50 protein-coding genes and 5 tRNA genes (1 of these 55 running past the window's edge) are annotated in these 56,968 nt (G+C 63.9%); 24 read left to right on the top strand and 31 right to left on the bottom strand.

Annotated features, from left to right (window positions below; all coding sequences use genetic code 11):
- Positions 1–122: the final stretch of a TetR/AcrR family transcriptional regulator gene (locus KIH81_RS04800; RefSeq protein WP_420829126.1), read on the top strand. The gene continues 496 nt to the left of window position 1, outside the view; only the last 122 of its 618 coding nucleotides appear in the window; its start codon lies off the left edge, out of view; it ends in the stop codon at positions 120–122.
- A 73-nt stretch (positions 123–195) separates the two neighbouring features.
- Here KIH81_RS04800 and KIH81_RS04795 read toward each other — a convergent pair whose 3' ends face one another.
- The 8 genes from KIH81_RS04795 to KIH81_RS04755 all read right to left on the bottom strand — a co-directional run bounded on the left by KIH81_RS04795 (position 196) and on the right by KIH81_RS04755 (position 10,474).
- Positions 196–759 (bottom strand): FMN-binding protein, encoded by a 564-nt coding sequence (locus KIH81_RS04795; protein ID WP_214304304.1) that lies wholly within the window; start codon positions 757–759, stop codon positions 196–198.
- A 114-nt stretch (positions 760–873) separates the two neighbouring features.
- Positions 874–1,671: an ABC transporter ATP-binding protein gene (locus KIH81_RS04790; protein ID WP_109056965.1), complete on the bottom strand. Its 798-nt coding sequence runs from the start codon at positions 1,669–1,671 to the stop codon at positions 874–876.
- A 26-nt stretch (positions 1,672–1,697) separates the two neighbouring features.
- Positions 1,698–3,062: an ABC transporter permease gene (locus KIH81_RS04785; protein ID WP_214304303.1), complete on the bottom strand. Its 1,365-nt coding sequence runs from the start codon at positions 3,060–3,062 to the stop codon at positions 1,698–1,700.
- A gap of 33 nt (positions 3,063–3,095) precedes the next feature.
- Complete coding sequence (locus tag KIH81_RS04780; RefSeq protein WP_420829127.1) at positions 3,096–4,397, bottom strand: ABC transporter permease; 1,302 nt, start codon at positions 4,395–4,397, stop codon at positions 3,096–3,098.
- 124 nt (positions 4,398–4,521) lie between these two features.
- Positions 4,522–5,799 (bottom strand): DUF2318 domain-containing protein, encoded by a 1,278-nt coding sequence (locus tag KIH81_RS04775; RefSeq protein WP_214304301.1) that lies wholly within the window; start codon positions 5,797–5,799, stop codon positions 4,522–4,524.
- Positions 5,800–5,892: 93 nt separating this feature from the next.
- Positions 5,893–6,591 (bottom strand): iron transporter, encoded by a 699-nt coding sequence (locus tag KIH81_RS04770; protein WP_214304300.1) that lies wholly within the window; start codon positions 6,589–6,591, stop codon positions 5,893–5,895.
- Positions 6,592–6,632: 41 nt separating this feature from the next.
- Positions 6,633–8,399, bottom strand: coding sequence for an FTR1 family iron permease (locus KIH81_RS04765; RefSeq protein ID WP_338024738.1), 1,767 nt, complete (start codon positions 8,397–8,399; stop codon positions 6,633–6,635).
- Positions 8,400–8,647: 248 nt separating this feature from the next.
- Positions 8,648–10,474: a DUF6020 family protein gene (locus KIH81_RS04755; protein ID WP_236029278.1), complete on the bottom strand. Its 1,827-nt coding sequence runs from the start codon at positions 10,472–10,474 to the stop codon at positions 8,648–8,650.
- 418 nt (positions 10,475–10,892) lie between these two features.
- On the opposite strand from KIH81_RS04755, the gene KIH81_RS04750 reads away from it, so the two are divergent.
- Positions 10,893–10,980: transfer RNA gene (locus tag KIH81_RS04750), tRNA-Ser, on the top strand.
- A gap of 693 nt (positions 10,981–11,673) precedes the next feature.
- Here the strand turns inward: KIH81_RS04750 and KIH81_RS04745 are convergent.
- The gene (locus KIH81_RS04745; protein ID WP_214304297.1) at positions 11,674–12,447 is read right to left on the bottom strand and encodes a hypothetical protein; all 774 of its coding nucleotides are present in this window, start codon (positions 12,445–12,447) and stop codon (positions 11,674–11,676) included.
- A gap of 50 nt (positions 12,448–12,497) precedes the next feature.
- Between KIH81_RS04745 and rpmB the strand changes: the two genes are divergently transcribed.
- The 9 genes from rpmB (at position 12,498) to KIH81_RS04700 (ending at position 16,777) form a co-directional block, all read left to right on the top strand.
- Positions 12,498–12,734, top strand: coding sequence for a 50S ribosomal protein L28 (gene rpmB / locus KIH81_RS04740; RefSeq protein WP_101625378.1), 237 nt, complete (start codon positions 12,498–12,500; stop codon positions 12,732–12,734).
- A 57-nt stretch (positions 12,735–12,791) separates the two neighbouring features.
- Positions 12,792–12,962 carry a 50S ribosomal protein L33 gene (gene rpmG / locus KIH81_RS04735; protein WP_101625379.1) on the top strand — a complete coding sequence of 57 codons (171 nt, stop codon included), beginning with the start codon at positions 12,792–12,794 and terminating at the stop codon, positions 12,960–12,962.
- 13 nt (positions 12,963–12,975) lie between these two features.
- Positions 12,976–13,281, top strand: coding sequence for a 30S ribosomal protein S14 (gene rpsN, locus KIH81_RS04730; protein WP_214304296.1), 306 nt, complete (start codon positions 12,976–12,978; stop codon positions 13,279–13,281).
- A 56-nt stretch (positions 13,282–13,337) separates the two neighbouring features.
- Entirely contained in the window at positions 13,338–13,595 is a 258-nt protein-coding gene (locus KIH81_RS04725) for a type B 50S ribosomal protein L31 (protein ID WP_163230094.1), read from the top strand.
- A 38-nt stretch (positions 13,596–13,633) separates the two neighbouring features.
- Positions 13,634–13,756 (top strand): 50S ribosomal protein L36, encoded by a 123-nt coding sequence (gene rpmJ, locus KIH81_RS04720; RefSeq protein WP_012578244.1) that lies wholly within the window; start codon positions 13,634–13,636, stop codon positions 13,754–13,756.
- A complete protein-coding gene (rpmF, locus tag KIH81_RS04715; protein WP_214304295.1) occupies positions 13,756–13,923 on the top strand; it encodes a 50S ribosomal protein L32 in 168 nt (55 codons plus the stop codon). The genes rpmJ and rpmF overlap by 1 nt, the downstream gene beginning before the upstream one ends.
- 207 nt (positions 13,924–14,130) lie before the next feature.
- Positions 14,131–15,828 (top strand): metal ABC transporter substrate-binding protein, encoded by a 1,698-nt coding sequence (locus KIH81_RS04710; protein ID WP_214304294.1) that lies wholly within the window; start codon positions 14,131–14,133, stop codon positions 15,826–15,828.
- 23 nt (positions 15,829–15,851) lie between these two features.
- Entirely contained in the window at positions 15,852–16,307 is a 456-nt protein-coding gene (locus KIH81_RS04705; RefSeq protein WP_236029277.1) for a hypothetical protein, read from the top strand.
- Positions 16,308–16,609: 302 nt separating this feature from the next.
- Complete coding sequence (locus KIH81_RS04700) at positions 16,610–16,777, top strand: hypothetical protein (protein ID WP_214304293.1); 168 nt, start codon at positions 16,610–16,612, stop codon at positions 16,775–16,777.
- Between the two features lie 93 nt (positions 16,778–16,870).
- On the opposite strand, the gene KIH81_RS04695 is transcribed toward KIH81_RS04700, so the two are convergent.
- Positions 16,871–18,295 carry an MFS transporter gene (locus KIH81_RS04695; RefSeq protein WP_214304292.1) on the bottom strand — a complete coding sequence of 475 codons (1,425 nt, stop codon included), beginning with the start codon at positions 18,293–18,295 and terminating at the stop codon, positions 16,871–16,873.
- Positions 18,296–18,437: 142 nt separating this feature from the next.
- Here KIH81_RS04695 and KIH81_RS04690 point away from each other — a divergent pair, with 142 nt between their 5' ends.
- Complete coding sequence (locus tag KIH81_RS04690) at positions 18,438–19,355, top strand: LysR family transcriptional regulator (protein WP_214304291.1); 918 nt, start codon at positions 18,438–18,440, stop codon at positions 19,353–19,355.
- Positions 19,356–19,598: 243 nt separating this feature from the next.
- Entirely contained in the window at positions 19,599–21,113 is a 1,515-nt protein-coding gene (locus KIH81_RS04685) for an RNA-binding domain-containing protein (RefSeq protein WP_214304290.1), read from the top strand.
- Between the two features lie 281 nt (positions 21,114–21,394).
- Here KIH81_RS04685 and KIH81_RS04680 read toward each other — a convergent pair whose 3' ends face one another.
- Positions 21,395–22,273, bottom strand: coding sequence for a LysR family transcriptional regulator (locus tag KIH81_RS04680; RefSeq protein ID WP_214304289.1), 879 nt, complete (start codon positions 22,271–22,273; stop codon positions 21,395–21,397).
- A 169-nt stretch (positions 22,274–22,442) separates the two neighbouring features.
- Between KIH81_RS04680 and KIH81_RS04675 the strand changes: the two genes are divergently transcribed.
- The 4 genes from KIH81_RS04675 (at position 22,443) to KIH81_RS04660 (ending at position 24,922) form a co-directional block, all read left to right on the top strand.
- Complete coding sequence (locus tag KIH81_RS04675; RefSeq protein ID WP_236029275.1) at positions 22,443–23,240, top strand: AzlC family ABC transporter permease; 798 nt, start codon at positions 22,443–22,445, stop codon at positions 23,238–23,240.
- A complete protein-coding gene (locus KIH81_RS04670; RefSeq protein ID WP_214304316.1) occupies positions 23,240–23,575 on the top strand; it encodes a branched-chain amino acid transporter permease in 336 nt (111 codons plus the stop codon). The genes KIH81_RS04675 and KIH81_RS04670 overlap by 1 nt, the downstream gene beginning before the upstream one ends.
- 91 nt (positions 23,576–23,666) lie before the next feature.
- Positions 23,667–24,485 (top strand): PhzF family phenazine biosynthesis protein, encoded by an 819-nt coding sequence (locus tag KIH81_RS04665; protein ID WP_214304288.1) that lies wholly within the window; start codon positions 23,667–23,669, stop codon positions 24,483–24,485.
- 65 nt (positions 24,486–24,550) lie between these two features.
- Positions 24,551–24,922 (top strand): DUF488 domain-containing protein, encoded by a 372-nt coding sequence (locus KIH81_RS04660; protein ID WP_420829125.1) that lies wholly within the window; start codon positions 24,551–24,553, stop codon positions 24,920–24,922.
- Between the two features lie 121 nt (positions 24,923–25,043).
- Here KIH81_RS04660 and KIH81_RS04655 read toward each other — a convergent pair whose 3' ends face one another.
- Complete coding sequence (locus KIH81_RS04655) at positions 25,044–26,498, bottom strand: FtsX-like permease family protein (protein ID WP_214304287.1); 1,455 nt, start codon at positions 26,496–26,498, stop codon at positions 25,044–25,046.
- A complete protein-coding gene (locus tag KIH81_RS04650; protein ID WP_214304286.1) occupies positions 26,495–27,361 on the bottom strand; it encodes an ABC transporter ATP-binding protein in 867 nt (288 codons plus the stop codon). Before KIH81_RS04650 ends, KIH81_RS04655 begins: the two co-directional genes overlap by 4 nt.
- A gap of 656 nt (positions 27,362–28,017) precedes the next feature.
- Here KIH81_RS04650 and KIH81_RS04645 point away from each other — a divergent pair.
- The 3 genes from KIH81_RS04645 (at position 28,018) to KIH81_RS04635 (ending at position 30,262) form a co-directional block, all read left to right on the top strand.
- Positions 28,018–28,089, top strand: a tRNA-Thr gene (locus KIH81_RS04645).
- 158 nt (positions 28,090–28,247) lie between these two features.
- Entirely contained in the window at positions 28,248–29,075 is an 828-nt protein-coding gene (locus KIH81_RS04640; RefSeq protein ID WP_214304285.1) for a YoaK family protein, read from the top strand.
- 203 nt (positions 29,076–29,278) lie between these two features.
- Complete coding sequence (locus tag KIH81_RS04635) at positions 29,279–30,262, top strand: hypothetical protein (protein ID WP_214304284.1); 984 nt, start codon at positions 29,279–29,281, stop codon at positions 30,260–30,262.
- Between the two features lie 293 nt (positions 30,263–30,555).
- Here the strand turns inward: KIH81_RS04635 and KIH81_RS04630 are convergent, their stop codons facing one another.
- From KIH81_RS04630 to gltX, 5 genes are all read right to left on the bottom strand, one after another.
- On the bottom strand, positions 30,556–31,026 hold the full coding sequence (locus tag KIH81_RS04630) for a hypothetical protein (protein ID WP_214304283.1): 471 nt from the start codon (positions 31,024–31,026) through the stop codon (positions 30,556–30,558).
- 92 nt (positions 31,027–31,118) lie between these two features.
- A tRNA-Gln gene (locus tag KIH81_RS04625) sits at positions 31,119–31,193 on the bottom strand.
- A 38-nt stretch (positions 31,194–31,231) separates the two neighbouring features.
- Positions 31,232–31,304: transfer RNA gene (locus tag KIH81_RS04620), tRNA-Glu, on the bottom strand.
- 389 nt (positions 31,305–31,693) lie between these two features.
- Positions 31,694–31,766, bottom strand: a tRNA-Glu gene (locus KIH81_RS04615).
- Between the two features lie 281 nt (positions 31,767–32,047).
- Positions 32,048–33,568 (bottom strand): glutamate--tRNA ligase, encoded by a 1,521-nt coding sequence (gltX, locus tag KIH81_RS04610; RefSeq protein ID WP_214304282.1) that lies wholly within the window; start codon positions 33,566–33,568, stop codon positions 32,048–32,050.
- Positions 33,569–34,030: 462 nt separating this feature from the next.
- On the opposite strand from gltX, the gene KIH81_RS04605 reads away from it, so the two are divergent.
- Positions 34,031–35,431, top strand: a complete 1,401-nt coding sequence (locus KIH81_RS04605) for a DUF805 domain-containing protein (protein WP_214304281.1) — start codon at positions 34,031–34,033, stop codon at positions 35,429–35,431.
- Positions 35,432–35,714: 283 nt separating this feature from the next.
- Here the strand turns inward: KIH81_RS04605 and KIH81_RS04600 are convergent, their stop codons facing one another.
- The 4 genes from KIH81_RS04600 to KIH81_RS04585 form a co-directional block, all read right to left on the bottom strand.
- The gene (locus KIH81_RS04600) at positions 35,715–37,016 is read right to left on the bottom strand and encodes an N-acetylglucosamine-6-phosphate deacetylase (RefSeq protein WP_214304280.1); all 1,302 of its coding nucleotides are present in this window, start codon (positions 37,014–37,016) and stop codon (positions 35,715–35,717) included.
- A gap of 347 nt (positions 37,017–37,363) precedes the next feature.
- Positions 37,364–38,176 (bottom strand): glucosamine-6-phosphate deaminase, encoded by an 813-nt coding sequence (gene nagB / locus KIH81_RS04595; RefSeq protein WP_100495500.1) that lies wholly within the window; start codon positions 38,174–38,176, stop codon positions 37,364–37,366.
- Between the two features lie 140 nt (positions 38,177–38,316).
- Positions 38,317–39,900 (bottom strand): UDP-glucose--hexose-1-phosphate uridylyltransferase, encoded by a 1,584-nt coding sequence (locus tag KIH81_RS04590; protein WP_214304279.1) that lies wholly within the window; start codon positions 39,898–39,900, stop codon positions 38,317–38,319.
- A complete protein-coding gene (locus KIH81_RS04585) occupies positions 39,900–40,982 on the bottom strand; it encodes a phosphotransferase enzyme family protein (protein ID WP_214304278.1) in 1,083 nt (360 codons plus the stop codon). Before KIH81_RS04585 ends, KIH81_RS04590 begins: the two co-directional genes overlap by 1 nt.
- A gap of 357 nt (positions 40,983–41,339) precedes the next feature.
- Between KIH81_RS04585 and KIH81_RS04580 the strand changes: the two genes are divergently transcribed.
- Complete coding sequence (locus KIH81_RS04580) at positions 41,340–42,233, top strand: helix-turn-helix domain-containing protein (protein WP_214304277.1); 894 nt, start codon at positions 41,340–41,342, stop codon at positions 42,231–42,233.
- Positions 42,234–42,242: 9 nt separating this feature from the next.
- On the opposite strand, the gene KIH81_RS04575 is transcribed toward KIH81_RS04580, so the two are convergent.
- Positions 42,243–43,283: a hypothetical protein gene (locus KIH81_RS04575; RefSeq protein WP_214304276.1), complete on the bottom strand. Its 1,041-nt coding sequence runs from the start codon at positions 43,281–43,283 to the stop codon at positions 42,243–42,245.
- A 173-nt stretch (positions 43,284–43,456) separates the two neighbouring features.
- Positions 43,457–44,116 (bottom strand): histidine phosphatase family protein, encoded by a 660-nt coding sequence (locus KIH81_RS04570; RefSeq protein ID WP_214304275.1) that lies wholly within the window; start codon positions 44,114–44,116, stop codon positions 43,457–43,459.
- Between the two features lie 319 nt (positions 44,117–44,435).
- On the opposite strand from KIH81_RS04570, the gene KIH81_RS04565 reads away from it, so the two are divergent.
- The gene (locus tag KIH81_RS04565; RefSeq protein WP_214304274.1) at positions 44,436–45,869 is read left to right on the top strand and encodes an MFS transporter; all 1,434 of its coding nucleotides are present in this window, start codon (positions 44,436–44,438) and stop codon (positions 45,867–45,869) included.
- 150 nt (positions 45,870–46,019) lie between these two features.
- On the opposite strand, the gene KIH81_RS04560 is transcribed toward KIH81_RS04565, so the two are convergent.
- Positions 46,020–46,556: a GtrA family protein gene (locus KIH81_RS04560; protein WP_109056917.1), complete on the bottom strand. Its 537-nt coding sequence runs from the start codon at positions 46,554–46,556 to the stop codon at positions 46,020–46,022.
- A gap of 237 nt (positions 46,557–46,793) precedes the next feature.
- Here KIH81_RS04560 and KIH81_RS04555 point away from each other — a divergent pair, with 237 nt between their 5' ends.
- Positions 46,794–47,141, top strand: coding sequence for a tautomerase family protein (locus tag KIH81_RS04555; protein ID WP_214304273.1), 348 nt, complete (start codon positions 46,794–46,796; stop codon positions 47,139–47,141).
- 294 nt (positions 47,142–47,435) lie between these two features.
- On the opposite strand, the gene KIH81_RS04550 is transcribed toward KIH81_RS04555, so the two are convergent.
- From KIH81_RS04550 to topA, 6 genes are all read right to left on the bottom strand, one after another.
- Entirely contained in the window at positions 47,436–48,953 is a 1,518-nt protein-coding gene (locus tag KIH81_RS04550) for a formate--tetrahydrofolate ligase (RefSeq protein ID WP_214304272.1), read from the bottom strand.
- Positions 48,954–49,029: 76 nt separating this feature from the next.
- Positions 49,030–50,631, bottom strand: a complete 1,602-nt coding sequence (locus KIH81_RS04545) for a C69 family dipeptidase (RefSeq protein WP_214304271.1) — start codon at positions 50,629–50,631, stop codon at positions 49,030–49,032.
- A 202-nt stretch (positions 50,632–50,833) separates the two neighbouring features.
- On the bottom strand, positions 50,834–51,388 hold the full coding sequence (locus tag KIH81_RS04540; RefSeq protein ID WP_214304270.1) for a YbhB/YbcL family Raf kinase inhibitor-like protein: 555 nt from the start codon (positions 51,386–51,388) through the stop codon (positions 50,834–50,836).
- A 330-nt stretch (positions 51,389–51,718) separates the two neighbouring features.
- On the bottom strand, positions 51,719–52,870 hold the full coding sequence (locus tag KIH81_RS04535; RefSeq protein WP_214304269.1) for a DNA polymerase III subunit delta': 1,152 nt from the start codon (positions 52,868–52,870) through the stop codon (positions 51,719–51,721).
- A gap of 194 nt (positions 52,871–53,064) precedes the next feature.
- Positions 53,065–53,688 carry a dTMP kinase gene (tmk, locus tag KIH81_RS04530; protein WP_214304268.1) on the bottom strand — a complete coding sequence of 208 codons (624 nt, stop codon included), beginning with the start codon at positions 53,686–53,688 and terminating at the stop codon, positions 53,065–53,067.
- A 156-nt stretch (positions 53,689–53,844) separates the two neighbouring features.
- Positions 53,845–56,859: a type I DNA topoisomerase gene (gene topA / locus KIH81_RS04525; protein WP_214304267.1), complete on the bottom strand. Its 3,015-nt coding sequence runs from the start codon at positions 56,857–56,859 to the stop codon at positions 53,845–53,847.
- Positions 56,860–56,968: the final 109 nt, after the last annotated feature.

Here is a 56,968-nt window from a genome sequence, read left to right as displayed (position 1 = left end):
GCTCGCTGGTGGCGTACGAGGCGATCGAAGGGCAGGTCGCGGGGGCGGCACGGGCCACGTCGTCACATGGGGATTGGCCGGAGCGTCTGACCGACCTGCTCTGGCCGGCGTTGCAGGCCTGAACCGACCGCCGACCGTGTCATATGGGCAAGTATGTGTTGCGCGTCCATGCAGCGACGGCATGACACGCGCATATCACTCCTGGATGGATGCCTCCTGGCGGGCGATTTCGAGGGCCTTGTTGAAGGCGTCCGAAGTCCAGCTGGCACCGGCCACCTTGTCCACCTTGAGATCCTTCAGGGGCTTGCCGTCCACCACGCCGTTGATGGCTTTGGCGAAGGCGTCCTGATGGTTCTTGGAGATGGTGGTGAACGGGTGCCCCACGATCTCCACGTTCTCGACGTTGCCGTCCTTGATGGTCAGATGGACGTCGATGGAATCCTCGCCCACCGGGCCGTACTGGCCGTTGATGGAGTAGTCGCCGTCCTTGTAGTTGCCGGTGTCCTTCTTGTCGGACGTGGTGCCGGAATCGGAGGAGTCGGACGACGAACCGGACGACGAGCCGGAATCGGAGGAATCCGAGCCGCTCGACTGCGACTGCTCCTCCTGAGACTTCTCGGTCTCGCCGGAATTACCGGCATAGTCGTCGTTCATCGGCGTGGCCTTGGACTCGCCGCATCCGGCAAGCAACGCTCCGGCCACCACCAGACCGGCGGCGGCCAACGTGGCGGATTTCTTCAGTGCATGCATGTCAGTCATTATGACCACCTTATCGACTCATCGCGATTGACTACCCCTCAGTCGGCTTCGCCGCCAGCTCCCCTGACAAGGGGAGCCAAAGATAGGGGGCCAATATCGGTTGATGCAAAGGGATTATTCCTCACCACCCGTCTTCGCGGCCTTGGTGGGGTCGGCGAATCCGATGGCGGTCTCGCCGGTCTGCGCACCCTCGACCTGAGCGCCGGTGGAGGCCGGCTTGCCACCGGCCGCCTCGTAGGCCTCGCGGGCCTTCTCGTCGTTCCACTTCTCACCCACGAGCACGCCGTGGTTGAGCATGATCTCGCGCTCGGCGCAGGAGGCCACCAGCGCGTCGTGCGTGACCACGATGATCGTGGTGCCCTGCTCGTGCAGCTGGCGGAACAGGTCGAGCACGATCTTCTCGTTCTTCTCGTCCAGATTACCGGTCGGCTCGTCGGCCAGAATCAGTTTCGGCTCGTTGATGAGCGCGCGGGCCACGCACACGCGCTGCTGCTCGCCGCCGGAGAGCTGGCCGGGCAGGTGGTGGGCACGGTCCTTCAGGCCCACCTTCTCCAGCGCCTCAAGCGCCTGCTTCTCATCCACGACCGAATGGTAGTACTGCGCCACCATCACGTTTTCCACGGCCGTCAGGTGCGGCACCAGGTAGAACTTCTGGAACACCAGGCCGATGAGGTTCTTGCGCACGTCCGCCAGCTGGCCGGCGTTGAGATCCTCCAGCTTGCGGCCTTCGAGCTTCACCGAGCCCTTGGACGGGGTGTCCATGCAGCCGATCATGTTCATCAGCGTGGTCTTGCCGGAGCCGGACGAGCCCACGATGGCGAGCCATTCGCCCTGCGGCACGGTCAGGCTCAGGTCGTCCACGGCATGCAGGTCGCCGTAGATCTTCGAGATATGGTCGAGTTCAAGCAGCATATCCATGATGTTTCCTTACGTTAGCGTTATTCCTCGCGCAGCACGACGGCGGGGTCGATGCGCGTGGCCCGGTGCACGGGCGGGATGGAGGCGATGACGGCCACCAGCGCGGCGAGCACCACGGACGCGGCGCCCAGCCACCAGTTGAAGCCGATGGACCGTTCGAACACGGCCACGCACAGCCATTGGGCCAGTCCATAGCCGATGGCGGTGCCGAGAAGGCCGCCGATCAGGCCGTACATGGCCGATTCCACGTAGAACTCGGTGCCGATGGCGGCGGAGCTGGCGCCCAATGCCTTTCTCAGGCCGATCTCGTTGCGGCGCTGGGAGACGATCGAGCTGATCGTGGTGCCCACGCCCACGAGCGTGAGGACCAGCACCACCAGCGAGACGATCCAGAACAGGGTCTGCAGCATGGTGATGATGCGGGTGTCCGAGGAGGTGATCTTGGTGACCTGCTGCGCCTTGACGTGCATCGAGGTCATGTCGTTGATGCTTTGCACGAGGGCGTTGAGGTCCTCGGCTCCGGCCGAGTACTCGATGACGTCCACGCCGCGGCTGGTGCCGGTGAGCTTGTCCACGTCGGCGTTGGTGGCGTAGATGATGGAGTCCTCGCTGCCGCCGGTGTCCACGATGCCGGCCACGCGGAATTCGGTGCCGGAGGTGTCCATGATGTCGCTGGAGACGCGGCCGTCCTGGGTGGGCTGGTCGGAGGGGGTCTGGGACTGGGTGGTGCCGTCGGCGGAATCCGAGGAGTGCGAGGAGTGCGACGAATCGGCGGAATCCGCAGCATCATCCGAAGAGGATGCCGAGTCCGAGCCGGACGCGCCAGCGGTGGAACCGGAGGCGGAGGCATCCGAGGAACCGGCCGAGGACGTGGAGGAAGACGTGTTGTCGGACGCACGGTAGCCGATGGTGATGCCGCTGCCGACCTGCAATCCCATGGCGTCGGCCACGTCGCGGCCGATGAGCACCTTGCCTTCGGACGGCCACGCGCCGTCCACCACCCAGTGATGGTTGAGGTTCCGCACCTCGGAGACGTCGATGCCGGCCATCACGTAGGGCGCAGCGTTGACGCGCACGTTCTCGTACCGGTAGGCGGCGTGCTTCTCGGAGCCCTTGGCCGCCACCATCTCGGTGGTGTGCTCGACCATCGCCTTGTCGATGCCGGCCTTGCCGTCGGCGCCGGCCTCGGTGGGGGTCACGATGAGGTTCGCGCCGTACGCACGCATCTCCTCGTTCATCTGCTGGGGCACGGCGATGCAGATCATCGCCAGGCAGAACAGCGTGGCCGCGCCCACCAGCGAGGCCACCACGGCCATGACCGCGCGCGAACGGCGGCGGAACACGGCACTGAACAGCATCCTGAAGAACATGCCGGTATTGGTCATCGGCGGTCTCCCTTCACACGTTCATAGACGAACTCAGCGGCCATGGAGCACCTCCGCGGGCTTGAGACTCAGAATCGAGCGGATGGACGAGGCGGAGGCCAGCAGCACGGTGATGGCGAGCAGCACGAACACCAACACGAACACCATCGGGCGCATCGTGATGCCCGAACCGAATACCACATGGCCTATCAGCTGGGCCACACCGGAACCCAGGCCGGCGCCGACGAGGGCACCGAGCAGCGAGATCGCGGCCGTCTCCGCCATCATCAGGCGGGAGACCGCGCCGTCCGTGGCGCCGATGGCCTTGAGCAGCGCCAGTTCCGAGGACCGCTCGCCGATCGAGGCGACCATGAGGTTCGCCACGGCCACGGCCGCCGCGATGAGGCTCAGCACGGTCATCAGGATCATCACGGCCTGCGTCTTCTGCAGCACGTTGCCCTGCAGCGCGGCCACCTGACGCACCTGCTTGGCCACCGCACCCGGAATCACCTCCTCGATCTGGTAGGCGATGGAGCTCGGGTAGGCGGTACAGTACCAAACTTCCCACTCGTCCTGGCTCAGCGCGGCCGGGTTCTTGGCGGCCTTGCGGGCCAGGTCGTTCTCCGGTGTGGTCAGAGCCTTGACCTCGATCTTGTTCACCGAGTCGGGCAGACCCACCAGTTCCTGCAGCTGGTCGGAGGAGACGTACATGGCGCTGTTGTCGTCGTCGCCGGAATCGTAGACGCCGACGATCTTGAAATCGATGGACTTGTTGCCGCGCATCAGCGAAACGGTGCCGCCGACCTGCACGGCGGCCTCGTCCTCATGGCCCTGACCGGCGTCGACGCCGAGCGATTTGGCGAGGTCCTTGCCGATGACGGCCTCCTTGGTGCCGTCCTTGGGCCAGCGGCCCTCAAGCTTCCACCAAGAGCGCATGCCTTCGACGCCCACCACCGTGGTCTCGCCGGATGCCAGTTTGAGGTTTTTGTTGAACCAGGTGCCGACCACCGGCACGTTCTTCTTCGTGGGGTAGTCGGCGAGGCTCACCGACCATCCGTCGCCTTCGGTCACCGGCTTGGTGTTGACGGCCGTGACGTGCTGGTTCAGTTCGGGTGCAAAATTGGTGATGTTGAACGCCCAGAAAATCGTCTTGATCTTGGCGGCGTCCGACTCCTTGAGGAAGGACGTCGGGTCGCTGGCGGATGCCGAGCCGCCCGAGGTGCCCTCGTCGGATCCGCCGGTGTTGTACAGGTCGGAGACCACGGCGTCGGACTTGGGCTGCACGACGATGTTCGAGCCGTACGTGGACAGTTCGGCGTTGAGCTTGTCGCCCACGTCGAACACGACGCCGAGCATCGAGACGCTCACCGTGGCGGACAGGCACACGGTCAGCGCGATGAGCAGGCGCCGGCGCAACTGGCGCGTGAACGACCGCGCGATCATTCGCAGAAAGAACATGATTCTTGCCTCCTGCCTGATTTCACTGGAAGTGGGCGCTCAGGGCGTCCAGATCGGCGGTTTGGATGGTGATCTTGCCGTTGCCTGTCTTGTACGGGAACGGAATCGGGTTGCACCCGCCCTTGAAGCCGATGGTGGCCAGGTTGATGGCGACCTCGCACTTCTTGCAGATGATCTTGCCGTCCTTCTCGTAGTAGCCCGCGTCGCCGCAGTTCTCGCAGGCGTCCAGGCCGATGCCGTACGCGCCGCCGTTCTTCTTGATGATGATGAAGCGCATGACGGTGCCATCCTTGGCCTTGTACTCGAAGCGGTGCAGATGGCCGTCCTCGACCTGGCTGAACGGGATGGTGGCCACGCCGTCCTGGAGCGAGTAGGCCTCGGGCTCGGACAGCGTGATGGTCTGGTGGGTGGCGGCCACGCCCGCGGTGAGCGTGGCGGTGACGCCGATCATGGCGATCAGGCTCCAGACGGTCGCGGAGATGGCATGGCGGCGGAACGCCTTGTGGCGGCGCAGCGTGGCCTCGTTGGCGCCGGGCACGTTGTGGGTCTTCATGCGGAAGCCGGCCACCACCGAAGCCACCGCGGGCACCATGAACACCAGGGCCTGCGCCATGATCATCGCGGTGTTGTGGTTGATGGACCAGGCGAGGGCCACGAACATCATGTGGTTCATCGGGAAGCCGCGCGCCTGCAGGATCTGGGCCAGACCGGTGAAGTGCTGGACGAGCAGGATCGCCATGACGGCGACCACGGACACGGTGAACGCCCAGCGCACCGCCGTGGTGCGCATGGTGCGGAAGATGGCGGCCACCACGATGGACATGGCCGCGCCGAGCACGAAGCCGAGGGCGCGCAGCAGCATGGCGGAGGTGAAGGCGGTCTCGCCCGGCTCCACCCAGATGGTCAGCTGCAGGATCACGTCCGGCAGGGCGTAGAAGACGGTGAGGGCGATCTGCACGGCGGCCACCGCGTTGGCCACGTGCATCCAGAGCGCGTGCTTGGCCCAATCGTGCGTGATGCGGCGCGCGCACAGCACCACGGCGATGGCGAGCACGTCCACGATCACGGCCACCACGAGCACCGGGTAGTTGACGAACGTGCGCTGGTTGATGACGGCCGTGGCGCGCAGGGCGGCGAACGCCACCGCGGCGACGAGGCCAATGACGAGGCCCCACAGCCGCCAGTGGGCGCTGAGCGGCTTGTCGCGGCCCTCGCCCACGGTGAGCATCACGCTCAGGCACATGACCAGCAGTGCGGGGGCCAGCGTCCCCGGCATCACCGCTACGAATTGTTCGAGCATTCGCGCCCTTTCCTAGAACCGTATAAGTTAACCCCACAAAACAGCGAAAGCTCCCCTCAGGCCGAGGGGAGCAGATTCGCTACATGGTTTCAATCACCATTGACGCGGCGTGTAATCCCAGTTGTCGAAGGTGACCTCGATGGGCTCGGTCCAGAAGTGGCCCTTGACGCCGGTCTCCGGGTCGACGTGGAGCATCCAGCCCTTCTTGGCCGGGGACTCGATGGAGAGCTTGAGCTGGTAGGTGCCAGCCTTGTCGAGCTTGACGTTGGCGCCGTAGTGCGGGCCGTCGGAGGCGTTCATCTGCATGAAGGTACCGGAGGTGGCGGTGCCGCCCTCGACTTCCTTGCCGGTGGACTTGTCGATGATGGTGTAGTTCACGGTCAGGTCAGGGATGAAGTCGCCCTTGCCGTAGCCCAGCTCGGTGGCCTTCTCGTTGCCGTGGATGTCGGCCTCGAGGTGGAAGGAGGCGTCGGCGGCCTTGAGGCCCATGGAGGACGGCTCCATATCGATCGGCTGGAAGTAGACGGCGCCCACGGTCAGCGGGCCGGCCTCCTGATCCTGCTCCTCGGCGGTGCCGGACGGGCCCACCGGGACCTCCTCGAAGCCGGCGCCGGCATCGGAGGCGGTGTCGCTGGAGTCGGAGGAATCGGACTTGGTGTCCGACTGGGAGGAGGAGGTGTCCGACTTGGTGTCGGAAGCGTTGTTAGTGGAACCGCAGGCGGCCATGGACAGGGTCATGGAGCCGGCGAGCAGCAGGCCGAGCAGCGCTGCGATCTTCTTGTTCTTCATCATGGTTCTCTTCCTTTTGTATTTGGATGAAATTTTGGGAAAAATCAGTGGGTTTCGGCAGCGGCCTGGGCCTTGAGCCTGCGCTGCTTGATGAAGCCGACCACGAACAGGGCGATCACGGCGATGGCCGCGATGACCTGGGCCACGATGCACTCGACGTACGGGTAGAAGCCGAGCCAGTCGTTGGTGGGCAGGCCCTGGATGTAGTTGGCGGGTAGGGCGTCGCCCTCGATGAGCGAGTGCACGCCGCCGCCGGCGAAGACGACCACGAGCACGGACATCAGGATCGACGTGACGAGGAAGAACGGGCCGATCGGGATCTTCACCGACGTGAATCGGATGATCAGGAAAATGAACACGAGCACCACGGCCGCGGCGATGCCGCCGACCCACATGCCGTGGGTGTCCTGGCTCATCGTGTAGATCGACTGGTAGAAGATCACGGTTTCGGCACCTTCACGGAACACGGCGAGGAAGCTCAGCATGGCCAGCGAGACCACGGTGCCGAACGCCACATGCTCGCCGGACGCGACCTGCGCGGAGACGGACTTGACGGCCGCCTCGGTCTTGGTGCGGATGTACCGGTTCCAGGCCTCCACCGAGGACTTGTTGAGCATCCAGTTGCTGGTCCACAGCAGCATGCCCATGGCCACGAGCGCGCAGACGCCCTCCATGATCTCCTGGATCGGGCCGGAGCCACCGAACGCGAGCACGAAGATCACGGCCACCAGGCCAGCACCCGCGAGGCCCGCGAGCACGCCGAGGTAGATCCACTTGGTGAAGCGCTTATTACCGGACTTGACGAGGTAGGCCACCACGGCGGCGACCACGAGCAGCGCCTCAAGACCCTCGCGGATGAGGATGAGGAACGCCTGGCCGACCGCGCTGGTGATGAGCTTGGTGAAGCCGCCTTCCTTGTCGGCCGCACCGCCGTCGAGGATGCCGGCGTCCTTGACGAGCATGGCCTTGAGGTCGTCGATGAGCTTCTTGGTGCTCTTGAGGTCGGCGCCGGTGTTCATGGACTTGCGGCACATCTTGAACTGGTATTCCACCTGCGAGACGCGGCTACCGCTGATGGCGTTCATCACGTTCTTCTCGAAGCCGAGCTTCTCGTAGTACTGGTAGTAGGCGTTGTTGACGAGCGTGGCGCCCTTCGCGCCGTCGCCCTTGGCGTAGGCCTTGTAGGCGTTGTCGAGGATCGGGGTCATCTCGTTGGCCACGTCGGTCCAGGAGCGGTTGCCCTTGCCGGGGTTCTTCTTTTTCTTGGCGTCGAGCTCCTTGCGCTCCTTGGCGAGCTGGGCCTGCAGGGCCTCGGCGTAGGCCTTCGGCTTGGCGAGCTGGGTGTTGGCATCGAGCTGTTGGGCGGTGGCGTCGAGGTCGGCGGAGAGCGCGGTGATCTGCTGGCTCATCTGGTCCTCGTTGCCGGGCACGTAGGTGAGGTCCTGGATGGACTGGAACGCCTGCTGCTGGGCGAGCTGCTTGTCCGAGCCGATGGTGTCGCGCACCACGGCGGTGAAGTTGGAGGCCACGTAGATGGTGTTGTACGCGGACATGACCTCGGAAGTGGAACCGGCGGTGTTGCCGTCCTTGTAGGTCTTGAGGCCCTGGGCGAGCTGCTTGTCCATCGCCTTGGCCACATCGGTCCAGGTGGCGTAGTCGGTGACGCTGGAGCTCGAGGAATCGGAGGAGGAGTCGGAGGAATCGGCGAAGGCCTGCTGCGGAATCATCGCGGACGGTATCACGACGGCGAAGATCATGGCGAACACGAACGCCAGCGCGGCGAGCGCACGCAGCGGCGAGCGACGAAGCATGCTGAATTCCTCTCTCATGGGCATGGTTCAAAGCTTTCAAACCACCTACGCAATATAGAGAAAAAAATTCTTCGGCAACAGTCTTGATTTTTGGGTTCGCGCGAGGTAATGGAGACGCCGATACGCGGAAATTGGAAGGATAAAATGTCTCACCATACGGACCGACGGCGAGCGAGGCGGGCTCCGGGTCACGACGAGACCATCATTCGGACAACAGCATCACGTCAGATGCGAGCAGCCTCGTGGAGTCAGGGGCGGGCCTCCCGTGTCGGAGCCGGCGCCGGATCCAAGTCGGCCATCCGGCCGGCGACGAACGGCAGCGCCGTGAACAGCGGCAGCGTGAAGTACACCGGAATCGGGTACCAGAACAGCGCCTCCGGCGAGGCGTATAGCGAGAGCACGGTGAAGAACAGCAGCCCGTACGCGGCGAGCGCGGGGGCTATGGGGTTGGCGGCTGGGTTGGCCGTGCGTTTGACGGCAACAGAATCGGCAGTGTCGGCGGCAGGGCGAGCGATGTGATCCGTGGCAGCTGCGATGTTCGTCCGGGGATTGCCACGTCTGTCGTCACACTGGTTTCGGCAGTCGTTCCGTACGTCTCCCCGACCTCCAGTCCGCCCGCCGTCGTCGCGATGGGCCATCTTCGCACGCCACGTCACGGCCTGAACCAGCAGCGCAAGGCCTATAGCCAGCGGAATCCAAGTGACGTACAGGGCCATCGCGGTCAGCGGATTGTCCTTGCGCACCCAGCGATGCACCGACTTCAGGATGCGGCGCTGCCATTGCGGCCGGCGGGACGTGCCCATGAACGGTGCGAGGTCGCGGTCGACGGCGGCGATGCGTTCGGCGGCGGGTACGTCGGCGTCGGCCCGGCCCTCATTCCTCGTCCCTGCGTTCGCCGCGCCTTCCGGTAGGAACGTCGCCCACTGTCTCAAGTAGCCGGGCGTGAAGAGGTAATCGGAGTCGGTGGGGTACGCGAAGTTGAGCGCGGGATCCCACCAGGCGCGAATCGGACCGGCGTAGGCCTTGACATAGTCGGCCGGATGGGCCAGACCGAGCTCCACCCACGTGCGGAGGGCCGCGAGTTTTTGGGCCGCGGTCGGCTGCGGATGCTCCCGTAGGGTGGCAAACGTTTCGTTGGTACGGTGCGGGTTGAGGGTCGCGGCCGCTTGGTCAAGGTTCATGATGGCGTTCAGTCGGTCGCGTTGAGTTGCTGTGATGGCGTTGGGGCCGTTGGGATGGTCGTGCGCGACCTGGGCGACCGGCTGGGTGACGAGTCCCCAGACCTCGCGTCCGGGCGATGGGTTCGAGTGCGTGGCTGCGGCGGCGAGCGGCGACCATACGGACTGGGCGAGCAAGATCGCGACGGCAAGGCACGCGAACGTGCGGAATCTGGGTTTTCCCTTCCGGCATACCGCCAGCAGCCCGCAGCCGGCGCACAGTACAATCACGAGGGCCGTGCGTTTGGAAACGATGGCGGCGAACAGCAACATCACAAACACGATTGCGACCGGGCGACGTTCGAGGACCCGCCCGCGTGTGAGGCAGATTTCGGAGAACACCACGGCCAGCGGCAGGAAAAAGACGGTGTGCAGGGAATCCTTGCCCATCGTGGTCACGGAACCGACCACCACATAGCTGGTGGCGAGATAGGTGAGGGAAAGACCGATGAGCCATCGCGAGGCGCCGAGTTTGCGGATATAGCAGAGGGACAGGGCGGCGCCGGCCGCGAGTAGTGCGGCTTGCATGGAGGTGTATATGGCCTGACCCACGAGCGGGGAGCCTCCGCCGAGCGCCTCGCCGAGATGCCAGAACAGACCGAATGTCAGGGTGTCGAACAGCGGGTGCTGGGTGTAGTAATGGTGGATTCCCGCGGCCTGAAGGTATTGGGCCACGGTGTCGTCGCGCATGGAGCCGGGCCAAGTGAGCATGAGCCAGGGCAGCCAGCAGATGGCGACGGTCAGGAAGTACGGGAGGAAGCGTGATTTAAGTGCGGAGATCAGCGTGGAGGGACGGCGGGCGGTAAGCCAGACGAATATCGCACGGATGATCGCGAAGGCCGATACGTTGGATGGCAAAAGGGCTGATGCTTGGGTAGGTAATGACCGGGAAGGTGATGCATCAACCGGTATTGCACATGCGTCGTTTTCGCCGCGAGGCATGATTCGACGGAATCGCCCCATGAGTTCGAATCTCGTATCCTCCGCTGCGCTCGCCGAAGCGATTCCCCTATTCCGCATGGTTTCACAGCGTAAGACACGCTATTGCATTCCGCTCGGCAGGGAACCGAAAATTCACGGTGCCGGAGCGGCCCGTTCATATTGGTTGCGTACCCGACCACGAACAGTCCGTCCAAGCCCGATTTCAGCCCGACCCTGTCTACGCGGGGATCAGCGCGACACGCCGAAGACACTCCGCCCGTGCGCTTTTCCAAATCCTGTGGTACTTTATTCAAGTTGCCTGCGGAGCTTGCTTCAAGCAAACACTGCAAAGCATGGAGGATTCGCCTAGTGGTCTATGGCGCACGCTTGGAAAGCGTGTTGGTGTAACAGCCTCACGAGTTCGAATCTCGTATCCTCCGCCATCGCCGGAAGCCTTGATTTTCAAAGGGTTCCGGCTTTTTTCATGTCTCTCCCACGGGCGCTGGTGTCGTTATAGGGTGCTCATTCTGGGAGCGCCGTAGTCCGTCACCATGTCATGCTCCCTCTGCACGACTCACTCACCGAGCCGGTCATCCCCTTGCTGGGTTATTCCGCAGGGGCACCACAGCGCCCCAGGCGCCCGCATCCGCACTGTCACTGTCAAATAGAATTGGGCCATCGTCTGTTCGGCAGAGGGAGAAGAACAATGGCGTTGAACACGACGTAGCTGGAACGCTACTACAATGCACCCATCGGGGAAGTGTACGGGGCGATGAGACGTTATCTGGAATCGGACCGGCCCCGGTCTACTTTGAGGAACGCCAACGACCACATTCAACCACTTGCAACCGGCGTCCAGCAGTTGCTCACCGTCAACCGGAATACATCGAGCCCCACCTCCCGCACAACCTTGGGATTTTATGATTATGCGCGATTCTTTACTGTTCTCTGACTCCCTTCCAGAGTAATGCAGAGGGTGCCTCGGCATGAACCGAAGCACCCTTGAATACCAGGAGCCTTCCCCGATAGCGCGAGTCCACTCCCCTTGGCACAATGCCGCGCCGCACCATCCGAACAGCCTATCGATTGCGCACCATCGCGCGCTGCCGCACAGTGCCGTTTCCTGACACGTCACTTCACAGCAGCGGCGAAACAACGCCGGACGGCTCCCTCACCACATCGGCAAGCCCCACGGTGTGGGCATCCTCACAGATCAGCGCATCGGCCGAGGCGATCGCCCGGATGATGTCGCGGCATTTGCATTCGCCGTCCGCGTCCAGATGGCGAGCCAGACAACCGGCACCGACCACCGGCAATTCGAGCACGCACGAGGCCTCACGAATCAAACGGGAAACCACCGCGCCGGTGGATCGCTCGTCATAGACGCCATCCGCCTCGCCCATGCCGTAGAGGCACAGCCGGTCGTCGTCAAAGAAGCGCTCCTCGAATTCGTCAAGACCCACGGCATTGGCGATGGCACCCACGAACATCGACTCGCCCCACTCATTGATGCGGAAGGAATCGGCCAGGTACTGCGCGATCGGCGCCGCTTCAAGACCCACCGGCAACGAGACCAGGAATACGCCCGCCCGCCCGCACAGCGACTCCAGCACCCGCTCGAGATCATGCTTGACGGTGCAGCTCAGGCAACACTCCTCAAGCCCGAATGAGTCGGACTCGCCGAACGCCACCCCGCTCGCCTGCGGACGCACGATGTTGCGGATGATGTCGAGCCCCGACTCCACGGCACCATTCGGACGCACGTCATAGGAAATCGAACACACAGACGGGCATGAGTCGACAAGCGAGAACGCCACCGAGTCGGTGCTGAGCCGATCGGCGCCAGTAAGCAGCACCACGGGAGTGCTCCCCTCCGCGTTTCCCTGTGATTGCAATGTCGGATGAATCATGACAGCCTTTCTGATTTGATAATGGTTATCATTATGATATAGTCGCAGGCATGTCCAAAACATGTCAAATTCTGGGAACGCGCGCCGGGGTCGGCAACAGCGTCTCCCACTCGCACAGGAAAACACGCCGAACGTTCGCCCCGAACCTGCAATCCAAGCGGTATTGGGTGCCGTCCCTGCAGCGCCACGTCACCCTTACCGTGAGCGCCCGGGGCATAAAGACCATCGACCGCATCGGCATCGAGGCGGCCCTCGCGCGCATTCAGCGCAATCAGGAACTCAACTGACGCGCGCAAGACGCGATCCGCACTCCATACCCTGACACCCGATAGAAAGCACCAATCATGGCAAGCAAATCCGCCGCAGTACGTCCGGTCATCACTTTGCGATCCACCGCAGGCACCGGCTTCACCTACACCACCACCAAGAATCGCCGCAACACACCGGATCGCCTCGAACTCATCAAGTTCGACCCGGTGGTCCGCAAACGGGTGCCGTTCCGGGAAACCCGCTGAGAAGGAGCCAGACATGGCCAAAACCAGTAAGACCAACCGGCAATTGCAGCGCGAACGCATGGTCGCCAAATACGCTGAACGCCGCGCCGAGTACAAGCGCGACAGCGTCAACCCGCATCTGAGTGCCGAAGAACGCGCCGAGGCGATGCGCAAACTGCAGGCACTCCCCCGCGACGCCAGTCCCACCCGCCTGCGCAACCGCGATTCCATTGACGGCCGCCCGCGTGCCTACAACCGCAAGTTTGGACTCTCGCGCATCAACCTGCGTGAGAAGGCGCACAAGGGCGAGCTGCCCGGCGTGGTGAAGTCCAGCTGGTGATTCACCGGCGCGGCCGCAATCCAATAACCATCAATCACAACCAAAGGTCCATAACCATGCAAGAAGGCATCCACCCCGAATACGGCCCCGTGGTCTTCTATGACCGCTCGGCCGACAAGTACTTCCTGACCAAATCCACACTGGTTTCCAAGGCCAACAGTCTGCCGACCATCGACTGGGAGGACGGCAACACCTACCCGCTCGTCAACGTGGAGGTGTCCAGTTACAGCCACCCGTTCTATACCGGCAAGAACGTGGTGCTCGACACCGCCGGCCAGGTGCAGAAGTTCAACGCCCGATACGGCAGGAAGTAGTCCGAACCCACCCCATCCGCAACAAGAAAGGAACGGATATGAAAGTCAAAGCATCAGTCCGCTCACTGGCTCGCAAAGACGGTTCCTATGTTGTCCGTCGGCGCGGCCACCTGTACGTGATCAACAAGAAGAATCCCCACTGGAAGGCAAGGCAAGGCTGATGGCACTGCCCAAATACAAGACGTCCCGAGCCAACACGCATTCTCGCCGAGCCAATTGGAAGGCCAAAGTACCCCAGTTGGCCACGGTCAGAACGCCCGAAGGCGAAGTGGCTCAGGTTCCGCAGAATCTGGCCACCGCCGTACGAAAGGGGTATATGAAACCATAACCACCATCGATGGATTCCACATCCACCAAGTCTCGCAACAACATGACAGCGGCGGTTCCGCCCCGAATAGTCACGGCACGTGTTCTTCTCCTATTTCCTCCACATGCCGCCGTTCACGAGCGCGAACCGCCGCTACCATATCGACCGACCATCCGCATATATCCACACGCATTTTCGAGAGAAAAACATTAGGTAGAAAGTCAGAGCATGACTGATCCAAATACCAGCCAGCCCTCAACCAACCACTCCAAGAACCATCAGACCGACAGCCCGATTGGCGGCAGTGCATCCGATAGCACCGCGCGCAGCAGCAATGCATCCGCTGTCACAACCACCGTCTCCAAACGCAACACCATCATCGGCATTGTCGTCGCTTTCGTTATCGGCGCCGTACTAGGCGTCTTGATTCTCGGCGCATTCACCTTCCTCAAGCCAAACGGCTCGACTTCATCAACCGTAGGCAACACCACGAGCCCAGCCGCAGACGCCACCAATGACTCCTGCGACACCACCTTCACCGTGGTCGCCTCAGTCAACCAATGGGGATCCTTGGCCCAACAGCTCGGCGGCTCCTGCGCCACAGTGACTTCGCTCATCAACTCGACCTCCGCCGACCCACACGATTACGAGGCCACCGCATCCGACCTGGCCAAACTCGCCAAGGCGGACATCGTGGTGCTCAACGGCGCAGGCTATGACGGCTGGGCTGAGAAAGCACAGCTTGATACCAAGCGTCAGGCCGTTGTGAACGTGGGCGATCTCATGGGCATCACCGCCACCGAGGAGCACGAGCATGACCACGACCACGCCGACGGCGAGGAAGGACATCATCATCACCACGGTTCCACGAACCCGCACCTGTGGTTCAGCCCCGAAGCCGTGCTGAAAGCCGCCGAGGCCATCAACGCCGCCTATACGGACAAGGCCGGCGCGAGTTCCGCCACCGCCGCCACCGCTCAGCGTCACTTCAACGAGTGGAATGGCGAGTACGCCGACTTCGTGACCCTGGTGAACAAGGCCCGCTCCACCGACGTGCAGCGCCGCTATGTGGCCACCGAATCCATCATCAGCTATCTGCTGGAATACATCGGTGCAATCGACAAGACTCCCGCAACTTACACGAACGCGATGAACAGCGAAGCCGAGCCCTCCGCGGCGGACCTCAAGAACGCCATGGGCATCGTCTCCGGCAATGACGTGGACCTGCTCGTCGTCAATCCGCAGGAAATGAACGGCTTCGCCAAGAAACTCAACGAGGCCGCGCAATCCAGCAACAAGACGATCATCTCCGTAACCGAACAGCTGCCGGAGAACCAGAAGACGCTGCTTGGCTGGCTCACGCTGATCGCCAACCAGGCTCTGGCCACCGACACCACCAACGGTTACTTCCTGACCCAGGACGTCAAGGACCGCAGCCTGTCCGACTACGAGGGCGAGTGGCAGTCCGTCTACCCGCTGCTCCAAGACGGCACACTCGACAAGGTGATGGAGGCCAAGGCCAAGAAGGGCGACATGACCGCAGCCGAATACACGAAGTACTACGACGCCGGCTATAAGACCGATGTGGAGAGGATCGCCATCAAGGGCGATCAGATGAGCTTCACCCGAGGCGGCAAGACGGCCACCGCCACCTATGAGTACAGCGGCTTCAAAATCCTCGACTACGCCAAGGGCAATCGCGGCGTGCGCTATCTGTTCACCGCCACCGGCGACGCGCCCGAAGGTGCACCGAAGATCGTGCAGTTCTCGGATCACGGCATCGCGCCAACCAAGGCCGCGCACTTCCACATCTTCATGGGCAATGATTCCCAAGAAGAGACCTTGAAGGAAATGGACAACTGGCCCACGTATTACCCGGCGTCCATGAGCAAGGAGGAAGTAGCCACCGAGATGCTGGCTCACTGATTCCTTCCCTGACCCGGCAAAGGTTGACCTCGCTCAAGCCCAAAGGCGCGAAGAAACTGCATTGGCGAGATATGCGACCTTCATTGCGCGGTAAAGTCATCGACGCAATCGACGCCATGCATCTTGATCACGTCATCGTGGCCGCCGTGCCCATGGACCATTGGAATACCGCCGAACGAGCCCGACGCAAATGCTTGGAGCACCTTCTCCCCCTGCTGGAAACAGAATACGGCGTGGACACACTCGTACTCGAACGTCGTGAAGCCTCGCAGGACAGAAACGACATCCGATTCATCGACGGCCTGCGCAGCCGAGGGTTCATCAGCGCGATTCGCGTCGAACTCCAAGCGGGCGAAACCGACGCGAGGCTGTGGCTTCCCGATCAGCTGCTGGGAGCCTATGGCGATGCCCGAACCGGCACGGAGAGGTACGACGGCTTCCTCAGCTGTGTGCGAACCGTGCTCATCGACGGTGACTGACACTGTCAGGCCGTGTATACTTCAAAGTAAGCCAACCCCGCTGGGGAAATGGAAGTGAGAGCCGGATGCCCCGAGTATCTTGGGGGCCGGCTCTCGCGCTATTCAGCATTGGCCCCGACGATTATCCGTGGCCGAGGCATCATCGGCACCGCCTGAGCCGCGTCCCTCGTGGCCAAGGACCAAGACGACGAAGGACTGCGCGTCTTCGCACCGGTGAAGTTCAACCTCGGTCCGATACCGGAACACGCGACGCGGAAGCGGTCGACGTGACGCCCGCGCCCGCGTCCGCCTACGCGGAGGCCATGTTCGACGAACTGCCGACCTACCCGAACGAGGTCGATCTTACGGCGATGCCGGCATCGCTGCTGAGGCTGATTCGCAGCCGCAAGCACGGGTTGTGGAGCAACAAGGCATCCGCCGAACTCGCCCGTCGCGAAGCCGATGAACGAGGTATAGAGCAAGCCGCGTAATACGGGCGATACGACGCTCTTGGGGTCGGTGGGGCCTCATGCGAGAATCGACCATCCCCTAAGAGCCGATCGCCGCCGCTTCCTTTGTGCGAATCATCGTTCGCACCAACGCAGACGGGCGTAGGCGAATGAAATGACGAGCAGTACGGCGGCCGCGACGAACACGACGCGCAGGGAACCGTCCAGCGAGGGTATGAAGGTGGCGACCACGCCGAACACGGCCACGCCGATCGCGCCGCCGACCTGACGGAACGTGTTGAACACGGCGCTGGCGATGCCGGCCTGCCGCTGATCCACGCTCACCAATACCAGTCCGGACAGGGCCGGCGTGACCAACGCGCCGCCGAGGCCGACGACGCTCAGGGCCGCGGCGATCACCCATGCGGGCATCGGCGCGGGTACTAGCACCGCGGCAAGGAAGCCGATGGCCATGACGATCAGACCGAAGGAGACGGCGAATCGGGTGCCCCTCGCATTGATGACCTGCCCGCTGAACACGTTGGTGAGCACCATCACCACCGCGGAAGGAACGAACACCAGTCCCGCAGTGAATGGGCTCATGCCCTGCTCGCCTTGCAGGAACAAGGTGGAGATGAATACCATGCCGAACCAGTTGAAGATCATGATGAATCCCACAACCAGCGAGATGCGCATGCCGTCATTGCGGAACAGGCTCAACGGCACCATCGGATACTTGACCTTGGCCTGTGCAAGCACGAACAGCACGAGAGCGGTGGCACCGACGGCAAGCAGCGAGATCGTCATCGGCGAGGAAACGCCCAGGGAGCCGATCTCGATGACGCCCGCCACCAGCGAGGCAAGGCCGATCAGCGCGAGCGTCTGGCCGAGCCAGTCGAACGTAATGGTGCGGGTGGGCGACGGCGCGACTTTCGGGGCGAGAGCGAGCACGATCAGGCAGAACGGCACGTTGACCGCAAAGATCAGGCTCCAGTGAATCGGCGTGAGCAGCCCGCCGAACAGCGGACCGAACGCGGAAGCGGACGCCGAGCCGGCACCCCACAGACCGAGCGCGAACGCACGGCGGCGCGGATCCGGGTTGGCTTCGTTGATCAAAGCCATCGAGGCCGGCAGAATCAGCGCCGCGGCCACGCCCATCAGACACCGGCCGACGATGAGCATCAGCATGGTCCACGCGAACGTGCTCAGCAACGAGGCCGCGCCGAACAACGCCGTGCCGAAGAAGAACATGCGCTTGGCGCCGAACTTGTCGGACAGGCTGCCGGCGAGCAGCAGCAGCGAGGCGAACAGCAGCGTGTAGCCGTCGATCATCCACTGCTGCAGGGCCATGTTGCCGCCGAGGTCGGCGGTGATGGTCGGCAGGGCCACGTTGACGATCATGGTGTCCATGCCGGTCAGGAAGAACGCCAGCGACGTGACGAACGTGGTCAAACCGGCGCTGTAGCGCGCCGCACGATGCGACACTCGTCGGGTTTCGCGTGCGGCTCCATCGTCCTCGCATGTGAGGCCGAAGGTTGCGGATTCGTTGATTGATGTCATACCCACCTATATCCCATTGGCTTGTATGTTTCCGTTTGGTTGTTGCAGTAGCTATAGTATTCTTTGAAACACTCGTAAAACAGCGGTTTATGGATGATTATTGCTCACGATGTATGAACCGATGGTTCATGGAAGGGTTGCGATGTACGACAGACGATTGGATGCGGTGATCGCCGCGGCGCGGACCGGCAGCTTCGCCAAGGCCGGGCGGCTGCTGCATATCTCCACTCCGGCCGTGGCCAAGCAGGTCACCACCTTCGAGAAGGAATACGGTCTGACGCTATTCGACCGGTCGCGCAGCGGCGTCACACCGACCAGGGCCGGCAGGGAATTCGTCGAGGACGCGCAGATGATCGTGCGCCAATGCGAGGAGATACTACGCCGCACCAGACAGCTGACCACCGCGAGCTCCGCTTCCGTGCGCCTCGGCGTCTCTACGCTGCGTCCCGGCCGACGTATCCTCGACCTGTGGCAGCGCGACGCGGGGCGCCACACGGACATCCGTCTGGAACTGGTGTCGATGCCTGACGACTCCGAAACCATCAACGACATCGTCACCCACCTCGGCGAGGACATCGACATGATCTCCACGGCCTTCGACGCCGGCTACTGGGACGACACGTGCAGCACCCTCGCCCTCGACTCCGAACCATTATGCGTGGCGGTTCCGCGCAGCCACGCATTGGCGAAACGGGCCCGACTCGCCTTGGACGACCTCGAAGGCACGCGCATCCGCATCCTCAAACGCCACCGCGGCGCCAACGACACAGCCCGGGACATCTTGGAACGGCACCCCGCCATCGATCTGATCGACATCGACCATTACGATCTCGACACGTTCAACGACTGCGCCGAATCCGGCGATCTGCTCATCTCCAAACCCATGTGGGACGGCATCCACCCGCAGTTCGTCAACGTGGCCGTGGACTGGCCCGAACCGGTCGTCATGCACTACGGACTGCTCTACCCCATCGACCCGAGCCCCGCGATCCACACATTCGTCACCCGCATCGACGAACTCGCCTCATCGGCACAATCGGCAATTCACGCCCATACCTGACGAAGCCAGAACCACCGCAATCAACGTCGCGGGAAAAATCGAGGGAGAGAGCGGCGCTATGACACCGGGGTGCGCCCGGCGGCGCAGGTAGGGCACCTTCCCCGCTTCCGGGACTTCAGGCCCTCCTTTGCCGGACCACCTCACGTTTGGCGTGGGAATCGGGAAGACGGAAGCCAAATCCGTCAGCATCCTGCCGAATCGCCCTGCGATACACTGGATTGACGGACGATTCGGGGAGACGACATGAACGCTGCAGAACTTGCTACCGTGCTCGAGCATGGCGAGAACATCTCTGTCGAGTTCAAGCGTTGCGGCGTCCAGCCCGAGGCGGACACATTCGAGACGGTGTGCTCGTTCAACAACCGGTTCGGCGGATCGATCTACCTCGGCGTGCTCGACGACGGCACCGTCGAAGGCGTCAATCGGTCGCAGGCCACAGCCATCGAGCGCAATCTGGTGAACGTGGTCGGCAATCCCAAACTATTCAACGTCGCGCCCGCCATCGAGACCGAACGCATCGAATACGACGGCAAGCTCGTGATCCGTGTCTGGATCCCCGCCGGCCCGGCGGTCGTCAGCTTCAAGCACGTGATCTACGACCGGGTGGCCGACGTGGATCGGCGCATCACCAGCGAGACGCAGATCGCGCAGATGCACATCCGCAAGCAGAACCACTTCAGCGAACAGCGCGTATACCGGTATCTGAAACCGTCCGACTTCAGATTCGATCTGCTGCCGCGCGTGCGCAAGCTGGCCGCGTTGAAGACGCCCGGCCACCCGTGGGCCGAGATGGACGACATGGAGCTGATGCGCAGCGCCGACCTGTACGGCGTGAACTACGACACCGGCGAGGAGGGCTTCAACCTCGCCGCCGTGATGCTGCTCGGCAAGGACGAGGTCATCTCACGCATCGCGCCCGCCTACAAGACCGACGTGATCGTGCGCCGCGAGAACCTGGACCGCTACGACGACCGGCTCATCGTGGCCACGAACCTGATCGAGGCGCAGGCGCGGATCTCCGAATTCGCGAAACGATATTTGCCCGACCGGTTCATGCTGGAGGGCGACCAGACCGTCAGTCCCCGCGACATCATCATCCGCGAGCTGGTCTCGAACCTGATGATCCACCGCGAGTTCGTCAGCCCATACCCGGCCAAGTTCCTCATCCTCAACGACGGCATCCACACGGAGAACGCCTCCAAGGCCATCTTCCAGGGCCAGCTCGCCATCACGAGCTTCAAACCGGTGTCCAAGAACCCGTTCATCGCGAAGTTCTTCCGCAACATCGGTCTGGCCGACGAGCTCGGCAGCGGCATGCGCAACCTGTACAAGTACTCAAAGCCCTACTCCGGCAAGAACCCCGTGCTCGACGACGGCGACGTGTTCGAGGCGTTCGTCCCCGTACGCTGGGTGGAAGGCACCATCGCCGAAGGTGAGACCGCTCATAATGAGACCGTAAATGACCCGAATGAAACTGTAAATGACCCTCATGAGCAGGAAAATGAACAGGTAAATGACCCTCATGAGCAGGAAAATGAACAGGAAAAAACGCCTTCCCGGGAACAGCTGCTCCTCAACCTGATTCGCATGAATCCGTCAATCACCTACTACGAAGCGGCGGACGCCTTGAAAGTGTCGTATTCTACGGCTCGAAGAGCCTTCCATGCGCTGCGCGAATCCGGAACCATCGAGCGCACCGGTTCGGACAGACGCGGCACATGGCGTATCCTCCCCCAGTCGCAACCATCCCGTGAATGACGTGAGGCCCCGCCACGACATGCCGCGGACGTGGTAACAGAGGTGGTACGGCGAGCGCGCGAATCCTGCAAACCCAAGCGGCAGTAAGGCGGAGCCGACCTGAAGGCTGGGGTCTCGTATCCTCCGCCATCAGGGCTTTGGTTTTTACCAAAGCCCTTTTTCGTTATCCGCGCCTTATACGCCTGCACAGACCTCTCGCCGTCTGCGATTGCGCGGATTCGAACCCGCGCAAATCAATCGATATCGTCCCAGGCCCATACACAACACCCTCCCAGGCAGGCTCACGGCAATGCGTCGATATTGGCGCGCAGGTGTTCGATGAATCGTCTGGCCGCCAGTGGGAGCCTGTCACGGTCGGCGTAGGCAATGGCGATGGTGCGTTCCACGGGCGGATCGGTGGGGCGTAGGGTGAGCCTGTAGTTGGTGCTGGTGCGGTGGAGGATGAGTTCGGCGAGGATGCTGAATCCCAACCCGGCTTCGACCATGGTCATGATCGAGTAGTCGTCGTGGATGCGCAACCGCACGTTCGGTTTGAGCCCGATCGACGCGAATGCCTCCAACGGCTCGGAATAATGTCCCTCCTCCAGCAGAATCATGGGTTCCTCGGCGAGCGCGGCCAACGGCACCCGATCGAGTGCGGCGAGCGGATGGCCTTGCGGCAGAACGGCGAGCATGGCGCCCCGTTTGATGGTGATGGTCCGCACGTCGCGCGCGGCGGCGGGGTTGATGAACCCGAAGTCGATGGTGCCGTTGTGGATCCATTCCTGGATTGTGGTGTAGTCGCCTTGATGCAGGACGAACCGCACGTTCGGATAGCGTTGCTGGAATCCGCTGATGAGACCGGGCAGCCAGTGTGCGGAGATGCTGGCGATGGTGCCCATGCGTATCACGCCGGTGTCGAGGCCGAGAATCTCGTCGGTCCGTTCTCGGATGCGCAGGCCGTCCTCCACGTAGCGTTCGATGAGCGGGTAGAGCTGGCGTCCCTCCTCGGTGAGCGTGCATCCGCCGCGCTGCCGGTTGAGCAGGGTGACGTCGAGTTCCTTCTCCAGCGAGGCGATCATCTGGCTGACGGCCGACTGGCTGCATCGCAGTTCGTCGGCGGCCGCGGAGAAGCTGCCGTATTCTACGATGTGCCGCAGGGCGAGATACCGGTTGTCCATGATTGCCCATCATAGACGATGCATAAGTATTGCTTATGCATTCATTAGCGGATTTGATTGTACTTATCGTATGCGCCCGTCATACGATGGCCGCCATCGGACACGTCCAGCGCAGTTGGATTGTTCGACACATGCACGGGAACATCAATGAAGGAAAGGATCTCCCGATATGGCGTTGTTGCGTACGGCGTTCCGCGCCGCGTTACCGCCCACGCTGCCGATCGCCGCCGGCTTCCTGTTTTTCGGCGGATCCTACGGACTGCTTATGCATGCCAAGGGATTCCCGATCGTGTACCCGCTGGCCATGGGCTACGTCATCTTCGCCGGGTCGATGGAATTCGTCACCGTGAATCTGCTGCTGTCCCCGTTCGCCCCATGGTCCGCGTTCATGTTGGCGATCATGGTCAACGCGCGTCATCTGTTCTATGGCCTGTCGATGCTGGACACATTCCGCGGCCTGGGCTGGAGAAAGCCGTATCTGATCTTCACGATGATCGACGAGACGTTCGCCATCGATTCCAGCGTGCATATTCCGGCACTGGTCGACCGGGGATGGTTCATGGTGTTCGTCTCCGCCCTCTGCCGCTCCTACTGGTTCGGCGGCATAGCGTTGGGCTGGCTGGCCGGCGGCGTGCTGCCGTTCGATACCAAGGGCATCGAGTTCGTGCTCGCCGCCCTGTTCCTGTCGATTCTCCTCGAACAGTGGGATGACGACCGGAACCGGAGGGAAGACGACGACAGTCACCCGCGCCCACACCTGGCGATCGCGGATCTCATGGATTCGGCGCGGCCTCATGCGTCTGCGCTGATCGGGTTGTCGGCCTCCGCGATTTGTCTGGCGCTGTTCGGCCCGGACCGGTTCATGATTCCGGCCATGGCGCTGATGCTGGTGACGTTCCTGATATTGCGTACGAGATTGGAAGCCGCGGACGACGAGCACGGCCCCCGAAACGGGGTGGCACGATGATGACCATGACCACATGGCAGGCCGTTGTGACCATCGCGGCGGTCTCGTTGGGCACCATGCTCACCCGCTTCCTGCCGTTCACGCTGTTTCCCGATTCACGCCGACCGCCCAGAACCGTGACCTACCTCGGTAGGGTTCTGCCACATGCGATGACTGGTCTGCTGGTGGTGTACGCGCTCAAGGACGTGTCGCCGTTCTCCGGATCCCATGGAGTGCCCGAGGCGATCGCGGTCCTCGTCATCGTGCTGCTGCATCGGTGGCGCCACAGCATGCTGGTGTCCGTCGCCGGAGGAACCATCATGTATATGGTGCTCGTCCAGCTGGTGTTTGCGTGACGGGTTTGCGGCTTCCCGCCTCGTTTTTTGGGAGGGGGATCCATGGCGACGGACATCCGACGGTAGACGACGAAAGCAATGGGAGATAAGCATGGCTATGCGGCAGTATGTGGTGGATGCGTTCACGGACAGGGTGTTCAAGGGTAATCCGGCGGCGGTGTGTCTGCCGGAGTCGTGGCCCTCGGACGAGCTGATGGCGAACATCGCGATGGAGAACCGGTTCTCCGAGACCGCGTTCATCGTGCGTGAGCCGGCGGGATGGCATCTGCGCTGGTTCACGCCGGGCGGCGAGATCGACCTGTGCGGGCACGCGACGCTCGCCTCCGCGTATGTGGTGTTGCGGTTCGTGGAACCGGACACCGACGTGGTGCGGTTCCGCACGATGAGCGGCATGCTGACCGTGACCCGCAGACACGGTGAAAGCGGCACCGATCGCGGTACCGACGTGTTCACGATGGACTTCCCGGCCTTCGACCTAAAGCCCACGCCGGTCACCGACGCGATGGAGCAGGCCCTGGGAGCACGTCCCATCGAGGCATGGCTCGGACGCGACCTGCTGTGCGTGATGTCCGACGAGAGGACCGTGCGCGGGCTCGATCCCGATCAGGAGCTGCTCAAGGACCTGCCCGGCCTGCTGTCCAACGTCACGGCGGCCGGCGACGCGGATTCGGGCTTCGACTGCGTGTCCCGCTCGTTCGCGCCGAAGCTCAACGTCCCCGAGGACCCGGTCTGCGGCTCCGGCCATTGCCACATCCTGCCGTATTGGAGCAAACACCTCGGCAAAACCTCGCTTATCGCATATCAGGCGTCGGTGCGCGGCGGCGCCATCCACGCCACGGTCGGTGACGGCCGCGTCAGCCTCGGCGGCAGCGCGGCGTTGTTCTCCGTCGGGACCATCATGCCCGACTGATGATGGAATCAGCGTTCGGACGTCCGGCATTGACTTGCCCATCTTACGGACCGATGATGGTGGGCGTGGGAATCGTAGTGAAACGTATCTATGACGAGCCGGAATCCGGAGACGGCTACAGGATTCTGGTGGATCGACTGTGGCCGCGCGGCGTGAGTAAGGAGCGCGCCACCCTTGATTTGTGGATGAAGGGTATCGCGCCGTCGCCCGAGCTGCGTAAATGGTTCGGGCATGAGCCAACGCACTTCAATGAGTTCGCCGAACAGTACCGGGCTGAGCTGGACGCCAACGACGGAGCCGTCACGGCACTGCGCGATCTTGCCACGGCCCATGCGACGGTCACGCTCCTGTACGCGGCCAAGGATCCGCTGGTCAACCATGCGGTCGTACTGCGCGACTACATGAACGACATCATCGGAGCCGTCGAGACGCGCTGAACCGACCCAAAGGTTGGGGTCTCGGATCCTCCGCCGTCACTCCGGAACCATTACGGTTCCGGTGTTTGCCTATCAGCCAATCCTTCGAGCAATTTCGGGTCTATAACCCAATACTCCTTGATCAATCATCGGCGCGGTAATCAGCCAGATTGAGACTGGCGGCCACGCGATTGGAGGCGAATGCACCGATCGCGACCAGCGCATAGCACAGTGCGAGGCCGCCGAAGAAACTGAGCAGCGTGGCCGGCTCGGTCATCGATACGGCGAACAGCGGCGCCATGAGCAGCATCGAACAGCTGCCCGCCACAATCACCACGATATTGAGCGGTGTGAGCACTTCGACGAATCTCGCGCGGTTCAAGGTCTTCGCATCCGTCCCCTCGAGTACGAGCATGCGGTATTCGTTCACCTGATCGTAGACGCTGCCGGCCTGCATCACGCCTGAGCTGACGGCCGCGAGCACGGCGGCGAACACCAACGTCAGCAGTCCGCCGGTGCCGATGTCGTGCAAGAACAGCGTCGCTGAATCGTTCAGGCTGCCGCCCGCCGAAGCCGAACCGAGGAATCCACAAATCGACGTGATACCGGCGACGAACACGGCCAGTGCGATGCCGGAGACGTTGCGCCAGGCGCGTTTGGGGTTATCGAGGATGCGACGCATGGCAATCATGGTCGCGGCGTCCTTGGGATGGCGGGATTTGGATTTGGCGCGAGCCGTGACTATCCATGAACCGATGAGATTGAACAGCGCGAAGCAGAGCAGCACGAAGCCGATCACCACAACGTAGATCATCGCCTCGCCCATGCCGAAGCCTGCCAGCATCGCCGGATTCTTGAGCACGATCACGGCGACGAGCATCACGGCGACAAAGACCACCGCGCGCCAAGCGGACGGCAGCGGACCCGCCGCGCGACTCATGACGCCAAGCGGCGTGATGGCCACGCGACGCAGCGTAATCAGCGAAGAAACCAGAGCCAGTACAGCGACGCCCGTAACCGTAGCAACCAAGGCAGGTACTCCGACCCAGAGCTGTTCGAATGTGAATCCCTGATTCTGGAAACGCAGCAGCATGATCAGCGGCATGAGCGCACAGTAGCCGAGAATGCCGATGAGTGAGCCCACCAAAGCCTGGCCGGCGGCATCGAGCGCGGTGAGACGGACCACCTGGCCTGTGGTGGCGCCGGCCAGTCGCAGGGCGGCGAGACGCGCATCACGGCGGGATGCGGCAAGTCGCGCCGCGGAACCGGCGAGCGCCACGAACGGCACGACGAGCAGCGCGCAGGCGAACCCGGCCAGCATCACATACCCGGAGGCGTAGGAGGCCGGGTCAGCGGGATTGGTGAGCCGATGCTGCCAGACGGCCAACGTGCCCGGCCTGCATACGGTTTCATCGAACAGGCATCCGAGCGTGTGGTCGGCGGAGGCACGCCATATGAACCCGTGCACGCCGCCAAGCACCGTGAGGAAGATGGCGGTAGCCGCGGCGAACGCGATGATCGCCAGTACCGAGGTATGCCCGGACGTGCTCGACCGACCGGAACGATGGAACAACCGCCAGAGTGCGAACGTGCTCATCGTGCGTCTCCTCCCAGCCGTCCGTCCTGCATGGTCACGGTGCGCGAGCAGAAGGCGGCCACGTTCGGGTCATGGGTGACGACGACCACAGCCGCACCGTTGTCGCGTGCGGCGGCCATGAGGATGCCCATGACCTCACGACCGGTGGTCTGGTCGAGCGCGCCGGTCGGCTCGTCGGCGAAGACGACGGCAGGTCGTACGGCGAGCGCCCTGGCGATGGCGATGCGCTGCATCTGGCCGCCGCTCATCTCGCCGGGCCGATGCGTGGCCAGGGCCTTGAGACCCATGCGCTCGAGCCAGAGCATGGCAGCGTCCGTTGCGTCGCGGTATGGCACACCGCCAAGCATCATCGGCAGGGCGATGTTCTCCACGGCCGGCAGCTCGGGCAGCAGCTGACCTGACTGGAACACGAAGCCGAAAGCGCTGCGGCGCAGCCTGGTGCGGTCGGCATCGCCCATGGTTCCGAGATTCACGCCTCGGAACATCACGGTTCCGGCAGTCGGGCGAATGATGCCGGCAAGCGCGTGGAGCAGCGTCGATTTGCCGGAACCGGACGGACCCATGACAGCCACCGTCTCGCCTTCTCCCAATGCGAAGTTCACATGGTTCAGGGCGAGCGCGCTCGGGCCAAACGGCGTATTCGGGACGGACACGGCGGAGGTGGGGGATGCCACCCCGGTGACCCCGCGACCGGCCTGCGTGTTGAGCATTGCCGCGGTGTAGTCCATCACGAGATCATGCGCCTCGAGTATCGGCGTCCACGTACGTGGCTGCCGGAGTTGAGGCTGCGCCGACTGGACTGGCTGGGCGGCGGGACGGGCCGCCGGTACGGTTCGCTGGGATTGCTGTGTTGTTGCGTTCATACCACCGAGGTTACGGGCCAGTCGTGTGGCCCTCCATCGGGCTGTGGGATGAACCATTCCGAATCGGTTCGCAGAATCGCGCACCGGCTCATCCGGAAGGATTACCCACAAGGATGAGGTTGCTCAGACGGATATCTCGCCTCATCCGCCATCATGCAGCAATCTGAACGACGGATGTGAATATCGTCTTCAAAACACATCTACGACGATGCAAAGACCATGCCGACTACGGGGTTTGTGGAGTCGCCCGTGACTACGCGGTATGCGCGGGAAGCATGTCGAGCCGTCGGCGGCACGCTTGCTTCTCTGGATACCGGCTGGGCGCGAGCGTCAGCGCTCGATGCCGTATTCGGTGTACATGTAGGCGTCGTATTGGCTGTCGCTGCCGTGATGCGCGGCGGCATGGTGCGATTCATAGTCGCTGATCTGTGCGTTCATGATCATTCCTTTGCTTATCTTCCGTTCATATCGTGATTCGGTTTACCCCGCCCGTGTTTCCGAATCATGTGTACTCGACCAAGCACAGGTGAATTCGCGCCAGCGCGGTGGTGAACACGGCGACTTCCGGCCGTCGATTTGCGTGATACGCGATTCCGTGCCATGATGTACAGGTTGCCTGATGAGGCCCGGCCAAGCGGCTCGGCCGAATCCGTAACGCCCCGATAGCTCAGTGGTAGAGCACTTCCTTGGTAAGGAAGAGGTCGTGAGTCCAATTCTCACTCGGGGCTCTCTTGTTTTCTGGCGGAATTCTCCGCCAAATCGTTGTGCACGACAGCTCCGCGAATCCTTCTCCGCACGTCAGTCGTGCCACTCCCCTAGCCTTGCCACGTACGGCGTATCGCGCCGCCCGCAAAGCCCATCGATTCCAAGGAACCCGCCCGACACCATGACCTCCACATCGCACCTGGCAGAAGCCGGACGCACGCTGATCCCCCGCAAGGACGACCGTTACGGACTGCTCTCCCCGGCGCTCGTGATCCTCACGTTCGTGGCCGGACTGGTGGATGCGCTGAGCTATCTGGCGCTCGGACACGTGTTCGTGGCCAACGTGACCGGCAACATCGTCTTCCTGGGATTCGCGATCGCCCACGCACAGGGCTTCGTCTGGTGGACGTCGGCGCTGACTCTGGCAGCGTTCATGGTCGGCGCGCTTATCGGCGGGCGCATCATCCACTACTTCGGCGCCAATCGCGCCCGTCACCTGCTGGTGTCGACCGTGATACAGCTCGCGTTCGTGGCCGCGGCGCTGGCCGGCATCTACCTGCTCAATCATTTCGCCCCGGAACCGGCCATGGGCGGCACCGATCCCACGGCCCTCGCACGCGCCTCGCAGCCGAGCCTGAACTTCCCCACCGCACGGCATATCGACCTGCATATCATCATGCTCATCGTGCTGCTCGCGCCGGCCATGGGCATTCAGAATTCCACCGCACGCAAGCTGTCCGTGCCCGACCTGCCTACCACGGTGCTGACGATGACGCTAACCGGAATCGTCGCCGACACGTCCGCCCATGGTCACGAGCAGTCGAAACTGGGCCGCCGCGCGGTGGTGATGCTGGCGCTGGCCCTAGGCGCGCTGACCGGCGCGATGCTGCAGACGCGCGGCCATGAGGACATGATTCTGATGGTGATGATCGCCTGCCTGCTCGTGGTCATCGTGATGATGCTGCCGCACGTGCGATCCGACGCCACCTGGGTCGTCGGGCGACGGTGACGCGAGAGGCACGCCAATTGCAGCGCAACAATCCAAGGTTAATAGGGATACAGTAAAGCTCTGTTCAAACAGAATTGGTATGAATCCGGCTGGACTACCCCTCAGTCAGCTACGCCGACAGCTCCCCTGACAAGGGGAGCCAGAAATAAGAGAACATGCCGTCTTGGTTTCACAAAGCCTATAGTGATTCCGGGAGGCCGGTCATGCGCATCATCGAACAGTATTGTCAAGGCAAGCGGAGCGATCAATCGCTCAACGAGGACGGGCTGATCGTCACCGGCGACTTCGCGGCCGTGGTGGACGGGGTGACCAGCAAGAGCATCCGTCATCTCTGGCGGCCGAGCGGCGGTGTGGTCGCGAAGAATCTGGCGCTGGAGGCCATCGCGGAACTGCCGGCCGATGCGGACATGCGGCAGGTCCAGTCGGCAATCGACGCGAAGTTCCAAGCCACCTACCGCAGTCGCGCCGATACGCGCACGCACGGCAGCCCGAATCCGAGCGACGACGCGGACACCAAAGCCACATACGGGCATGCCGACGATTCCCCAGCGGCCTGCGATTACGCCGTGTTCGAACGCGAGCCCGTGGAACGCCTTCAGGCCAATGTGGTGGTCTATAGCGCCCGTCACCACGAGGCCTGGCTGTACGGCGACTGCCAGATCATGGTCAATGGCGTGCAGACGCCCACCGTCAAGCGGGTCGATGAATTGCTCGGCGAATTGCGGACGTTCGTCACGTTGGCGTTGCGGGAACGGAACGTACGGAATTACGCGCCTTCCGACGTCGCATCCGGTACTCCGGCCAGCAGCTCACCCGATTTCGCTCCCGATTCACTATCCGACTCATCATCTGGCTCTTCAGACCCAGCACGCGACATGATCCTGCCGTTCCTGCGACTGCAATCGCAATTCGCCAACCAGCGCGGACCGTACGGATACTTCGTGTTCGACGGGTTCACGGATCCGACGTATCCGATTCGCGCGATACCTGTCCATCCCGGTGACGAGGTCGTGCTCGCTTCGGACGGCTACCCCCTGCTCAGGCCCACGCTTGCCGAGTCCGAGGCCGAACTGCGGCGTCTCAGGCACGACGATCCGGCACTCATCAACGAGTACCGGTCAACCAAGGGATTCACGCCCGGCCTGGATTCGTTCGACGATCGCACCTATCTGCGGTTCGTCGCGTAGACCGCGGAATCCGCCCATGCGCGGGGCAACAAGGAGCTCGTATCCGTTGTGCCTCGCTGCATCGGCCATCAGCGTGGCACAACGGGGAGAGCATACCCGGCAATGAACACGGAATGCCGCCAAGCGAAGAAAACCCGGCGTTACGCCCCCCGCGCTGCCCCACTCACGTCATGTCAGCGAGGCAAAACCGCCAGCACATACCCGTTGCGCCCCGCCAAGAACAATCTCAGCGGGGCGCAACGGGTATTAGCTCACCGCAGTGGAGCGGCGAACGGGCGTCAGGAGCCGAAAACTCACTTCTTGGCGGCGTTGACGGCGTCCACGGCCTTCTGCAGGGAGGCGGTGTGCGTCTTGTACCAGTCCGTCTGCTCGTTGAGCTTGTCGGTGGCGGCCTGGTAGCCCTTGGTGTCATCGGCGAGGCAGCCCTCGTATTCGGGCATTTCGGCGCTCAGTTCCTTGTTGAGCGCGTCGAGCGTGGAGGCGTCCTTGACATCCTTCTCGGTGAGGGCGGCGGCTTCAGAGGCGTCGCCGTTGACGAGGTTGTTGTAGTCGTTGGTGGCGTTGCGCACTTCCTCGGAGGCGGTGGCGCAGGCTGCCACGGCGGTGTTGTACTGGGACTCGGAATACGCGCGGAATCCGAACACGCCGGCCACGGCGATCACGGCGACGATCACCACCACGATAAGGGCGATGGCCCACTTCGGCATGCGCTTCTTTGCGGCGGCCTGGGTGTTCGCGGTGTTCTTCTGGGTTTCAGCGGACATACTCGATCTCCTTCGTTCTCGTTCAGTACGGGGACGGGCTTTCGTGAAGCCCCCAGAAAAACAAAAAACCCTCGCATTTCGCGAGGGCTCATTGGCTGGGGTGCCTGGACTCGAACCAAGAATGGCTGAACCAGAATCAGCTGTGTTGCCAATTACACCACACCCCAATTTGGCTGGCGTGGCAACTCCGAAGAGTTGTCCGTCGTACCCCCAACCGGATTTGAACCGGTGTTGGCGCCGTGAGAGGGCGTAGTCCTAGACCGCTAGACGATGGGGGCATATTCAGTTTTTCAACCGGCTGCTCGGCGAACCGCGCAACAGGTGTATATATTACAGAAAGCCCAGCCGAATGCAAATCACGGCGTGTCGCGCAGAATTCCGCGGTTTTGGCGTCAAACCATAAGCAGGTCCCACCATGGATCCCGATAATCGATTCCGGGCATACACCCATCATGAAACATCCGGCATCCACCGTTCTGGGCATACATCCACCACGAACTCCCCATTCAGACCGTTTTCGTGGTATGCATATGCACAGAATAATTGAGAAGAGTATGCCCAGAACCAGGGATGCGACTACGCTTCCCCTGCCCCAAAACCGTCACCCCGGACCGCCGGCTCGGAAAACGAAAAAGCCCCGGCGCGATGCCGAGGCTTTCCGAAGAAGTACCCCCAACCGGATTTGAACCGGTGTTGGCGCCGTGAGAGGGCGTAGTCCTAGACCGCTAGACGATGGGGGCTTGAGTTATCCGCTGCGGCGAACCGCAACGAGTGATTAATATACGGGAACATCTCACCAACGTCAACTACGGCGTGTCACATTGTGATTCCTTGGTTGACAGACGCCCGAAATGGCCTTCGATGGCCTTTGCCCAGCCGTCAAGCCCTTCGGCCGCGGATAATCAGATGCACTAACCATCTGCGGCATCGAAAACGGGCGTCTGCCCACGAAAGACAGACGCCCGTATATTCTTCGCCAAAGTCAGTCAGCGGAACAATTCAGCCGCAGCTCAGGCTCACATCACAGGTGCTCGCGCAGGCCCTTGAGACGGGCCACGGTCACGTCCTTGCCGAGAATTTCCATGGACTCGAACAGCGGCGGGGAGACGCGGCGGCCGGAGACGGCCACGCGCACCGGGCCGAAGGCCAGACGCGGCTTGTAGCCGCCGTCCTCGATGAGCGCCTTGTTAAGCAGCTCATGCAGCGGCTCGGCCTTCCACCCGTCCTCGGATGCACCTTCCAGCGCGGCGATGGCGAGGTCGAGCACGGCACCGGCGGAATCCTTGAGGGTCTTGCGGGCGTCGTCATCGGGCTCGATGTAGCCTTCGGTCGACAGCAGGGAGCCGACCATGCCGGCCACTTCGCCCAGCAGGCGCACACGCGGCTGGACCAGCGGGGCGGCGGCGGTCAGGACCTCCTGCTCGCGGGAGGTCAGCGCATCCCAGTTGTCGGCGGAGACCACGCCGTCACGGTGCAGGTACGGCACGGAGCGGCGCAGGAAGTCATCGGCGTCGAGCATGCGGATGTGCTCGGCGTTGATGGAGATGGCCTTGTCCAGATCGAAGCGGGCCGGGTTGGCCTTGACGTCGCGCACGTCGAACTTGGCGATCATCTCCTCCATGGAGAACACGTCGCGGTCCGGAGCGATGGACCAGCCGAGCAGAGCCAGGTAGTTGAGCAGGCCCTCGCGGATGAAGCCGGCGTCGCGGTGGTTGAACAGGTTGGACTCCGGGTCACGCTTGGAGAGCTTCTTGTTGCCCTGGCCCATCACGTACGGCATGTGGCCGAACAGCGGAGTGGTCTTGGCGATGCCGAGCTCCTCGAGGTAACGGTAGAGCACGATCTGGCGCGGGGTGGAGCTCAGGAGATCCTCGCCGCGGAGCACCACGTTGATCTCCATCATGGCGTCGTCCACCGGGTTGGTGAGCGTGTACAGCGGGTCGCCGTTCGGACGCACGATGACGTAGTCCGGCACGGAACCGGCCTTGAATTCAATGGTGCCACGAATCAGGTCGTCGAAGGCGATGTCCTCGTCGGGCATGCGAATGCGCAGCGCGGGCTTGCGGCCCTCGGCGCGGAAGGCGGCCTTCTGCTCCTCGGTGAGGTTGCGGTCGTAACCGTCATAGCCGAAGGCCTTCGGACGGCCGGCGGCCACGTTGCGGGCCTCGATCTCCTCCGGGGTGGAGAAGGACTCGTAGGCGTAGCCGGCCTCGAGCAGCTTGGCGGCGACGTCCTTGTAGATGTCGCCACGCTCGGACTGTCGGTACGGGCCGTGGGGGCCGCCCACGTCGATGCCCTCGTCCCAGTCGATGCCGAGCCAGCGCAGGGCCTCGAGAATCTGGTTGTAGCTTTCCTCGGAGTCGCGGGCGGCGTCGGTGTCCTCAATGCGGAAGATCAACTTGCCGCCGGTGGCGCGGGCCTCGGCCCAGTTGAACAGTGCGGTGCGGACCATGCCCACGTGCGGGGTGCCGGTCGGCGACGGGCAGAAGCGAACACGAATGTTCGCGGGGAGTTCGGGTTTGGTGTTTTCAGCATCAGTCATGGGCTCTATTCTGCCGCGGAGCGGGGACGCGCCGGAGCGCGCAAACCGTCAGCAGGCGAGGCCGTCGAACAGCAGGGCCCAGTCCTGCGCCTGTGCGTCGGATTCGTGGGAGTCGTGGCGATCGCTGCCGCTGTAGTTGTAGTCGTTGTTCATGATGGTTCCCCTATGTTGGTCTGTAATTGTGTTCGCGCCGAAAGCTTCGTTGGCTTCCTCCGGCTCCGTCACCGCAGCCGTGCGCGTATCTATCGATAAATAGTACAGAACCGATCAATAACGAACATGTTCGTTTGATATCGATTTGATAACGATTGCACGCGCCAGTTTCCGCCGATTCGCCGTCCACGAACCATGCCGCCGCCTCAACGACGCCGTTCAGGCAATATTCACCGTATTTGTTGGGTTTTCATGGAAAAGCTGGAAGAATGGAGCAGGACGATACCGTCCGTGATGAAAGGGGAATCAATGACTGATCCCAACAACGTGCCGCTTCCCTCGGCGCCCAATGCCCCGAACAACGGTGCTGCGCAGACCCCGCAGAACAACGGCGATTCCGTGCCGCAGTACGGCCAGTACGGCACGCCCGCCCCGCAGCCCGAGTACGGCGCATACGGCGCCCCGGCCTACGGCCAGCCCGTGCCACCCCAGCCGACCGGCAATCCCTACGCCTCCGCTCAGCCTTCCACACAGTATGGCCAGCCCGCTTACGGCCAGACCGGCGCGCCGCAGTATCAGCCCGCACCGGCCGGTCCCGGTTACGGCCAGCAGCAGCCGTACGCACAGCCCGTCGCCAATCCGTACGACCAGAACCCGTACGGCGGGCAGTCGCCGTACAACCAGGCGCCGCCGTCCTATGGTCAGTACACCGCGCCAAGCGTCCCGGCCGGCCCCGTGCCGCTGGATCAGCCCTACTACGGCTGCCCGTTCCCGGAGGCGTTCCTGCGTTTCTGGAAGAAGTACATCGTATTCTCCGGCCGCGCCTCCCGCAGCGAATTCTGGTGGTGGACGCTGGCGGCCAGCGCCGTCAATATCGTGCTGAACATCCTTTCGGAGGCCACGGATAACAAGCTGGCTTTCCTAGCCACCTTGTGGGCGCTGGCGACCCTGATTCCCGGCATCGCGCTGGCGGTCCGCCGTCTGCATGACATCGACAAGCCCGGCTGGTGGGTGGCCATCTTCTATGGCGCCATCGTCATCGGTGCGATTCTCATGACCGTGGGTGCCGGCACCGCGATTTGGGGCGGCCTCGGCGGCTTTGCGTCCGGCAGCTACAGCAACCACTACGGCACGGCGGCGGCCGGCGGCATCGGCATCGCCGTGATCGGCTCGCTGCTGACGCTGGCTGCGGGCATCGTGTACATCGTGTTCATGGCGCTGCCGAGCAAGCCGGAGGGCGCACGCTTCGATGTGCCCGGCGGCACCGGCGCGTTCGGCGCTCCGGCTGGCCCGGCTCCGACCGCTCCGACCGCTTCCGCCAATGGTTACGCTCCGCAGTACGGCGCGCCCGCCCCGACTCCGGGATACGCCCAGCAGACTCCTGCGGTTCCGACTCCGGCCGCACCGGAATATGGGCAGCCGGTTCAATCCACTCCGGCAGCGCCGCAATACGGTCAGCCGACTCCGGCCGCCTATGGGCAGCCCGCTCAGGCCCCTGCGGCACCCGCACCGTCCGTGCCGCTGCCTGACTACGGCCAGTCGGCGTCGGCTCCCGCGACCCCGGCCCCGGAGTACTCCGCCCCCGCTGCCCCCGCCGAGGATCCCGTGAGCGACGCAACCGTACTGTCTCCGCACGAGCCGGCTTCGACGACGCCCGCCGCACCGACTTCCGACGACGACAGCGCCCAGAAGCCCTGGCAGGGTCAGTGAATGGTTGATTGATGCAATAACAAAGGTTTGTAAACCAATATTGACATAATTCCACCGGACTACCCCTCAGTCGGCTGCGCCGACAGCTCGTCCTGCAATTAAGGACGAACTTCGTTCGCAGTCCACTGGCTCGACTGTCGTCTCGCACATTGCCTACAAACAGCTCCGCTGTTTGCTTTACGGCAATGTCCTGACCAGGGGAGCCAAGGAAGGGGACGTCAAACCATAGCAAATTGGCCTCCGTTCCTTATCGAGCGGAGGCCAATTTCGTACGCTGCAGCGTTTACTTCACCTGGCGGCCGGCGCACCAGACGTGCCGGGCGGTCCAGTCGGTGGGGTCGAGGAGGTTGAGGTCGGCGGCGTATCCGGGGGCGATGAGGCCGAGCGGAGCGCCGGTGACGGGGTTGGCCCGGTCGAATCCGAAGGCGCGTGCCGGGGTGAGGGTGGCGGCCTCGACGGCGGCGACGGGGCTGAAGCCGAGTTCGTTGACCGCGCGCTGGACCGCGACCTCCAGGGTGAGCGTGGAGCCGGCGATGGCGCCGTTGGACACGAGGCGGGCGTGGCCGTCGATGACGTTCACGTCGAGTTCGCCGAGCTTGTACGCGCCGTCGGGGCAGTCGGTGGCGGCCATCGCGTCGGTGACGAACGCGATGCGATGGGGTGCCAGTCCGAAGCCGAGCTTGACCATCGGGTTCTGGACGTGGAAGCCGTCGTTGATGAGCTCGATGGTGACGCGCGGGTCCTCGACGGCGGCCGGGATGGGGCCGGGTTCGCGGTGGTGCAGGCCGTTCATCGCGTTGAACATGTGGGTCATGATGCCGGCGCCCGCGTCGAAGCCGGCCTGGGCGGTGGCGTAGTCGGCGTCGCAGTGGCCGACCGCGGGCACCACGCTGGCGGCCGCGAACTGCTTGATGGCACCGATGCCGTGCTCGAGTTCGGGGGCGATGGTGATCTGGCGGATGCAGCCGATCTTGCCAGTGGCGGGGTCGGCGCCCGAGGCGTCGAGCATGCGGTCCACGAGTTCGGGCACCGGGTCCTTGAGGCAGTTCGGGTCGTGCGCGCCCTTGCGTTTCAAGGCGAGGAACGGGCCTTCGAGATGGCAGCCGAGGATGTCAGGGCGGGTGGCCATTTTCTCGTGCACGGTGCGGATGTTGCGGCAGATCACGTCCATCGGGTTGGTGATGAGCGAGAGCACCTGGCGGGTGGTGCCGTGCACCGCGTGGCCGGCGCGGGCCACGTCGATGCCGTCGGGGCCGTCGTCGAAGCTCTTCTCCCAGGCGCCGTGGGCGTGGATGTCCACGTAGCCGGGCGTGAGGATGTGGCCGCCTGCGTCGATGACCTCGCCGGAGCGGGAGGCCGGGTCGATGCCGACCGTGCGGCAGGCGTGCTCGAACGCCTCCTCGCCGGTGCCATCCGCGGCCGCAGCGCCCGTGGCCACGATCATGCCACGCGCGTCCGAGACCACCCAGTAGCCCGACTGCTCGCCGCGGGCGTCCACCTTGCGCGCCCCTCGGATCGCGACCGGCTTGGCCTCACCTTCCAACGCCGCGGTCACGCGCGCGACGATTTCACTTCTGTCCGTCATGTTTCCTGATGCTCCTTTGCCTGAAAACCACTTGGCTCTACCCAATACACCATAATTCCTGCCCCTACACGCGCGATTCGCCCATATCAGCCTTGCCGGGGCTGGAAATGCTGCCACGGCAAGGGGTATTCGCCGTGATTCGGCGTCTCGTGGCAGATGCGTTGCCCCGCCGGCTATTTTCCACCGTGATTCGGCTTGCGGGGGCAACAACCGATGTCTCGCAAACCGCACTATTCCGCCAAATCGGCGTCGCAGCATACGAATGGCTCAAAATCGGGCTTGCCCCGGCGGCCGGTTTCATGGAGAAACGGAGTCGCCGGGGCAACCGATCATACGCAATCTGCCGATCAGATGCCCTGCCAGGCCGGCTTGTGGGCGAAGGCGTAGCGGTAGTAGTCCTTGTGACGCAGGCGGCTGGCGGCCTCCTCGTCGATGATGATCGTGGCGTGCGGGTGCAGCTGCAGGGCGGAAGCCGGGCAGAACGCGCTCACGCCGCCCTCGACGGTTTCCTCGATGGCCTCGGCCTTGCCCGCGCCGAACGCGAGCAGCACGAGGTGGCGGGCCTTGAGGACCGTACCGATGCCCTGCGTGATGCAGTGGGTCGGCACCTGGTTGATGTCGTTGTCGAAGAAGCGCGCGTTGTCGATGCGGGTCTGCTCGGCGAGCGTCTTGACGCGCGTGCCGGAGGCCAGCGAAGAGCCGGGCTCGTTGAAGCCGATGTGGCCGTCGGTGCCGATGCCGAGGATCTGCACGTCGATTCCGCCCGCGGCCTCGATGGCCGCGTCGTAGGCCGGGCCGGCGGCGGCGATCTTGTCGCCATCCTCGAGCGGGGCGCCGTTCAGCACGTCACCGGGCACGTGGACCTTGGCAGGGTCGAGGCCGAGCGGTTCGACGACCGTGCGGTGGATGGTGGAGTGGTAGGACTCCGGGTGAGTCAGCGGCAGGCCGAGATACTCGTCGAGCGCGAAGCCGCGCACCTGGGAGACGTCGATGGATTCGTCCTTCACGATCTTGGCGAGAGCGCGGTAGGCGGCCAGCGGGCTGGAGCCGGTCGCGAGTCCCAGCACCGCGTCCGGCTTGGCCTTGATAAGGTCCGCGACGCAGCGGCCGTAGATCTCGCCGGCCTCCTCCTCGTTCTTGACGATGATCACTTCAGCCATGATTGGATTCCTTTCTTGATGCCGATGGATATCGGATACGTTTTGATTCTGTTAGATCAGAAGTGGTTCACATCCTGCGGAACTACCCCTCAGTCGACTTCGTCGCCAGCTCCCCTGACAAGGGGAGCCGAGAAACGGAGCTACTGCTGCGTGAGGCCGAGGGCTTCGAGGAACGTCACAGTGGTGTGCTTGTCCTTGAAGACGGCGGTGTTGCCCAGGATGCGTTCGCACACGCTGCCGAGCTCGTCCTGCACGGCCGCGTGGATGGCGTCGCGGTCACGGTTGCCGTCAAGGGCGGCGGCGACCTCGGACCATTGCAACTGGAAGTCGGCGCAATCCTCGGGCAGCCCCTCGCCGGCGGCGAGCGCGTCCTCCAGTTTGCCGAGCTGTTCGACCAGTCGTCCGGGCAGGATGAACAGGCCCTGCGCCTCGATCAGCCCGATCGGCTCCTGCTTGATGGGCCAGAATTCGGGGTGCGCGTGGAAGATGCCTTCCGGGTACTGCTCGCTGATGGCGTTGTTGCGGAAGATAAGGCTCATCTCGTAGCCGCGGTCGGTGATGATGGCGCTCGGCGACACCGCGGACTGTCGGTTGCCGTCCTCGTCATGGCTGGCGATATCCGCCGCCGCGTCATCGTAGCCCTGCCAGGCGAGGCGGATCCTGTCGCTGACCTCCACGATGGCGTCGCGGTTCTTGGAGACCACGCGCACGGCGGTGCCCGGCCAGTCGAGAATCTCGACCACGGTATCCGGGAAGTCCGGCACAGCGAACGTGGCCCAGGCCGCGGCCTTGTGCATCGGCAGCAGCTCGCCGCCGCCCTGGTAGTGGTCGTGAGCGAGCACCGAACCACCGATGCGCGGCAGCGCGGCGTTGCAACCCAGGAAGTAGCCGGGGAAGCGATCCACGAAGTCGAGCAGGTGGCCGAAGGTGTCGCGGTCCACGTGCATCGGCGTGTGCTCGCGGTTCACGCAGATGCCGTGCTGGTGGAAGTAACCGTACGGGGAGAACTGCCAGAACCATTCCTCGCCGCCGAGCGTGACAGGGATGGTGCGCAGCGTGCGCTTGTTGCGGCCCGCAAAGCCCTCGTTCTCGTGGCAGATGGTGCACTTCGGGTAACCGCCGGCCACCGAGTTGCCGGCCGCGGCCTTCTTCATGTTCTTGAATTCGGGCTTGGCCATGTTGATGGTGATGACCAGTCCGTGCGAGTCGAAGCGCGGGTTCTTGTCGAGCACGGCCTTCTTGACGTAGTTGTTGGCCACGCAGTAGCGGTAGAACCAGTGCATGGCCTCCATGCCGCCGTCCGTGCCTTCCGTCTCCTCGAAGCTGTCTTCGATGGAGGACGGCGTGCCGGAGAGCAGGCCCATGACGATGTCCGCGTAGACCGGGCCCTCGTCCGGCTCGAACAGGCCGGCTGCGACCGCGGCGGCGCGGAAGTCGGCGAGGAGAGCGTCGGGGTAGGCGTAGTCGCCGGCGGAAGCAGCGGAAGCGGCGGTCTCGTCAGCAACAGCCTCGTCAGCGGCAGCCGGGGCGACTGCACCGTACGAATCCAGACTGAACAGTTCGAAGATGCGGTTGCGGGTCCAATCGGCGTCGCGGGCGTCCAAGTCAAGGTTGCGCTCGGCGAAGGCCATCAGCGCGTCGATGGAGGCGTACACCCCGGCAAGCGCGGCCTGAGCGTCGGCCTGGGTACCGGACTGCACGCCGGCTTCGTGTTCCGCGGCCATCAGCGGACGCTCCCTTCCAGCACGTCGGCCACGATGGCCTTGATCTCGCCGGCCTTGGCCTCCATCTCCTGTACCAACTTGATCTGCGTGCGGGCGCGCACCAGGTTGTGCTCCGGGTACTTGGTGGCGAAGTAGGTGTCGCCGGCCAGGTAGTCGGCGAGGAAGCGCATGCCGCATTCCATGGTCATCAGGTTGCCGGCGAAGGCGAACAGTTCGCCCTCGCGCGGGGTGACGCTCTCACGCACCGCGCCGATGAAACCTTCGGCGTAGGCGCGGAAGTACTCGGTGCTGAAGTGCACCTTGTCGAGGTCCTGCTCGTCCTCCAGCGCGGTGGAGGCGCCGAAGCGGATGGAGTCGCCGAAGTCGAAGAGCATGGAGCCCGGCATGATGGTGTCGAGGTCGATGATCGCGCGGGCCTTGCCGGTCTCAGCGTCCATGAGGATGTTGTTGAGCTTGGTGTCGTTGTGGGTCACGCGCAGCGGGATGGAGCCGTCGGCGAGGCCGTCCATCACCACGGAGTACTGGCTCTCGTGCTTGAGGAAGAAGTCGATTTCCGGCTGGCAGGTGGCGGCGCGGCCCAGCTTGTCCTCGGCGAGCGCGGCCTTGAAGTCGGCGAAGCGGTGCGGGGTGTCGTGGAAGTGGGCGATCGGCTCGGTGAGCTGGGAAGCGTCGAATTCGGCGAGCGTCTGCTGGAATTCGCCGAACGCGCGGCCGGACTCGCGGAACACGTCCGCGTTCGGCACGAGGCTGTAGGACGTGGTGTTTTCGATGAAGGCGTATACCCGCCACGCGCCGGACTCGCGCTCCACGTAGGTGCCGCCGTCCTTGGTGCGGATGATGTCCAGTGTCTCCTGGCCGCGGGCGCGCAGGAAGTCGGTGACGAGTTCGACGTTGCGCATGAGGTTCTTGGTGTCCGGGAAGACGTTGGTGTTCATCTTCTGCAGGATGTAGCGGCGCTGATCCGTGGTGAGCAGGTAGGTGACGTTGATGTGGCCGTCGCCGTACGGCTTGATGCTTTCGACCTCGCCTTCCAGCTGGAAGAGGTTCGCTACGGCGGCGAGTTCGCTGTCGATGGTTGCCATGGGTTCCTTCTTTCGTGTGCGCGTTGCGGTTCGTGTGGTTGGTTCGTTCGTCTGTTCGTGACTCGCACCGGATGCCGCCGACTTCCTCGCCCGCGGTATTCCTTGCGCATGCCCTTCACTTGTTATTGAAACACGGGCGATGTCTGACGCGACGCCCCAACCGCGGCCAATAATCCTTGCAATAGCAGCGTTTTCAGCGATTATCGAGGTCCCTGATGACGATCAATGCAGCACAATTTCCATCATTGTTAGGACAATTTTTTGATATGGTGAGTAGGGGCGCCCTTGACTCCCCTCAGTCACTTCGTGACGGCTCCCCTCAGAGAGGGGAGCCAAGCAGCACGCGAAAGGAATGGCATGACACCGGTCGAGCATCATGTGGATACGGCGGTCTCGCATTACTTCGTATACGTGCCCAGCCGCAACGCCCTGCGCATGTTCCTCTACCCCACGCGCATCGGCCTGTACCGCTATCTCAAGGGCTATTGGCTCAATCGCGCCTCATTCGACAGCTTCATCCTCATGGCCGTCTACAGCGGCACGTTCACGTTCACCGTCAACGGCCGTCGCTCCACGGCGAGCACCGGCGATCTGGTGCTGCTCGATTGCCATGCGCCGAACGTCTACCAGGCGCAGGCCGAGACGGACAGCACCCTGCTGTGGATGCATTTCGACGGCCGGCTCGCGCACGACTACTTCGAGACCATTCACGACGAGCTCGGCAGCGTCATCACCCTGAAGCGCGCCACCTACGCCATCAGCCGGTTCCGCATGATCTACGACACCTTCGCCGAGGAGCGCAAGGTGAACGAAGCGCGCATGTCGTTGGCCATCGCGGAGATCCTCACCGAATGCCTGACCGCCGGCGACGACACCGCCGAACGGACCGGCACGCCGTACAACCAGCACGCCATCGAGGAGACGCTCTCGTACATCGCCACGCATCTGAGTGAACCGTTGCCGGTCTCGCAGCTCGCCGGCATGGCCCTGATGAGCGAGTATTACTACATCCGCGTCTTCAAGCAGGTGACCGGGTATACGCCGCACACGTACATCGTCAACGCGCGCATGCATGCGGCGAAGTACCTGCTGCTCACCGGCGAGGCCACCCTCAAGGAGATCTGCGCCGAATGCGGCTTCTATTCCACCAGCGCCTTTTGCGCCGCGTTCAGGAAGCGCTTCGGCTGCACACCCCTGGAATTCCGCCGCGGCGGTGCAGCAAATGACGATGCCGGCTCCGCCACCCCGTGACCACCGGGACTACAACTCGACGGTTTCCTTGTTGTCGTTCTTGACGTGGGCGAACTTGGCGGCGAGGGCCTCCTTGTTGCGCTTCTCGTCCTCTTCCTTGGCCTTCTTCTTGGCCTCGGCGGGATCCCAGAGCACATCCTCACGGTGCTTGGCCCATTCGGCCGCCGCGAGCGGGGCGATATAGTCGGCGACGGCATCGAGAGTCACGCCCTCGGATGCGCCGGCCGGATCGGCGGCCTTCGCGCGCACGTCGAGCAATCCGCGAATCTGGTCGTCGGTCAGGCAGATGCGCGGCACGGCGATCTGCTCGCGCAGCTCGTTGACCGCCAGCAGGACCGGCAGCACCGCGCGCGCCGCAGCATCGGAAGCCGGGGCGTCGCCGGTCGACACGGCACTATCCGCCGTCGCTCCGACCAGCGCGTCACAGACGGCGAGCGCCGCGGCGAACCGGTGGGCCATCGCGTCCGTCAGCGCCGGGGAGGGGACGAAATCGTCATCGGACGGGTCCACGGCTTCACCAGCATCGCCGGTGCCGGCCTCACCGGCCGCATCGCCGTCACCGTTCGCGGCGCCCGGAACCGTGTAAACGCCCGTGTCGAACATGCCGGCGTCGACGGCGGCCTCGACGGACTCCAGCGCCTCATGCACGGCGACGGACACGTCGTCGGGCCAGGCGACGCCCAACGATTCGGCCGCCTCATCCACGAGCGAGGCGTCACCGGACTCGGAGAACCCGGCCATCGTATCGTAGGCGTCGTTGGCGGCGAGCAGCACGTCGACGATCGACTGCGGGCGGCCGGGAATCGAGTCGGCACCCTCGTAGACGAACTCGGCGTCGGGGACCGTAACGTCCTCGCCGGTGATGATGCGCGCGAACGCACGGGTGACGCGCACCTGCAGGTTCTCCGCGTACTTCGCGTCGTTGTCCATCCGCATGGCCTTGGTGAGTGGCCACAGCGCGACCAGACGCGCGCCGGACTCGGCTGCCTCGCGCACGGCGGGCAGCGCGGCCACACGCGCGATTGCCTCACGATTCAGTTCAACGGTCATTGCATGCTCCTTTGCGTCAGGCCCCTCGCCCCTCAGCGGGCCGGTCATATCCATCAGTCGATTGTAGTGTTCATGAAGCGCGAGGCCGTCCCGGCACACTCCCCTCAGTCGTCTGCGACGACAGCTCCCCTCAGAGAGGGGAGCCAAAAACGGCGGAATTGCAACGATTCTGGTTACTTCACATCCGCTGCGGGGTCCACATACGTGATGGACATCACACGGCCGGTCTCGTTGTCGTACGTCACGGACGTGACGGAGGCGAGCGCGGTGTGGCGCAGGAACATCCAATGCTCCGGGTGGCCGGTCTCCAGATAGTGACGGTAGCTGAAGATGGGCGACTCATGGCTGACCACCACGATCTGCTGGCCGGGGTGCTGGGCCACCTTCTCGCGCGCGAAGGCATCCATGCGCTGGGCGATGTGCTGGTACGATTCGCCCCAGCTCGGCTTGTACAGGTTGGTCACGAGCTTCCAGTTGCCGTTCTTCCACAGCGCGCCCTCGCCGTGACCGATGCGCTTGCCGCGGAATTCGTTGCCGGCTTCGATGACACGTTCGTCGGTGGTGAGCGTAAGCGGGTCCTCACCGCGTGTCTTGCGTACCTCGTTCAGCGCATCGAGGATCGCGCCGGCGGTCTCGCGCGTGCGGTCCAGCGGCGAGGAGTACACGGCGGCGATGGTGTTGGTCTGCGGGTTGCTGGCCAGGTAGGCGGCCGTGGCCTGCGCCATGCGGCGGCCCAGGTCGGACAGATGGAAGTCGGGCAGGCGCTCGTAGAGCAGGTGGTCGGGGTTGTAGACCTTGCCGTGACGGACGAAGTGGATGGTGGTGGCGGTCATCGTTGGCTCTCCTTGCTTGCGAGTTGCTTGCGAACGGAACGGCTACGGCCACTATACGCGACCAGCCGGGCCAGGGAGCGGTGGACGGAAAACGGCGTCATCGAATCCGCTAACTACCGCGTGTCAATCGAGCCCACCGCATAGAGTAGCCGTGACGCAAATATGCGAAGTCGGGGGCGGCGGTCGCGCCGGATTCCCGAACGCCACGCAAACTTTGCGCGACCATGGACAGACACATCATTCGATGAGGGCTTCGCCATCCAACGCCACGGATCGCGAGGGACATCCAATCGGGAGCGGAAAGGAGCGTAGTGCTGTTATGTCCAACATGAACACCGTCACGGCCGCCATCAAGGAAGTCGGACATAAGGTTTTTGGCGGGTACGCCGAGCTGCTGCGTATCCCGCACACCGCACGCTACTCCATCGGTTCGGTGATCGCGTGCATGCCGTTCCCGATGGTGGGCATGACCATCACCATCTCCGTACAGCATTACTACGGCAATTATTCGCTGGCCGGCATGCTGACAGCCATCCAGGCGATCGCGCTGGCCGTGACCACGCCGCTGCTGGGCAAGCTCACGGACAAGTTCGGCCAGCGTCAGGTTTCGATTCCGACGATTCTCGTATGGATCGTGGCCGCGATCGCGCTGGTCACGTCCATCACCAACCGCGCGCCGGAGTGGGTGCTGTACTGTCTGACCCCGTTCCTGGCCGCGATCCCGCCGTGGGGCGCCATGAGCCGCGCCCGCTGGACCAAGATTCTGAAGGGCGACCGCGAGAAGACCAACCGCGCACTCTCGCTGTGCGGCGTGCTCGACGAGTGCATGTGGGTGATCGGCAACCCGCTGGCCTCCACGCTGGCCGTGATCTCCGGCCTGCTGGCGTTCTCGTTCACCGGCGTGTGCGTGGTGATCGGCGCGCTCATGTTCCTCACTGAGCTGACCACCGAGCCGCCGTCGCAGACCGCGCTGGCACGCGCCGAGGGCATCACGCGCAAGGAGTACCGCGAGCGCGAGGCCGCCAAGGCGGAGGCGTTGAAGGCGGAGACCGCGGCCGAGGAGGCACGTCACCGCATGGAGCGCGAGGGCGTCACGGACGAGACGAAGATCCAGGCCGCCATCGAGGCCGCCGTGGCCGAGGCGCGTAGCGGCAAGAAGGCGTCCATCTGGGGGCCGGGCCTCATCGCGGTGTGCGTCACCTGGTTCGGCCTGGGCGCATTCCAGTCGGCCGCCGGCATCTCGATCATCGCGTTCGCCACGGAGTCGAACATGAAGCAGTACACGGGCTTCGTGTTCGCCTGCTTCTCCATCAGCTCGCTCATGGGCGCGCTGGTGTATGGCGCCAAGAACTGGGCCATCCCGCTGTGGAAGCGCTTCTACTTCTGCCTGGCGGTGGTGAACATCGGCATCGGCACGTTCATGTTCGCCAAGCACCTGTGGGTCATCATGATCATCTATCTGGTGATCGGCGTATGCCAGGCACCGACGTGGATCAACGGCAACCAGCTCATGCTGCATCTGGTGCCGCCGTCCCGCCTGACCGAGGGCATGGCGTGGATGGGCGCGATGAACTCCATCGGCTCGTCCGCAGGCTCCGCGATCGCCGGCCAGTTCATCGACCGCATGGGTTCGCACGGCGGCTTCATGGTGGTGACCACGCTGGCCATCGCCTCGCTGGTGATCGCACTGGTGGGCTTCAAGCAGATCAAGGGCTCCACCGAGCAGCCGACGCTCACCGAAGTCACGGTGTGAGGGTTGTTTTCTGGCTCCCCTCAGTCAGCTTCGCTGCCAGCTCCCCTCAGGGAGGGGAGCCAGGAACTCTTGTATTACAACAAAAGCCCGGCCGTTGAGGACCGGGCTTTTACGTATGTATTGGGCGGCAGGCGCGAGCAGCGAAGGCTACTACTTCGGCCAGCCCTTGGGCGTGTGCTCCAGGGACCAGACGCCGAGCTTGTGGGAGAAGCTGTTCTCCCACTTGGCTTCGAGCTCTTCGGCCGTGAGCTTGTTCTCCGCGGAACGCAGACGGTTCATTGCGTTGGTGTGTGTATCGTCCAGCAGCCACTTGCGGATGAGGAAGTTCCAGACCATCACCACGGCGGTGGCGATCAGCTTGCCGATGTTCGTACGCAGCAGATATTCCGCGTGCTGCGAGACGAAGGCATCGCGGTTCATGCCGTACGTGGAGATCCAGATGATGGCGTCGTTCATGAACAGGCCGATCACGGCGCCCACCACGAAGATCAGGATCTCCATCCAGCGGGCCATGTCAGAACGGTGCTTGAACACGAACTTCATGCTCGCCAGGTAGTTGAAGATGAGCGAGATGATGAAGGAGATGGTGGCGGCAATCACATTGTGCATGTGGAACACACCGACCAGGAGGTTCAGGATGCCCCAGTCGATGATGAAGGCGATGACGCCCACGATGCCGAACTTCATAAGCTGCGCGATCAGTTTTCTCACAGTGGGTATTCAACACTACGCGCCTGACTGCCGGCTGGCCGTTGGCTGTATTGTCCCGCAATCTCTGCAATTCGGTTCGTCTGTGGCGGTTCCGCCCGGACCGCCCGGCCGACCCGGTACAGCGCCCGGCGAAAGCCTCCGGACGGCGATAGACTGAAGGCGAACGTTCTCATCGATGCCCTTGTCAGCGAGGGCTTTCGTCAAGGAGGAATCATGCCCGTCATTCACACCCACGTCTCCGTCTCCACCACGCCCGAGCAGCGCGAGGCCCTGAAGGCCGCGTACGGCAAGGCCATCACCGCGGTGCCCGGCAAGTCCGAAAGCTGGCTGATGTGCCCGTTCGAGGACAACATGCCCATCTACTTCGGCGGCGACGATTCCAAGCCGGCCGCCTACGTGGAGGTCAACGTGTTCGGCCGCTCCGTGCCGGGCTCCGTCTGGGAGAAGCTGACCGAATCCATCATGGCCGCGCTGAACTCCACGCTCGGCATTCCCGAGGACCGCACGTACATCCGCTACACCGCCACCACCGACTGGGGCTGGAATGGCGGGAACTTCTGAGTTCCTTATCTTTGGCTCCCCTCTTTGAGGGGAGCTGTCAGCGGAGCTGACTGAGGGGAGCTATCAAGCGAGTCACCCGCGACTCCCCTCAGTCTCACTTCGTTCGACAGCTCGTCCTGCAATTAATGACGAACTTCGTTCGCGGCCTATTGGCTCGGCTGTCGCCTCGCACATTGCCTACAAACGGCTCTGCCGTTTGCTTCACGGCAATGTCCTATCAAGGGGAGCCAAGTATGTTGAAAGCCCGCCGGCGCGAAGCTGGCGGGCTTTCAACGTTCATGCGTCAGACGAGCATCAGACGATCTTCGGCATCGGCGTGGTGAGCGACGAGGTCAGATTCACGTGCACCAGACCGGCGCCGGCGTGCACCTCGACCTTCTTCAGCGTCACCGTGCGCTCCTCCTCCGGGGCGCGGTCGTTGTCGGTCATGGTCGCCGGGGACTTGACGGCCACGAGCGCCAGGTCATCGAGCGAGATGCCGGCGGACTGGCACAGTTCCATCGCGGCGGACACGGACTCGGTGAAGCCGGGCTTGTAGATCACGCGGTCGGCGGGCACACCGTAGGCGTGCTCGGCCACCCACTTGACGTTCTCGGTCAGGGCCATGCCCTTGTGAGAGTGCGGTTCGGCCGGCATGGAACCGTTCTCCAGCACGTCCACGAAGCCGTCGAGCTGCGGAGCCAGGGCCTCGCCGCCGTCGCGGAACAGGTTGCCGATGATCGGGGCACGGAAGCCCAGCTCCTCGGCGGTCTCCTTGAGCGCCGGAATCTGATCGTCCTCGCCGTCCCACAGGTTGATGAGCGGGAAGGTCGGGATGTCCAGGCCCTCGAGGCGCTGCACGTGGAACGGGTAGCGCCAGGCCAGATCCGGGTCGTCGCGCCAAGTGGAGGCACGGGTCACCACAACCGCGGCGGACGGCCACTGTGCGCCGAACTCGCGGCAGGCGATGTCCAGCCACTTCTGCGCGCCGGCGTCGGTGCCGTAGCCAGCCTCGACGATGACCACGTCATGCAGGGCGCAGGCCATCTCCACGGACACGAGGGTCGGGATGCCGATGGACACGTTGGCGAACGGGCCACCGTGCACGTACACCGGGGAGCCGTTCACGGTCTCGGTCTTCGCGGGCTTGACGGCGTCGGCCAGGATGCCGGTGATACGCCACAGGTCGATGAACTCACCGAAGGTCACGGCCTTGCCGTCCTTCGTGCCGGCGATCATCTTGGAAACGCGATCGGCGATCTCGTCCATGGAGCGGGAGAGCACCACGATCTGCATGAGCTCGGAGGTCGGGGTGAGCACCACCTTCTCCGCCACGTTGCCCTTGCCGTAGTCCACGGCGATGGAGCGCAGGGAGCGGGACGGCACTTCGGAGACGCGCGGCACCAGGACGGTGTCGAGCTTGCCGTCGTCGATGGCCTTCTCGGCGAAGGAGACGAGCAGGTTCTGCGCGGCGGCGATGGCGCCCATCTCACCGCACAGGCCCCAGTCGATGAGCTCAGGGTGGGTCAGGGAGGCCTTGCCGCCACCGGAGGCGCCGCCCTTGGAGCCGGCGGCGGTGATGCCCATGCTCGGCTGGCGCAGCACGGCGGTGGCGTCGATGCCGCGCTTGTTGAGCGCGTCGATGAGGGCGATGGTGGTGGTGGTCTTGCCTTCGCCGCGGGAGGCCTTGAGCGGCGTATCGGCGGTCACAAGGATGACCTTGCCGTGCTTGCGCGGGGCGTCCGGGTTCTCGGCGAGGTACTTCATGTAGCCGAAGGCGTCGATCTTCTGGACCAGGCCGTACTGGCTGGTGAAGTCTTCGATGGTGGTCATTTTCAAGCCTTTCTGTGTGTGGTGGGGATGGCCCGTATCCTGGCTCCCCTCAGAGAAGGGAGCCACAATATGCGGATTAGAAATCGGACATGTGGAAGCCGTTCTTCATCTCCATGCTGCGGGTGTACAGCACGGAGTCGAGGAGCTTGTCGGTCTCCACCTTGAGCTGGTCGGCCATGGTCTGGTTGGCGGCGGCGAGGATGCCGCGCACCTCCGGGTTGCGCACGGCGGCGATGATCTCGTCCGGATCCATCGGCTGCACGTCGCCGTCCACGTTGTCCGCCTCGAACTCCTCCTCGGCGGCCGACTGCGCGGCTTCCTCGGCGGCGGTCAGACCCAGGCGGGCCACCTGCTCGTCCGTGGCGGCCACCAGACGGTGACCCATGCCGCCGGTCTTCTCCTGGTAACGTTCCACGGCGTTGGAGGTGGAGCGGAAGGCGCCATCGCACAGGGCGGCGATGATGCGGTTGGCCCAGTAGAAGTTCTCGGAGGTCACGCGGGTGGTGGTGTCCTCAAGGTAGGCGGGCGTGGTGTCCACGTTCGGGAAGAACGGGACCAGCGTGTTGAACGGGTTGGAGCCATACGCCATCCACTGGATCGCGCGGTTCGCCTGCGGGCGGTACGGGCGGATCTGTATCACGGCGAGCTGGCTCTGGCGGTTGATGCCGATCGTGCGGTACATGTGGCGGGTGCGCTCGTCGCCGAGCTGGCCGTACGGGTCGAACGGGGTGCCCTGGTAGTGGGAGGACAGCACGTACTTGACGTCCTCGATGGTCACCTTGCGCTCGGGCTGGCGGGCCCACGGGATGTCGTTGGACTCCGGCTTGTGGTCGGCGTCCGGGCCGTCCCACACCTCGTCGTACGGGTTGAGGAAGCGCTGCATGTACCAGGCGCGCGGGGTGTTGTACACGTGGTCGGAATCGGAGTGGGAGCCGAAGGCGTCGCGCGGGTTGAACGGGGTGGTGTTCTCCACGGACAGGTCGAGGTGGTTGGTCTCGATGAACTCGGCCAGGTCGGCGGAGCACATGTGCTCCTCCTGATCACCCAGGGCGTCCTCGAGGTCGAATTCGTCGATGCCCAGCTGGTTCGGCATGGTCACGTACGCCTCGTCCGGCACGCGCTTGGCGATCCAGTGATGGCCGCCCACGGTCTCCAGCCACCAGATCTCGTTGACGTCGGAGAAGGCCACACCGTTCATCTCGTAGGTGCCGAACTCCTCGAGCAGCGCGCCCAGACGCTCGACGCCCTCGCGCGCGGTCTTGATGTACGGCAGCACGATGGTCAGGAAGTCCTCCTCGCCGATGCCGCCGGGCACTTCCGGCTCGTCGCCCTTGGCCGGGGCGTACTCCACGAACGGGTCGGCGCCGAGCACGCGCTCGTTGGTGGTGAGGGTCTCGGTGGCGCTCATGGCCACGTTCGCCTCGTTCACGCCGGCCTCGCCCCAGATGCCTTCCTTGAGGTCGGCGTTCGGCACGGCGGTGTACTGCAGCGGATTGTCCGGCAGGGTGATGGTCAGGTGGGAGATCACCGACTTGTATTCGCGCGGCTGCTCCTCCGGCTTGACGACGATGAAGCGCTTGGGGTTGAACTCGCCGTTGGCGGAATCCTCGTTGCGGGCGATGATGGTGGAACCGTCATAGCTCGCGTCCTTGCCTACCAGAATCGTGGTGCAGGCCATATTGGATGATGTCCTTTCTCTTCCATTTGGCTCCCCTTGTCAGGGGAGCTGTCACGCTTTGCGTGACTGAGGGGTAGTCAAAAATTCGCATAATCGGGCCGTGGCGCACTCCCCTCAGTCCGACTGCGTCGGCCAGCTCCCCTCAGGGAGGGGAGCCATGACCGCGCTATCGCTGCCTATATGTTACGAAGTTACGCAGGGATCATGCCTTGCCAGTGACGAACATGCCGCCCTGGTCGGGAGTCTCGCCGCATTCGCGCAGCTTGTGCAGCAGCTCGTTCATCCAGAAGCCCTGGTTGAGGCCGGGCAGTGGCTCCTTCGTGGCCCATACGTGCAGGTAGTAGTCGTGATCCCTGTCCGGCGGCTGCGGGCCGTTGTACCGCATGATGATCGCCGGGTCGTTCTCGCGGCCCACGAATTTCGAGGCCGAGGAGTTGCGACCCTGCACCGCCTCGGGAATCATCGCGGTCATCTGACGGGAGAAGTCCGGCGGAATCGAGAGCGCGTGGGAGTCGTTGAAGTCGAACATCAGCGCGTCGATCGGCAGGTTCGCCACCGTCCAGTGGATCCACTCGAATCCGCACACCGGGATGGAATCGGGATCGGTGAACGTCCAGTGCAGGTAATGGGCCTCCGGGTTCACCTCGTCGATATAGAAGGGGAAGGAGATGATGGGCACGCCACCCGCGCGGTATTCGGGCGCGGCCGCTTTGGCGAAGTCGTCGGGAACGACGGTGAAATCAGCGGAAATCTTCATACGCTCCAGTGTATCGCGCCCCATGTTACCGGCCGGCGGGGCGGCACGGGCGGCTCATGCCCGATCTGCCACGCTGGCGACCGCCCGGCCGAGATGAATCAGCGACCTGCCACCCATTTTGCCCCAATCACGCGGCCTCATCGAGCCAGGCCAGCGACCTGCTACCTGCCATGCCCCGCTTGTGCGCCCGCATCGGGGCAAACCGGCTGTTCACTACCCGTCATGCCCCGCTCAGCACCCACTATGCACAGCAAGCCGGCGACGTACTACCTTTCCCGCCCCGCCAGTAATCGCATGGCATGGCGGCAACGCGGCGAAGCAGGCACTACTTCACGGCATCAGCGCACAGAACAGCGCCTCGAACGTGAGCAGCGGATTGCCGTTGCCGGCCAAACGCTTGCGCGCTCGGGCCACCTCGTCCAGACGGGCCACCGCACCGGCACGATCGAGCCGTACGGACAGTTCGGTGATGGCCGACCGGTTCTCCAGGTTGATGAGCCCGACAGCGTCCTCCGCGTTGTTCTGCAGCACCGCCACGTCCCGGTAGATGGAGGCGACGGAGTTGAGCGCACGGTCGAGCACGTCGCGCGTGCGGCGGGTGGCGTACCGCTTGATGTCGTCCTTCTTGGCCACCTGATTGAATGCGCCGCGCAGCTTCGGGGGAATGCGCTCCCCCTCGGCGAGACCGTTGATGCGGCGGAATTCCGCCTCCTGCTTGCCGGACCACTCGTTGGCGTCCGCCTCGGCCTGTCCCTTGGCGTTGTCGATGAGATTGCCGGCCAGCAGCACCGCGTCCGAGGCACGGGCGAGGTTCAGCACACCGACGACCAGCTCGTCGCGGTCCGACATCACGCGCTCGTTCGTGGCGTACAGGCGCGCGATGCCGATATGCCCTTCGGACAGGCGGGCCGCACGCTGGGCGACCTTGGGCTCGGCACCCGTGTTCGCCGTAAGGAACTCGGCCACGGCCGCCGGGGACGGCACGGCGAGGTTCACCACGCGGCAGCGCGATCGGATGGTCGGCAGCACGTCCTGCGCGCTGGGGGCGCACAGCAGCCAGATGCAGCGTTCGGCCGGCTCCTCGATCTCCTTGAGGAGCACGTTGGTGGTGCGCTCCAGCATGCGGTCCACGTCCTCGATGATGATGATGCGCCACGGCGCGGTGGACGGCATCTGCTCGGAAGTGGTGATGATGTCGCGCACCTGGTCGATGCCGATGGTCACCTTGTTGGTGGCCAGCACCGTCACGTCCGGGTGCGTGCCGGCCAGCACCTGTTGGGTCACGCGCGTGGGCTCGCCCCCCATGCCGCGATCCGGGCTTTCCAGCGCCGCCGCGAACGCACGGGCCATGTTCGATCTGCCCGATCCGGGAGGCCCGCAGATCAGCCACGACTGGGCGATCTGGCTTGGGTCGCCCTGCGCGATGCGGCTCAGCATATCCACCACCGGCTGCTGGCCCACCAGCGAATCCCACACGCTCATTACGTCTCCCCCTTGTCGTTGCGGGTGCCGTTCCCCGTGCTAGTCAACCTGAAAACCTATTGATTCCATTAGACCAAAACCGACATGAATCTTGTTTTTCGACTACCCCTCAGTCGGCTTCGTCGACAGCTCCCCTGACAAGGGGAGCCAAGGAACATAGGTTATGTAGGCCCCGCTGAGCAGAACCTTGCTCCTTACTGCAGCAACGCGGCGATGTCCGTTTCGATGACGGCCCAAACCGCTTCGATGGGCTGCCCGGCGTCGATCACGCGGAACCGGTCCGGCTCGGCGGCGGCCAGGTCTAGGAACGCTTGACGGGTGCGGTTCTGGAAGTCGCTGCCGGCCGATTCCATGCGATCTTCCGCATGTTCGAGACGATTGTGCGAGAGGGCCGGATCCATATCCAACAGGTACGTGCGGTCCGGCAGCAGATTGCCGGTGGCCCACATGCTCAGGTTCCGGATTTCCTTGGAGGTCAGTTCGCGACCGCCTGCCTGGTACGCCAGCGACGAATCCAGGTATCGGTCCGTGATGACGACCTCGCCACGTTCCAACGCCGGGCGGATGGTTTCAGCCACATGCTGCGCGCGGTCGGCGGCGAACAGCAGCGCTTCGGCGCGCGGGGCGATGTCGGTGGTTCCCTCCCCGACGCCCTGCAACAGCAGCTTGCGGATGGCGCGGCCAAGCGCGGTGCCGCCCGGTTCGCGCGTGACCACGACCGTGCGCCCTTGCGCCTCCAGGTAGGCACGCAACCGTTCGACCTGCGTGGTCTTGCCCACGCCGTCGACGCCTTCAAAGGAAATAAACAGACCGGTCATGCTCCTGACCTTACCGTGAGGCGGAGAGTTGCCTGAAATCGTCGGCCATCTCGATTGCGAGGGGCTGAATGACGCCTGAAATCGGAGTGCCCCATCAACGACCGCCACGGCAGCCTGTCAATGGGGCATTCAACGCAATCGTGCGAGCGGGCCCGCCTACTTCTTCTTGGGCTTGGCGGCCACGACCGGCGGGCGGGTGAAGCCCTCGTTCGCGGTGAGCCATTCGATGTCCGCCTTGACCGTGGAGGCGGTGGAGCCGAGCTTTTCGGCGATGCGGGTGTTGGCCCATCCCTTGGCGGCCAGCTTCTTGACCTCGGCACGGCGTTCGGCGCGCTTGGCCTCGACGGCGCTCACCTTGGGCGCGGCCTTGGCGGTCTTGCCCTTGCCAGCCGCAGCGCCACGGCCGCGGCCACGACCGCGCGTGGACGGACCGGCCGCGCGCTTCTCGGCCAGCAGACGGAAGGCGTCGTCCGGCGTGATGGTCTCCGGCGTGTACTGCCTCGGCACGGTGCGGTTGGTCTCGCCATCGGTGATGTACGCGCCGAAGCGGCCGTCCTTGATGGTCACGTTCTTGCCGGTGTTCGGGTCGGTGCCGAGCTCGCGCAGCGGCGGCTTGGCGGCGCCGCGCCCACGGCCGCGACCGTACTTGGGCTGGGAGAACAGCTCCTTGGCCTTGTCGATGTCGACCGTGAAGATCTCGTCCTCCGAGGCCAGCGAACGGGTCTCGGACTTGCCGTCCGCGCCGGTCTTGGACAGGTACGGGCCGTAGCGGCCGTTGTTGGCGGACACCGTGCATTCGGACACCTCGCCGGTCTCGGCATTGGTCTCCTCGTACTTGCCCACCTCACGCGGCAGGCTCAGCAGCTTGAGCGCGTCCTCCAAAGACAGCGATTCGGGGCTCATCGTCTTGAACAGCGAGGCCATCTTCGGACGCGGCGCCTCCTTGGCGCCTTCCGGCGTGGGCAGCGTCAGCGCCACGTACGGTCCGAAGCGGCCGTTGCGCACCTCCACGGTGCCGCCGGTGGCCGGATCCTTGCCCAGCTCGCGCGGGCCGCCCGAATGGTTGTCGATGAGGTCGCGGGCCACGGCCACGGTGAGCTCGTCCGGGGCGATGGTGTCCGGCAGGGAGGCGCGCTTGGGGTTGCCTTCCGCGTCCAGATGCTCCATATCCTCCAGATACGGACCGTAGCGGCCCACGCGCACATGCAGGCCGTCGCCGATGTCGATGGTGTTGATAGCGCGCGCGTCGATCTCGCCGAGCTGCGCCACCTGCTGCTGCAGGCCCTCATGCGCCTCGTCGGCGTTCTTGGCGGCACCCTCGCCCGAACCGAAGTAGAAGCGAGTGAGCCATTCGCGGCCGGACTCCGCACCATGGGCGATGCGGTCCAGACCGTTCTCCATCTCGGCGGTGAACTGGTAGTCCACGAGCTTGGGGAACTTGGTCTCCAGCAGCTTGATCACGGAGAAGGCCAGCCAGCTGGGAATGAGCGCGCGACCGCGTTCGTAGACGTAGCCGCGATCCATGATGGTGGAGATGATGCTGGCGTACGTGGACGGGCGGCCGATCTCCTTGGCCTCCAGCGTCTTAACCAGCGTGGCTTCCGTGTATCGGGCCGGCGGCTGGGTCTCGTGGCCGTCGGGCTCGACGCTTGTGGCGTCGACCTGCTGGCCCACCGTCATCGGGGGCAGGGAGGCGTTGCTTTCCGATGCGTCGGCGCCGGACTTGCCCGCGGCGGACTTGCCGGACGTAGCAGCGGCAGCGGCGACATCGGCTGCGGCCGGCTTGGCTGCGGGCTTGCGTCCCTCGCCGGTGGCCTTCATGAAGCCGGGGAATTCGATCACCGTGCCGGACGCCTGGAACACGGCCTCGCCGTCCGCGGGACCGGCCGGGGCGGACAGGCGCACAGTGGCGGTGGAACCGGTGGCGTCCGCCATCTGGCAGGCCAGCGTGCGCTGCCAGATCAGCGTGTACAGGCGCAGCTGATCCACCGGCAGCTTGGAGGCCAACTCGTCCGGGTCATGGAAGCGGGAGCCCGCCGGGCGGATGCACTCGTGGGCCTCCTGCGCGCCAGCGGTCTTGGTGGCGTACTGCTTGGGTTCGGCGGACAGGAACCGGTCGCCGAAGTGATAGGAGACGGCGTTGCGGGCGGCGGCGATAGCCTCCTGCGACAGCGTCACCGAATCGGTTCGCATATAGGTGATGTAGCCGTTCTCGTACAGGCTCTGGGCCGCGCGCATCACGGCGCGGGCGCCCATGCCGAGACGGTTGCCGGCGGTCTGCTGCAGCGTGGAGGTGGTGAACGGCGGCTGCGGGCGACGACGGTACGGCTTGGTCTCCATGCTCATCACCGTGAACGGGGCGTCGCGCAGCACGCCGGCCAGCGCGGTGGCGGAGGTCTCGTCGAGCTGGCGGACGTTGTCCTTGAAGCCGTCGGGCGTGAGTTGGCCGTCCGGGCCGAAGTCCTTGGAACCGGCGAGTCGTTTGCCGCCGAGCGAGACCATGCGCGCGGAGAATTCGGTGCGGTCCCCGTCGGCGGAGGGGGCGGCCAGCGTGGCGACGATGTCCCAGTAGGGGGCGCGCTTGAAGGCCATGCGTTCGCGTTCGCGCTCGACGATGAGGCGCGTGGCCACGGACTGCACGCGACCGGCGGACAGGCCCGGACCCACCTTGCGCCAGAGCACCGGGGACAGTTCGTAACCGTAGAGTCGGTCGAGGATGCGACGGGTCTCCTGGGCGTCGACCATGTTGCCGTCCACGTCGCGCGTCTTGTTCAGGGAGGCATTGATGGCGTCCTTGGTGATCTCGTGGAACACCATGCGCTTGACTGGCACCTTGGGCTTCAGGGTCTGCACCAGGTGCCATGCGATGGCCTCGCCCTCGCGATCCTCATCGGTTGCGAGGTAGAGTTCATCGGCGCCCTTGAGCGCGGACTTCAGCTCGCTCACCGTGCGCTTCTTGTCGCCGTCCACGATGTAGTAGGGCTTGAAGCCGTCGTTCACGTCCACGCCGAACTTGCCGAACTTGGCCTTGTCCGCGGCGGGAACCTGGCTGGGCTGCGCGAGGTCGCGGATATGGCCCACCGACGCCATGACGGTGTACCCCTTGCCCAGGTAGTCACCGATCTTGTGGGCCTTGGTCGGAGACTCCACAATCACGAGTTTGGTAGCCATACCCACTCCTTAATATCTCTCCTGCGGAAACATGCGTTTCTGGCGTCATAATACTCACGAACGATGGCCAATCGCCAAATCGGGGGCGTGCGGCAGCCCGGACGACCGC

The organism is Bifidobacterium miconisargentati, from assembly GCF_019331675.1.
In the GTDB taxonomy this organism is placed as follows: domain Bacteria; phylum Actinomycetota; class Actinomycetes; order Actinomycetales; family Bifidobacteriaceae; genus Bifidobacterium; species Bifidobacterium miconisargentati.
Note: the sequence above shows the minus strand (reverse complement) of the source record. Positions and strands in the feature narration are given on the sequence as shown.

What these genes read in the sequence shown, in the direction of transcription:
- KIH81_RS04540 (WP_214304270.1), bottom strand. Translation starts at nt 51,388, where the DNA reads ATGAAGATTTCCGCTGATTTCACCGTCGTTCCCGACGACTTCGCCAAA.
- KIH81_RS04710 (WP_214304294.1), top strand. Translation starts at nt 14,131, where the DNA reads ATGACTGATCCAAATACCAGCCAGCCCTCAACCAACCACTCCAAGAAC.
- KIH81_RS04605 (WP_214304281.1), top strand. Translation starts at nt 34,031, where the DNA reads ATGACTGATCCCAACAACGTGCCGCTTCCCTCGGCGCCCAATGCCCCG.
- KIH81_RS04725 (WP_163230094.1), top strand. Translation starts at nt 13,338, where the DNA reads ATGCAAGAAGGCATCCACCCCGAATACGGCCCCGTGGTCTTCTATGAC.
- KIH81_RS04795 (WP_214304304.1), bottom strand. Translation starts at nt 759, where the DNA reads ATGACTGACATGCATGCACTGAAGAAATCCGCCACGTTGGCCGCCGCC.
- rpmF (WP_214304295.1), top strand. Translation starts at nt 13,756, where the DNA reads ATGGCACTGCCCAAATACAAGACGTCCCGAGCCAACACGCATTCTCGC.
- KIH81_RS04545 (WP_214304271.1), bottom strand. Translation starts at nt 50,631, where the DNA reads ATGGCCTGCACCACGATTCTGGTAGGCAAGGACGCGAGCTATGACGGT.
- KIH81_RS04550 (WP_214304272.1), bottom strand. Translation starts at nt 48,953, where the DNA reads ATGACCACCATCGAAGACTTCACCAGCCAGTACGGCCTGGTCCAGAAG.
- KIH81_RS04580 (WP_214304277.1), top strand. Translation starts at nt 41,340, where the DNA reads ATGACACCGGTCGAGCATCATGTGGATACGGCGGTCTCGCATTACTTC.
- KIH81_RS04575 (WP_214304276.1), bottom strand. Translation starts at nt 43,283, where the DNA reads ATGACCGTTGAACTGAATCGTGAGGCAATCGCGCGTGTGGCCGCGCTG.
- KIH81_RS04640 (WP_214304285.1), top strand. Translation starts at nt 28,248, where the DNA reads ATGACCTCCACATCGCACCTGGCAGAAGCCGGACGCACGCTGATCCCC.
- rpmJ (WP_012578244.1), top strand. Translation starts at nt 13,634, where the DNA reads ATGAAAGTCAAAGCATCAGTCCGCTCACTGGCTCGCAAAGACGGTTCC.
- KIH81_RS04665 (WP_214304288.1), top strand. Translation starts at nt 23,667, where the DNA reads ATGGCTATGCGGCAGTATGTGGTGGATGCGTTCACGGACAGGGTGTTC.
- KIH81_RS04555 (WP_214304273.1), top strand. Translation starts at nt 46,794, where the DNA reads ATGCCCGTCATTCACACCCACGTCTCCGTCTCCACCACGCCCGAGCAG.
- KIH81_RS04675 (WP_236029275.1), top strand. Translation starts at nt 22,443, where the DNA reads ATGGCGTTGTTGCGTACGGCGTTCCGCGCCGCGTTACCGCCCACGCTG.
- KIH81_RS04570 (WP_214304275.1), bottom strand. Translation starts at nt 44,116, where the DNA reads ATGACCGCCACCACCATCCACTTCGTCCGTCACGGCAAGGTCTACAAC.
- nagB (WP_100495500.1), bottom strand. Translation starts at nt 38,176, where the DNA reads ATGGCTGAAGTGATCATCGTCAAGAACGAGGAGGAGGCCGGCGAGATC.
- KIH81_RS04680 (WP_214304289.1), bottom strand. Translation starts at nt 22,273, where the DNA reads ATGGACAACCGGTATCTCGCCCTGCGGCACATCGTAGAATACGGCAGC.
- rpsN (WP_214304296.1), top strand. Translation starts at nt 12,976, where the DNA reads ATGGCCAAAACCAGTAAGACCAACCGGCAATTGCAGCGCGAACGCATG.
- KIH81_RS04565 (WP_214304274.1), top strand. Translation starts at nt 44,436, where the DNA reads ATGTCCAACATGAACACCGTCACGGCCGCCATCAAGGAAGTCGGACAT.
- KIH81_RS04650 (WP_214304286.1), bottom strand. Translation starts at nt 27,361, where the DNA reads ATGAACGCAACAACACAGCAATCCCAGCGAACCGTACCGGCGGCCCGT.
- KIH81_RS04600 (WP_214304280.1), bottom strand. Translation starts at nt 37,016, where the DNA reads ATGACGGACAGAAGTGAAATCGTCGCGCGCGTGACCGCGGCGTTGGAA.
- KIH81_RS04790 (WP_109056965.1), bottom strand. Translation starts at nt 1,671, where the DNA reads ATGCTGCTTGAACTCGACCATATCTCGAAGATCTACGGCGACCTGCAT.
- KIH81_RS04585 (WP_214304278.1), bottom strand. Translation starts at nt 40,982, where the DNA reads ATGGCAACCATCGACAGCGAACTCGCCGCCGTAGCGAACCTCTTCCAG.
- KIH81_RS04670 (WP_214304316.1), top strand. Translation starts at nt 23,240, where the DNA reads ATGACCATGACCACATGGCAGGCCGTTGTGACCATCGCGGCGGTCTCG.
- KIH81_RS04775 (WP_214304301.1), bottom strand. Translation starts at nt 5,799, where the DNA reads ATGCTCGAACAATTCGTAGCGGTGATGCCGGGGACGCTGGCCCCCGCA.
- KIH81_RS04780 (WP_420829127.1), bottom strand. Translation starts at nt 4,397, where the DNA reads ATGCTCGGCGTCGTGTTCGACGTGGGCGACAAGCTCAACGCCGAACTG.
- KIH81_RS04745 (WP_214304297.1), bottom strand. Translation starts at nt 12,447, where the DNA reads ATGATTCATCCGACATTGCAATCACAGGGAAACGCGGAGGGGAGCACT.
- KIH81_RS04655 (WP_214304287.1), bottom strand. Translation starts at nt 26,498, where the DNA reads ATGAGCACGTTCGCACTCTGGCGGTTGTTCCATCGTTCCGGTCGGTCG.
- topA (WP_214304267.1), bottom strand. Translation starts at nt 56,859, where the DNA reads ATGGCTACCAAACTCGTGATTGTGGAGTCTCCGACCAAGGCCCACAAG.
- gltX (WP_214304282.1), bottom strand. Translation starts at nt 33,568, where the DNA reads ATGACTGATGCTGAAAACACCAAACCCGAACTCCCCGCGAACATTCGT.
- KIH81_RS04785 (WP_214304303.1), bottom strand. Translation starts at nt 3,062, where the DNA reads ATGACCAATACCGGCATGTTCTTCAGGATGCTGTTCAGTGCCGTGTTC.
- KIH81_RS04690 (WP_214304291.1), top strand. Translation starts at nt 18,438, where the DNA reads ATGTACGACAGACGATTGGATGCGGTGATCGCCGCGGCGCGGACCGGC.
- rpmG (WP_101625379.1), top strand. Translation starts at nt 12,792, where the DNA reads ATGGCAAGCAAATCCGCCGCAGTACGTCCGGTCATCACTTTGCGATCC.
- KIH81_RS04770 (WP_214304300.1), bottom strand. Translation starts at nt 6,591, where the DNA reads ATGATGAAGAACAAGAAGATCGCAGCGCTGCTCGGCCTGCTGCTCGCC.
- rpmB (WP_101625378.1), top strand. Translation starts at nt 12,498, where the DNA reads ATGTCCAAAACATGTCAAATTCTGGGAACGCGCGCCGGGGTCGGCAAC.
- KIH81_RS04590 (WP_214304279.1), bottom strand. Translation starts at nt 39,900, where the DNA reads ATGGCCGCGGAACACGAAGCCGGCGTGCAGTCCGGTACCCAGGCCGAC.
- KIH81_RS04695 (WP_214304292.1), bottom strand. Translation starts at nt 18,295, where the DNA reads ATGACATCAATCAACGAATCCGCAACCTTCGGCCTCACATGCGAGGAC.
- KIH81_RS04765 (WP_338024738.1), bottom strand. Translation starts at nt 8,399, where the DNA reads ATGCTTCGTCGCTCGCCGCTGCGTGCGCTCGCCGCGCTGGCGTTCGTG.
- KIH81_RS04630 (WP_214304283.1), bottom strand. Translation starts at nt 31,026, where the DNA reads ATGTCCGCTGAAACCCAGAAGAACACCGCGAACACCCAGGCCGCCGCA.
- KIH81_RS04535 (WP_214304269.1), bottom strand. Translation starts at nt 52,870, where the DNA reads ATGAGCGTGTGGGATTCGCTGGTGGGCCAGCAGCCGGTGGTGGATATG.
- KIH81_RS04560 (WP_109056917.1), bottom strand. Translation starts at nt 46,556, where the DNA reads ATGAAGTTCGGCATCGTGGGCGTCATCGCCTTCATCATCGACTGGGGC.
- KIH81_RS04685 (WP_214304290.1), top strand. Translation starts at nt 19,599, where the DNA reads ATGAACGCTGCAGAACTTGCTACCGTGCTCGAGCATGGCGAGAACATC.
- KIH81_RS04700 (WP_214304293.1), top strand. Translation starts at nt 16,610, where the DNA reads ATGTTCGACGAACTGCCGACCTACCCGAACGAGGTCGATCTTACGGCG.
- KIH81_RS04635 (WP_214304284.1), top strand. Translation starts at nt 29,279, where the DNA reads ATGCGCATCATCGAACAGTATTGTCAAGGCAAGCGGAGCGATCAATCG.
- tmk (WP_214304268.1), bottom strand. Translation starts at nt 53,688, where the DNA reads ATGACCGGTCTGTTTATTTCCTTTGAAGGCGTCGACGGCGTGGGCAAG.